This window comes from Paraburkholderia sp. J76 (genome assembly GCF_905220295.1).
GTDB lineage: Bacteria > Pseudomonadota > Gammaproteobacteria > Burkholderiales > Burkholderiaceae > Paraburkholderia.
Genome location: NZ_CAJMZJ010000007.1, coordinates 1 through 57671, shown reverse-complemented (window position 1 = coordinate 57671; position 57671 = coordinate 1). Strand labels below are relative to the sequence as shown.

The 57671-nt window shown below is 63.2% G+C and carries 46 protein-coding genes and 2 pseudogenes (1 of these 48 running past the window's edge); 27 read left to right on the top strand and 21 right to left on the bottom strand.

Annotated features, from left to right (window positions below):
- Window positions 1–87, bottom strand: partial view of a hypothetical protein gene (locus U5768_RS15245; RefSeq protein ID WP_322031241.1) — the 5' portion only. It extends 348 nt beyond the left edge of the window; the window shows 87 of its 435 coding nt (coding positions 1–87); it begins with the start codon at window positions 85–87; its stop codon lies off the left edge, out of view.
- Between the two features lie 217 nt (window positions 88–304).
- Between U5768_RS15245 and U5768_RS15240 the strand changes: the two genes are divergently transcribed.
- The 7 genes from U5768_RS15240 to U5768_RS15210 all read left to right on the top strand — a co-directional run bounded on the left by U5768_RS15240 (window position 305) and on the right by U5768_RS15210 (window position 7919).
- Entirely contained in the window at window positions 305–1006 is a 702-nt protein-coding gene (locus U5768_RS15240; RefSeq protein WP_322031240.1) for a CDP-alcohol phosphatidyltransferase family protein, read from the top strand.
- Window positions 1003–1812, top strand: coding sequence for a 2OG-Fe(II) oxygenase (locus tag U5768_RS15235; RefSeq protein WP_322031239.1), 810 nt, complete (start codon window positions 1003–1005; stop codon window positions 1810–1812). The genes U5768_RS15240 and U5768_RS15235 overlap by 4 nt, the downstream gene beginning before the upstream one ends.
- Window positions 1809–2819, top strand: coding sequence for a flippase-like domain-containing protein (locus tag U5768_RS15230; RefSeq protein WP_322031238.1), 1011 nt, complete (start codon window positions 1809–1811; stop codon window positions 2817–2819). The genes U5768_RS15235 and U5768_RS15230 overlap by 4 nt, the downstream gene beginning before the upstream one ends.
- A gap of 27 nt (window positions 2820–2846) precedes the next feature.
- On the top strand, window positions 2847–3626 hold the full coding sequence (locus U5768_RS15225) for a phosphocholine cytidylyltransferase family protein (RefSeq protein ID WP_322031237.1): 780 nt from the start codon (window positions 2847–2849) through the stop codon (window positions 3624–3626).
- Window positions 3627–3841: 215 nt separating this feature from the next.
- Window positions 3842–5245, top strand: coding sequence for an MFS transporter (locus U5768_RS15220; RefSeq protein ID WP_322031236.1), 1404 nt, complete (start codon window positions 3842–3844; stop codon window positions 5243–5245).
- A 131-nt stretch (window positions 5246–5376) separates the two neighbouring features.
- On the top strand, window positions 5377–7107 hold the full coding sequence (gene ggt, locus U5768_RS15215) for a gamma-glutamyltransferase (protein WP_322031235.1): 1731 nt from the start codon (window positions 5377–5379) through the stop codon (window positions 7105–7107).
- 275 nt (window positions 7108–7382) lie between these two features.
- A complete protein-coding gene (locus U5768_RS15210) occupies window positions 7383–7919 on the top strand; it encodes a helix-turn-helix transcriptional regulator (RefSeq protein ID WP_322031234.1) in 537 nt (178 codons plus the stop codon).
- An 18-nt stretch (window positions 7920–7937) separates the two neighbouring features.
- Here the strand turns inward: U5768_RS15210 and U5768_RS15205 are convergent, their stop codons facing one another.
- From U5768_RS15205 to U5768_RS15195, 3 genes are all read right to left on the bottom strand, one after another.
- Window positions 7938–8129: a hypothetical protein gene (locus tag U5768_RS15205; protein ID WP_322031233.1), complete on the bottom strand. Its 192-nt coding sequence runs from the start codon at window positions 8127–8129 to the stop codon at window positions 7938–7940.
- A 33-nt stretch (window positions 8130–8162) separates the two neighbouring features.
- A complete protein-coding gene (locus U5768_RS15200) occupies window positions 8163–9866 on the bottom strand; it encodes an FAD-dependent oxidoreductase (RefSeq protein ID WP_322031232.1) in 1704 nt (567 codons plus the stop codon).
- Between the two features lie 155 nt (window positions 9867–10021).
- Window positions 10022–10840, bottom strand: a complete 819-nt coding sequence (locus U5768_RS15195) for a helix-turn-helix transcriptional regulator (RefSeq protein ID WP_322031231.1) — start codon at window positions 10838–10840, stop codon at window positions 10022–10024.
- A gap of 251 nt (window positions 10841–11091) precedes the next feature.
- On the opposite strand from U5768_RS15195, the gene U5768_RS15190 reads away from it, so the two are divergent.
- On the top strand, window positions 11092–12114 hold the full coding sequence (locus U5768_RS15190) for a VTT domain-containing protein (RefSeq protein ID WP_322031230.1): 1023 nt from the start codon (window positions 11092–11094) through the stop codon (window positions 12112–12114).
- A 52-nt stretch (window positions 12115–12166) separates the two neighbouring features.
- Here U5768_RS15190 and U5768_RS15185 read toward each other — a convergent pair whose 3' ends face one another.
- Window positions 12167–13594 carry a DHA2 family efflux MFS transporter permease subunit gene (locus tag U5768_RS15185; RefSeq protein ID WP_322031229.1) on the bottom strand — a complete coding sequence of 476 codons (1428 nt, stop codon included), beginning with the start codon at window positions 13592–13594 and terminating at the stop codon, window positions 12167–12169.
- A 223-nt stretch (window positions 13595–13817) separates the two neighbouring features.
- Between U5768_RS15185 and U5768_RS15180 the strand changes: the two genes are divergently transcribed.
- Window positions 13818–14843 (top strand): aldo/keto reductase, encoded by a 1026-nt coding sequence (locus U5768_RS15180; protein ID WP_322031228.1) that lies wholly within the window; start codon window positions 13818–13820, stop codon window positions 14841–14843.
- 35 nt (window positions 14844–14878) lie between these two features.
- Here the strand turns inward: U5768_RS15180 and U5768_RS15175 are convergent, their stop codons facing one another.
- The 7 genes from U5768_RS15175 to U5768_RS15145 all read right to left on the bottom strand — a co-directional run bounded on the left by U5768_RS15175 (window position 14879) and on the right by U5768_RS15145 (window position 21724).
- Window positions 14879–15055 carry a hypothetical protein gene (locus U5768_RS15175; RefSeq protein ID WP_322031227.1) on the bottom strand — a complete coding sequence of 59 codons (177 nt, stop codon included), beginning with the start codon at window positions 15053–15055 and terminating at the stop codon, window positions 14879–14881.
- A gap of 365 nt (window positions 15056–15420) precedes the next feature.
- The gene (locus U5768_RS15170; protein ID WP_322031226.1) at window positions 15421–16122 is read right to left on the bottom strand and encodes a carbonic anhydrase; all 702 of its coding nucleotides are present in this window, start codon (window positions 16120–16122) and stop codon (window positions 15421–15423) included.
- A gap of 348 nt (window positions 16123–16470) precedes the next feature.
- A complete protein-coding gene (locus U5768_RS15165; protein WP_322031225.1) occupies window positions 16471–17304 on the bottom strand; it encodes an ABC transporter ATP-binding protein in 834 nt (277 codons plus the stop codon).
- Window positions 17305–17358: 54 nt separating this feature from the next.
- Window positions 17359–18192, bottom strand: a complete 834-nt coding sequence (locus tag U5768_RS15160; protein WP_322031224.1) for an ABC transporter permease — start codon at window positions 18190–18192, stop codon at window positions 17359–17361.
- A 52-nt stretch (window positions 18193–18244) separates the two neighbouring features.
- Window positions 18245–19105: an ABC transporter permease gene (locus tag U5768_RS15155; protein ID WP_415913909.1), complete on the bottom strand. Its 861-nt coding sequence runs from the start codon at window positions 19103–19105 to the stop codon at window positions 18245–18247.
- A 21-nt stretch (window positions 19106–19126) separates the two neighbouring features.
- Window positions 19127–20191 carry an ABC transporter substrate-binding protein gene (locus tag U5768_RS15150; RefSeq protein WP_322031223.1) on the bottom strand — a complete coding sequence of 355 codons (1065 nt, stop codon included), beginning with the start codon at window positions 20189–20191 and terminating at the stop codon, window positions 19127–19129.
- A 285-nt stretch (window positions 20192–20476) separates the two neighbouring features.
- Window positions 20477–21724, bottom strand: coding sequence for an MFS transporter (locus U5768_RS15145; protein ID WP_322031222.1), 1248 nt, complete (start codon window positions 21722–21724; stop codon window positions 20477–20479).
- A 105-nt stretch (window positions 21725–21829) separates the two neighbouring features.
- Here U5768_RS15145 and U5768_RS15140 point away from each other — a divergent pair, with 105 nt between their 5' ends.
- Both U5768_RS15140 and U5768_RS15135 read left to right on the top strand, forming a co-directional pair.
- Window positions 21830–22711: a LysR substrate-binding domain-containing protein gene (locus U5768_RS15140; protein ID WP_322031221.1), complete on the top strand. Its 882-nt coding sequence runs from the start codon at window positions 21830–21832 to the stop codon at window positions 22709–22711.
- 505 nt (window positions 22712–23216) lie between these two features.
- Window positions 23217–23615, top strand: a complete 399-nt coding sequence (locus U5768_RS15135) for a BON domain-containing protein (RefSeq protein WP_322031220.1) — start codon at window positions 23217–23219, stop codon at window positions 23613–23615.
- 159 nt (window positions 23616–23774) lie between these two features.
- On the opposite strand, the gene U5768_RS15130 is transcribed toward U5768_RS15135, so the two are convergent.
- Entirely contained in the window at window positions 23775–24728 is a 954-nt protein-coding gene (locus tag U5768_RS15130; protein ID WP_322031219.1) for a LysR family transcriptional regulator, read from the bottom strand.
- A 107-nt stretch (window positions 24729–24835) separates the two neighbouring features.
- Here U5768_RS15130 and U5768_RS15125 point away from each other — a divergent pair, with 107 nt between their 5' ends.
- Together U5768_RS15125 and mmsB are read left to right on the top strand one after the other, a co-directional pair.
- Entirely contained in the window at window positions 24836–26362 is a 1527-nt protein-coding gene (locus U5768_RS15125) for a CoA-acylating methylmalonate-semialdehyde dehydrogenase (protein ID WP_322031218.1), read from the top strand.
- Between the two features lie 51 nt (window positions 26363–26413).
- On the top strand, window positions 26414–27304 hold the full coding sequence (gene mmsB / locus U5768_RS15120) for a 3-hydroxyisobutyrate dehydrogenase (RefSeq protein WP_322031217.1): 891 nt from the start codon (window positions 26414–26416) through the stop codon (window positions 27302–27304).
- A 62-nt stretch (window positions 27305–27366) separates the two neighbouring features.
- Here mmsB and U5768_RS15115 read toward each other — a convergent pair whose 3' ends face one another.
- On the bottom strand, window positions 27367–28422 hold the full coding sequence (locus U5768_RS15115; protein ID WP_322031216.1) for a phytoene/squalene synthase family protein: 1056 nt from the start codon (window positions 28420–28422) through the stop codon (window positions 27367–27369).
- Window positions 28423–28992: 570 nt separating this feature from the next.
- Here U5768_RS15115 and U5768_RS15110 point away from each other — a divergent pair.
- The 3 genes from U5768_RS15110 to U5768_RS15100 all read left to right on the top strand — a co-directional run bounded on the left by U5768_RS15110 (window position 28993) and on the right by U5768_RS15100 (window position 32720).
- The gene (locus U5768_RS15110) at window positions 28993–29391 is read left to right on the top strand and encodes a hypothetical protein (protein ID WP_322031215.1); all 399 of its coding nucleotides are present in this window, start codon (window positions 28993–28995) and stop codon (window positions 29389–29391) included.
- A 149-nt stretch (window positions 29392–29540) separates the two neighbouring features.
- Window positions 29541–31856 (top strand): outer membrane protein assembly factor BamA, encoded by a 2316-nt coding sequence (bamA, locus tag U5768_RS15105; protein ID WP_322031214.1) that lies wholly within the window; start codon window positions 29541–29543, stop codon window positions 31854–31856.
- Window positions 31857–31982: 126 nt separating this feature from the next.
- On the top strand, window positions 31983–32720 hold the full coding sequence (locus tag U5768_RS15100) for a DNA methyltransferase (RefSeq protein WP_415913908.1): 738 nt from the start codon (window positions 31983–31985) through the stop codon (window positions 32718–32720).
- A gap of 393 nt (window positions 32721–33113) precedes the next feature.
- Here the strand turns inward: U5768_RS15100 and U5768_RS15095 are convergent, their stop codons facing one another.
- Together U5768_RS15095 and U5768_RS15090 are read right to left on the bottom strand one after the other, a co-directional pair.
- Complete coding sequence (locus U5768_RS15095; RefSeq protein ID WP_322031213.1) at window positions 33114–34535, bottom strand: hypothetical protein; 1422 nt, start codon at window positions 34533–34535, stop codon at window positions 33114–33116.
- Window positions 34536–35913: 1378 nt separating this feature from the next.
- Window positions 35914–38148 (bottom strand): annotated as a pseudogene (locus U5768_RS15090) (type VI secretion system Vgr family protein); the annotation flags it as partial.
- Between the two features lie 386 nt (window positions 38149–38534).
- On the opposite strand from U5768_RS15090, the gene U5768_RS15085 reads away from it, so the two are divergent.
- Both U5768_RS15085 and U5768_RS15080 read left to right on the top strand, forming a co-directional pair.
- Window positions 38535–38804 carry a hypothetical protein gene (locus tag U5768_RS15085; protein WP_322031212.1) on the top strand — a complete coding sequence of 90 codons (270 nt, stop codon included), beginning with the start codon at window positions 38535–38537 and terminating at the stop codon, window positions 38802–38804.
- 408 nt (window positions 38805–39212) lie between these two features.
- Window positions 39213–39560, top strand: coding sequence for a hypothetical protein (locus tag U5768_RS15080; protein ID WP_322031211.1), 348 nt, complete (start codon window positions 39213–39215; stop codon window positions 39558–39560).
- On the opposite strand, the gene U5768_RS15075 is transcribed toward U5768_RS15080, so the two are convergent.
- Window positions 39531–40319: a hypothetical protein gene (locus U5768_RS15075; RefSeq protein WP_322031210.1), complete on the bottom strand. Its 789-nt coding sequence runs from the start codon at window positions 40317–40319 to the stop codon at window positions 39531–39533. The two genes, U5768_RS15080 and U5768_RS15075, sit on opposite strands and share 30 nt — an antisense overlap.
- Window positions 40320–40883: 564 nt before the next feature.
- On the bottom strand, window positions 40884–41834 hold the full coding sequence (locus U5768_RS15070; protein ID WP_322031209.1) for a LysR substrate-binding domain-containing protein: 951 nt from the start codon (window positions 41832–41834) through the stop codon (window positions 40884–40886).
- Between the two features lie 122 nt (window positions 41835–41956).
- On the opposite strand from U5768_RS15070, the gene U5768_RS15065 reads away from it, so the two are divergent.
- The 6 genes from U5768_RS15065 to U5768_RS15040 all read left to right on the top strand — a co-directional run bounded on the left by U5768_RS15065 (window position 41957) and on the right by U5768_RS15040 (window position 51764).
- Window positions 41957–43132: a M20 aminoacylase family protein gene (locus U5768_RS15065; protein WP_322031208.1), complete on the top strand. Its 1176-nt coding sequence runs from the start codon at window positions 41957–41959 to the stop codon at window positions 43130–43132.
- 70 nt (window positions 43133–43202) lie between these two features.
- Window positions 43203–44528, top strand: a complete 1326-nt coding sequence (locus U5768_RS15060) for an MFS transporter (protein WP_322031207.1) — start codon at window positions 43203–43205, stop codon at window positions 44526–44528.
- 135 nt (window positions 44529–44663) lie between these two features.
- Window positions 44664–45023 carry a hypothetical protein gene (locus U5768_RS15055; RefSeq protein ID WP_322031206.1) on the top strand — a complete coding sequence of 120 codons (360 nt, stop codon included), beginning with the start codon at window positions 44664–44666 and terminating at the stop codon, window positions 45021–45023.
- A 504-nt stretch (window positions 45024–45527) separates the two neighbouring features.
- The gene (locus tag U5768_RS15050; protein ID WP_322031205.1) at window positions 45528–47117 is read left to right on the top strand and encodes an efflux RND transporter periplasmic adaptor subunit; all 1590 of its coding nucleotides are present in this window, start codon (window positions 45528–45530) and stop codon (window positions 47115–47117) included.
- Between the two features lie 3 nt (window positions 47118–47120).
- Complete coding sequence (locus U5768_RS15045; protein ID WP_322031204.1) at window positions 47121–50285, top strand: multidrug efflux RND transporter permease subunit; 3165 nt, start codon at window positions 47121–47123, stop codon at window positions 50283–50285.
- Window positions 50286–50288: 3 nt separating this feature from the next.
- Window positions 50289–51764, top strand: a complete 1476-nt coding sequence (locus tag U5768_RS15040; protein ID WP_322031203.1) for an efflux transporter outer membrane subunit — start codon at window positions 50289–50291, stop codon at window positions 51762–51764.
- 10 nt (window positions 51765–51774) lie between these two features.
- Here U5768_RS15040 and U5768_RS15035 read toward each other — a convergent pair whose 3' ends face one another.
- The 3 genes from U5768_RS15035 to U5768_RS15025 all read right to left on the bottom strand — a co-directional run bounded on the left by U5768_RS15035 (window position 51775) and on the right by U5768_RS15025 (window position 54493).
- Window positions 51775–52140, bottom strand: a complete 366-nt coding sequence (locus U5768_RS15035) for a hypothetical protein (protein ID WP_028205078.1) — start codon at window positions 52138–52140, stop codon at window positions 51775–51777.
- A 275-nt stretch (window positions 52141–52415) separates the two neighbouring features.
- Entirely contained in the window at window positions 52416–52988 is a 573-nt protein-coding gene (locus U5768_RS15030; RefSeq protein ID WP_322031202.1) for an ankyrin repeat domain-containing protein, read from the bottom strand.
- A 110-nt stretch (window positions 52989–53098) separates the two neighbouring features.
- On the bottom strand, window positions 53099–54493 hold the full coding sequence (locus U5768_RS15025) for a short-chain fatty acid transporter (RefSeq protein ID WP_322031201.1): 1395 nt from the start codon (window positions 54491–54493) through the stop codon (window positions 53099–53101).
- A gap of 499 nt (window positions 54494–54992) precedes the next feature.
- On the opposite strand from U5768_RS15025, the gene U5768_RS15020 reads away from it, so the two are divergent.
- From U5768_RS15020 to U5768_RS15010, 3 genes and pseudogenes are all read left to right on the top strand, one after another.
- The gene (locus U5768_RS15020; RefSeq protein WP_322031200.1) at window positions 54993–55649 is read left to right on the top strand and encodes a peroxiredoxin; all 657 of its coding nucleotides are present in this window, start codon (window positions 54993–54995) and stop codon (window positions 55647–55649) included.
- 402 nt (window positions 55650–56051) lie between these two features.
- Window positions 56052–56765 (top strand): histidine utilization repressor, encoded by a 714-nt coding sequence (gene hutC / locus U5768_RS15015; protein WP_322031199.1) that lies wholly within the window; start codon window positions 56052–56054, stop codon window positions 56763–56765.
- 258 nt (window positions 56766–57023) lie between these two features.
- Window positions 57024–57671, top strand: a pseudogene (locus tag U5768_RS15010) (urocanate hydratase); the annotation flags it as partial.

The window sequence follows — 57671 nt, the reverse complement described above, 5'->3', positions numbered from 1 at the left end:
CGAGTCGTCGATGGCGGCGGCGCGGACGTTGCCGGCGAGAAGCGTCAGGGCAGCGAGAAAAAAGGCGGCAAAGGTAAGGCGTTTCATTGCATGCGTGGCGAAAGTGCGTGCGCTGGAGCCGGAATGGGGCATGCGCATCATGCGTGGAGCAGCGCGAGGGTTGCACTCTACGCGTGTTCGGCAGACGCCGCTTGCAGCGCCGCAGGGAGCCAACTGGCGCTTGGATTTACAGTACGACAAGTTAAAATGGTGCAAGCGTCAGAAAACCTGCAAGTTTTCTGGAAGGCGTATATATTGCGCGGTTATGACCGAAAAAGATAAACCTGTAAAAACGGCGCCCAAAGCGGTGCCACTACCGCGCACGTGGGACGCTCGCGCGGCGCGTTGGCTCGTCACTCCGCTTGTCCCTACCCGCGTTACCCCGAATCATCTGACCACGCTGCGACTCCTGATCGGCGTGGCCGGCGGCCTTTATCTCGCGCGTGGAGACTTTCTCCACGTCAATATTGGCGCATTTCTGATCGTATTGTCGAATTTTGTTGATCATACCGACGGCGAACTGGCCCGCATCAGCGGCAAAACCAGCCGGATCGGACATTTCTACGATCTCGCGGCCGATGCGCTCGTGACCGTCCTGTTGTTCCTTGGCATGGGCTATGGCCTCGGCGCCGTGGCGGCCCACTCGGGCGCCGATTGGCGCGTGCCCCCAGCCGTGCTCGGCGGCGTGGCCGGCATTGCGGTCGCCGTGATTTTTTACCTGCGCATGCGCATCGAGGAAATGGCCGGCAAGGCAGGCACGCAGCAGGCGTTCGCCGGCGGGTTCGAGACCGAAGATGTGCTGTATCTGCTACCCCTTGTCACGCTGACGGGCGTCGTGTCGCCATTCATCATCGCGGCTTCGATCGGGGCGCCGTTGTTCGCCATCTGGGTGGTGCTCGACTATGTGCGCGTGACGCGCCGCCTGCGCCCCGCCAAGGAAACCCGTCAGGTGTGGAGCAGCAGATGAGCTTGCAAGCAGAACAAGAACCGGTTGTAGCGCCTCCCGTCCCCACGGCGGCGCGCGTCTCGGGCGCCGCGCCCGGCGCGCCGGACAGCGCGATCGCCCGGGCGCTGCAACCGTTGAACACCGCGCGCCTGCGCGACGACTACGAGCGCCAGGGCTCGTTTCTGTATCTCTCCGATTTCCTGCCCGCCGACGCCACGCAACAGTTGATCGATGCGGCCAATGCGCTGCTTCCCGAAGTCAATCGCAACTATCTGCCGGGCCACAAGGCGGGCGGCAGCGTGAGCCGGCACACCCTCGATCGTCTCGCGCCGTACATCGCCGAGCTTTACCGCTCGCCGCAACTGATCGCGTGGCTCGAAAAGATCACGGGCGACCGTCTGCAGCTTTCGCCCGAAGACGATCCGCACGCCTACGCGCTCTATTACTACACGCGCGCGGGCGACCATATCGGCTGGCACTACGACACCTCGTATTACGACGGCCGCCGCTATACGGTGCTGCTCGGCGTGATCGACGAGTCGTCGTGCAAGCTCGACTACGAACTGCACACGAAAGACCCGAACAAGGCCGACGAACCAGGCTCGGTGCAGTACCCGCCGGGCGCGCTGATCGTGTTCGACGGCGACAAGCTTCGCCATCGCGTCACGCCGAGCCTCGAAGGCGAAATGCGTGTTTCGCTCACGCTCGAATACGTGACGAACCCGAACATGCGTCCGTGGCGTCGTTTCATCTCGAACATGAAAGACGCCATTGCGTACTTCGGTTTTCGCCAGGTGTTCCGCAAAGCGTTGGGAGGCAAGGCGTGAGCCGGGCTGCCATCCTGCTGCTGTCTATCGGCACGGCGCTCTTCGTCGCGCTGCTCGCCTGGCAGGGCCTCGGCTCGGTGACGGGCGCGCTCGCGGCCGCCGGCTGGGGGCTCGCGCTCGTGGCGGCGTTCCATGTCGTGCCGCTCGCGCTCGACGCGGGAGCGATCGCCGTGCTCTTCGGCAAAGGCGAGCGCATCGATCAGCGTGATGCGCTGCTCGTGCGCTGGAGCGGGGAATCGGTCAACAGCCTCTTGCCCGCTGGCCAGATCGGCGGCCCGGTGGCCATGGCTCGTCAACTCGCGCAACGCGGCATGTCGATGCGCGACGCCGCGGCCGCCATCACCGTGAGCACCACGCTGCAGGCCGTGGCGCAGATCGTTTTCGCCGTGTTCGGCATCGTACTTTTTTCGGCCTACGCCGCGAATGGCGCGCCGCGCGATCTCGGCGTCGCCGCGCTCATCGCCACTGTCGTGCTCGGCGGCATGATCGCGCTGTTCTATGCCGCGCAGCGCCGCGGCCTGTTCGGCCGCCTGCTGCGCCTCGCCTCGAAGATGTTCGGCAAGCGCGACTGGTCGACGCTTGCCACGCGCGCCGACGCCATCGACGCGGCCGTGAAGTCGCTTTACGCCCAGGGCGGCCGCGTGGCCGCAAGCTTCGCGTTGAGCCTCGCGGGCTGGCTCGTGGGCACCGTGGAAGTGTGGCTCGCGCTGCGCTTTCTCGGCCATCCCGTAGGCTGGGTCGATGCGCTGCTGCTGGAGAGCATCGGCCAGGCCATTCGCGGCGCGGCCTTCGCCATTCCTGGCTCGCTGGGCGTGCAAGAGGGCGGTTATCTGCTGCTCGCGCCGCTCGTCGGCCTGCCGCCCGAGGCGGCGCTCGCGCTCTCGCTCGCCAAGCGCGCGCGTGAAATCGTGCTCGGCTTGCCGGGCCTTCTGTATCTGCATTTCAGCGAACGTAGCTGGCAACGCCGGCGTGCCTCGCGCGTCTGTGCTGTCGAAGTCGCCGATTGACCTTTTTCTCCCAAGGAACGTTTGCGCATGCGCGCCATCATTCTCGCGGCAGGCCTCGGCCTGCGCCTTCAGCAACGAGCTGGAGAACAGTTTCCGAAATGTCTGCTGCAGTTCGAGGGCGTAACGCTGCTCGAACGCCATCTGCAATTGCTGGAAGAGGCGGGCGTGACGGAAGTCGTGCTCGCGCTCGGTTTCCAGCCTGAACTGGTCGAGGCCGAACTCAAGCGCATCAACTGGCCGCACAAGGTCGAGGTCGTGATGAACCCGCGCTTCGACCTGGGCAGCGTGCTCACGGTGCATCGCACGGCCGGGGCGCTCACGCGCGGCGGCGACGTGCTGCTCATGGACGCCGACGTGCTTTACGACGAGCGCGTGTTCGCGCCGCTCGTGGCGGGCGAGGCGCCGGCCAACCGTCTGCTGATCGATCGCGACTTCGAAGCCGGCGACGAGCCCGTGAAGCTGTGTCTGCGCGATGGCGTGCCCGTCGAACTGCGCAAGCAACTCGCGGTGGGTCTGCAATACGACACGATCGGCGAGTCGGTGGGCTTTTTCCGCCTGAACGAAGCGACGGCGCGCCGCTTCGCGCAGATCGTCGAAGGTTATGTCGATACGGGCCGCGCGAACCTGCCTCACGAAGAAGCGCTGCGCGATCTGCTGCTCGAACGCGGCAGCGAGTTCGAAACCGCGGATGTGACCGGCGCGCCGTGGATCGAAATCGACTTCCCCAATGACGTGATGCGCGCTGCTGAGCAGGTGCTGCCGCAACTGCGTCCGGTGGTGAGCCGCGTGAAGCAGACCGCTGTTTGAGGCGCATCGGCGCCGATACCGTTATTCAGGCCGCGAGGTCTGTCGCCGCCTGAGTGCGGCGGCGGGCTTCGCGGCTTTTGCTTTTGCGCGGGCCCTGGCTTCCCGCGCCGTGCGTGCAAAAGCGCGCCGCTTCATCTGTTGCCGGGTTCCCGTTTTCCGCAACAAGCGCCATAATGGCAGCTTTACGCCGTCAGCCACGCTGATTGTCGTTGCCCATGCCATTAGCCCTCGGCACATTCATCGTTCCGCTCATTGTCGCGTGCTCGATGTTCATGGAGAACGTGGACGGGACGGTCATCGTCACGTCGCTCCCCGCACTGGCCCGCGATCTCGGCCAGGACCCCATCACACTCAAGCTGGCCGTCACGAGCTACGTGATCGGGCTGGGCGTGTTCATCCCGATCTGCGGCTGGGTGGCCGACCGTTTCGGTTCGCGCAACGTGTTTCGCACGGCCATCGGCATCTTCATGGCGGGGTCGCTGTTGTGCGCGGCCTCGCGCTCGCTCGAGATGTTCGTGGCCGCGCGTTTCGTGCAGGGCATCGGCGGCGCGATGATGGTGCCGGTGGGCCGCATCATCATCTTCCGCTCGCTGCCGAAGTCGGACTTCATTCGCGCCGTCAACTATCTCACCGTGCCGGCGCTGCTCGGGCCAGTCGTGGGGCCGCCGCTCGGCGGGTTCATCACCACGTATCTGCACTGGCGGCTGATTTTCTTCATCAACATTCCCATCGGCGTGCTCGGCATCTGGCTCGCGAACCGGCATATCGCGAACATGCATGAGGAGCATCCGGGGCGGCTCGACTGGGCCGGCTTCGTGCTTTCCGCGGGCGGGGCGTCGCTCTTCATGCTGGGCCTTTCGCTCGTGGGCGGCGAATTGGTCGCCACCGGCACGGCGGTGACGATGTGCGTGATCGGCGCGTTGCTGCTGGGCGCCTACTGGTTGTATGCGCAACGAGTCGAGCGGCCCGTGCTCGATCTGAAATTTCTGCGCATCCCCACGTTCAATGCGAGCGTGGCGGGCGGCTCGCTGTTTCGCATCGGGCTCGGCGCCGTGCCTTTTTTGTTACCGCTCACGCTGCAGGAAGGGCTCGGCATGACGGCGTTCGCTTCGGGCGCCATCACTTGCGCTTCGGCGTTCGGCTCGATTTTCATGAAGGCGATTGTTTCGCGCGTGCTCGGGCGCTTTGGCTTTCGCCGCACGCTCATGGTGAACGCGGCGCTCGCGGGCACGGCCATCGCGATATGCGGCTCGTTTTCGCCAGGCATGCCGGTGTGGCTCATCTGGGTCATCGTGCTCGCGGGCGGCATCTTTCCTTCGCTGCAATTCACAGGCCTCAATTCGCTCGCCTACGCCGATATTCCGACGCGCGACATCGGCCGCGCCACCAGCGTGGCTAGCGTGATCCAGCAGGTGTCGCTCGGCCTCGGCGTGACGATTGCGGGTCTCGTGTTGCAGATTTCGCATCGCGTGCAAGGGCATTCGACCATCGTGTGGTCCGACTTCTGGCCGGCGTTTCTCGTGGTCGGGCTTTTTTCGGTGGCGTCGATTCCGGTGACGATGCGTTTGCCCGCGAATGCCGGAGAAGAAATTGCCCGCGGCCGGCGCGGCAAGGCTTGATTTCAGGCGCGGCGTTCGTCTTGCGCCTTGGCGGAATCAGCGGATCGCCGGATCGCAATCGTTTTACCGGCGTGCTATAAGGCCAAGGCAGGTATCTGTCAGGCCAACAAACCGAATCATGGGTGAACTCAATGAAGCTGGTTGAAAAAACGAAAATTTCCGCTGCCGCTCTCGCACTGCTTTCACTATCCGCGTTGTCCACCGGCTTCCTCGAAGCCACGCCGGCCTTTGCCAAGGATACGGCGCATCGTCCCGCGGTCCTCAACGCATCGGCGGTAGCCGTCGCCGACAAGTACGCGGCCGACGCCGCCGAGCAGATCCTCAAGGAAGGCGGCAACGCGGTCGATGCGGCGGTCGCCATCGCCTTCTCGCTCGCCGTGACGTACCCGGAAGCCGGCAACATCGGCGGCGGCGGGTTCATGACGCTCTACGTGAACGGCAAGCCGTATTTCCTCGACTATCGCGAGCGCGCGCCGCTCGCCGCCACGCGCACGATGTACCTCGACGACAAGGGCAACGTGATCGAGGGCAAGAGCCTGTACGGCTACGACGCCGTGGGCGTGCCCGGCACCGTGGAGGGCATGTGGGAAGCGCAGAAGCGCTTCGGCAGGCTGCAATGGAAGCAGGTGCTCGCGCCCGCGATCAAGTACGCGCGCGACGGTTTCGTCGTGGACGAGCAGCTCGCCAAGCGCCGCGAGGCCGCGGAAAAAGACTTCGCCGGCAAGACCAACTTCGACGACTACTTCGGCAACCTGAAGGAAGGCGTGACGTTCAAGCAGCCCGATCTCGCCAACGTGCTCACGCGCATTGCGAACCAGGGCGCGAAGGACTTCTACGACGGCAAGACCGCCGATCTGATCGCCGCCTCGATGAAGGGCCACGGTCTCATCACGAAGCGCGATCTGCAGGAGTACAAGGCCGTGTGGCGCCAGCCGGTCGAGGCGAACTGGAACGGCTACGAGATCATCACCGCGCCGCCTCCGAGTTCGGGCGGCGTGGGCCTCGTGCAACTGCTCAAGATGAAGGCGATGCTTGCGCCGCAGTTCAAGGACGTGCCGCTCAATTCCCCGCAGTACATCCACCTGATTTCGGAGATCGAGAAGCGCGTGTTCGCGGATCGCGCCCAGTATCTCGGCGACCCCGACTTCTACAAGGTGCCTGTCGCGCAGCTCACCGACGACGCGTATCTCGCGAAGCGCGTCGCCGAAGTCGACCCCGACAAGCCTTCGGACACCAAGAGCGTGCAGCCGGGCCTCGGCACCTCGATGCCGGAGAAAGCGGAAACGACGCACTTCTCCGTGGTCGACAAGTGGGGCAACGCGGTCTCGAACACTTACACGATCAACGGCTACTTCGGTTCGGGCGTGGTCGTGCCGGGCGCCGGCATCGTGCTCAACGACGAGATGGACGACTTCGCGTCCAAGCCTGGCGTGCCGAACATGTTCGGCGTGGTGGGCAGCGACGCGAACGCGATCCAGCCGAAGAAGCGTCCGCTGTCGTCGATGACGCCGACCATCCTCACGAAGGACGGCAAGGTGGCGCTCGTGATCGGCACGCCGGGCGGCTCGCGCATCTTCACGTCGATCTTCCAGGTGATCAACAACAACTACGACTTCGACATGCCGTTGAAGGACGCGGTGGCCGCGATGCGCTTCCATCATCAGTTGCTGCCGCCCAACACGATTTTCTGGGAGCCGTACCAGCCGATCGACGGCGAACTCGCCAGGCAGGTCGAGGCGAAGGGCTACGTGCTGAAGGGGCAGAGCTTCAACGGCGACATTCAGGCGATCCGTATCAACGGCGATACGCCCGACGCGGTTTCCGATCCGCGCGGTCGTGGCGTGTCGCGCTTGATCCAGTAAAACCGCGACGCCGATGCGAAACGATGCGTCATGCATGACGGAAAAATCATTTCGCATCGGCAACCTGGCATGGGTTGCCAAAGTTTGCATGACATGATCGTTTATCCTCAAATTTGGGGATGCCGCTCCGTTAGTCATCGCGTACTATGCAACCTCCGGCGGAAGACAGCCCTTTGCCGGCGTGTGTTTTTCTTGGGGCGGCGTTCGCCGCCCCATTTTCTTTTTGGCATTGCCTCACAGGCGAGGCGCGCGCCCACTTCTCATCGCACCCGGGCATGGACCTGACGAACCGCGAACTCGCGTTGATCGCCGACGTCTTCAAGTTGCTGGCCGACCACATTCTGCCGGAGCGTGCCCTGCGCCTGGAGGTGGGACGGCGCCTGCTCGAACTGCTGCGCGCCGACGGCCTGCATGCGGGCGCGGACCTGTTTGTCTGGTCGGGCGAAGAGAATCTCGATCATTTGCAGGTTCGGCGCGGCGAGCGGCGCGAGCGGTTCTCCCATCGCGAACGGCTGCTGTTCGATCTGGTGCGTCCGGCGTTCGTCGTCGCGCTGGCGCGTTCGCGCACGCAAACCGCGCATGTTCGGCGCGTGCACGATGACGTTGCCGATAACGAAGCGATCAACCGCTTGACGCGGCGCGAGCGCGACGTGGTTGCGCTCGTGGTGGAAGGGCTGCTCGACAAGGAGATCGCCGAGCGGCTAGGCATTTCCTATACGACCGTGCGCACGCATCTCGATCGTTCGTTTCAGAAACTCGGTGTCACTAACCGCTCGCGCCTCGCGCGGCTCGTGCAGTCGACGCAACGCTGAGCCTGGCCGCCTTTCCCTTTATTCCGGCGCGGCTGCCGAAACGTTTTCGCCCGCGGCATCGATGAGGCCGACGCAGGTTTGCGCGTTGCCGATCCGCTCGATCGCGAGCAGCGCGAAGCGCGCGAGAAAGAGCGGGCCGTTGGCTTCGCCCAGATGGGTCATGGTCTTGCACAGGTGCGTGTAGACGGTGTCGAGTTCGCTGTCGGTCATGGTTTTTTCCATCTGTACTTGATTCGCCGTCGCTCAGGCGCGCAGCGCGTGGTCGAGAGCGGCGAGCGCCTGCGTGGCGAGCGCGCCGGCGTCGCCGTGCCAGCGGCCGAGTACGTGGCCGTCCGGGCGCACGAGGTAGAGCGTGCCAGGCTGCGCGCCGTACATCGGGAACAGGCGTCCCGTGCGATCCCAGCCGCTGCGGCGCGGCGCGTCGGCGGGTGAGCGTTGCGAGAGCGGCACCAATGCGAACGGCAACGAGCGGGCGGCCAGCGTCGCTTCGAGCGCGGCGATCGGGGCGGGCGTCGCGCCATCCTCGCTGAAGTAGAACGCCGTGAAGCATGGCCCGATCAAGTCGGTCACGTGGCCTTCGCGCGTGGTTTTCACGTCGACGATCGTGAGCGGGCATTCGGGTAACGCCGTGCCCGGACCCGGACCGTTCGCGAAAGCGTCGGAGGCCGCGTTGAGCGACGAGGCCGTGTAGGCGATGGCCGAAGTCTGGCGCGGATTGATCAGCGAGCGCACCGCGGCGTGCTCGCGCGCGAGGCTCAATACGGCCGTGCGCATCAGGTCGAAGGCGAACGACGGCGGCGCCATGAATTCCGTGCTCTTCGTGCCGTAGCTCAGGTTTTCGTGCGCGGCGTAGACGCGCTCGTCGGAATAGCTGTCGAGCAACGCGTCGCTTGCGAGCCCCTTCACGACATGGGCGAGCTTCCATGCGAGATTGTCGGCGTCGTCGATACCCGAGTTCGCGCCGCGCACGCCGAAGATCGGCACGAGGTGGGCCGCGTCGCCCGCGAACAGCACGCGGCCGTGGCGATAGCGCTCGAGCGTGAGCGCGTTGGCCTTGTAGATCGTGATCCAGACCGGCGACCACGACGCTTTCTCGCCCATCATGTTTAGCAGGCTCTGCACGCGCGGCATGACGTTTTCGGGCTTGATCGCCTCGTCGGCGTCCTCGCCGTCGCGCAGTTGATAGTCGATGCGCCACACGTTGTCGGGCTGCTTGTGGACGAGCACGGTCGAGCCGGGATTCGACGCCGGGTCGAAATACGCGAGCCGCTCCGTGGGCCGCGCGCTGTCGAGCAGGATGTCGACGATCACATAACGGCCCTCGTAGCTCGTGCCCTGAAGCTTCAGGCCGAGCGATTCGCGCACGGTGCTGCGGCCGCCGTCCGCGGCGATGAGCCAGTCGGTCTGCGTGGTGTAGTCGCCCGCGGGCGAGGAGAGCGAGAGCGTGGCGCCGTGCGCGTCGTGCTGCAGCGCCGTCACCTTCGTGCGCCAGCGAATGTCGATGAGATCGGCGTGCTGTTCCGCGGCGTCGAGCAGAAACTGCTCGATGTGGTACTGCGCGAGGTTGACCATCGGCGGCAGCTTCTGGTTTTCGTCCTGCGGCATCGTGAAGTGCAGCACTTCGTCGTCGCGATAGAAGCTGCGCCCGCCCGTCCACGGCAGGCCTTTCGCGAGAAACCCGTCGAGCGCGCCGAGGCGTTCGACGATTTCGAGGCTGCGGCGCGAGATGCAGATCGCGCGGCTGCCGTAGCAGACCGATTCGTCGGCTTCGATCAGCACCGAGCGCACGCCGTGCTTCGCGAGGCCGAGCGCGACGGCGAGGCCCACCGGACCGCCGCCGACGATCGTCACGGCGTGGCGTTGCGCTTCAAGGCCGCCTTCGAGTTCGGGCAGGCGGGCGGCGTACTGCTTCGCCTCGAACGGATAAGGTTGGAATTCGGCGCTCATGGGGAATGCGTCTCCGATACGTAAGTCTTGTGCCGCCGACTTGCCTTGAAGGAAGGCGCCGGCGATGAAGGCAGTATGGAGCGCGGCCCGCGGACTGCTGTCCTCAATTTGGGTACAGGGGGCTTACGGCAGCAATGCGTGGAGACAGCTTGAGATCAGCCGTGATCCGTCGCCAGACAAAGCGCGAAAAGCTGCCGCTGGCTCGAAATCCCCAGCCGCTGATACGCGCGCTTCTGATACGTCACGACACTGCTGGGCTTCACGCCCATGCACTCGGCGATTTCGACCGCGCTGCGCCCTTCGAGCACGCCGCGCAGGGCGTCGAGTTCGCGTTTGGACAACGTGGGGCAGAGCCCGCGCAGGCGCGCGAGCATCATCTGCGGAATGCCGAGCTGGCTTTGGCCGCGAATCGTGTAGTGGTGCCGCGCCGACTCGCCGATGAGCGGCGCGAGCGATTCGACCAGTTGGACCTCGCCCGGCTGAAAATTCCCGGCGTCGCTTTCGCGGTAGAGATTCACGGAGAGCCAGATATCGGCGGCCGGCTGCAGCAGCAGCGAGAGCCGGTCGGACACGTTGGGCGTGGCGTAGCACGCGGTGCGATAACCGTCGTGCGCGATGTCGGCGCTGCTTTGCCAGTGCAGCACGAGCGAGGAGCCCGGCTTGTCGGCCGAGGCGCCGGTAACGATCTGCTGATTGCCGTCGAGCGCGTAGAAGAGGCGGGCGTAGGTATCGGCGACGTCGCGCAGAAAGCGTCCGCCGCGATGATCGGCCACGGAAACCGTGCGCGGCCGGTTGCCGAACTCGTAGGCGAACACCGTGCACTGCGTGACCGAAGTCGCCGGGCCGAGCATGTTCAATACTTCGGCGGCGAGCGCGTTGGCGTCGTCGCGGCCGATGGCCGAAACGAGGCTGGTGACGCGGGAGAGGTCGAACTGACCTGCCTGCCTCGGTCGATCGAGATGCCAGTGACGCATGTTTCTTGACGGAAAACGGCGGGAAAAACCTTCATTTACGAGATTAGCATCGTTTCGCATAAGCGCGAAAGAAGCGCGAAAGCCCCGCAACGCGCCGGCAGCGGGGCCGGATCGCCGTGCGCCATGCCGCCGTAAAGGCTGCGTCGACGTCAGCAAGGAACGGCGCGTTCGGGTAATCTCCACCCTCGGCCAGCGCGCAATGCGCGCCATGTTTCCTTACCTGAACCCTCCCGCGCGCAGATTATCTCTAAATGTTGACGCTCCCCACCGCGATTCCACCCGATTTCGGCGCCGGAGCGGTCTTTCTGAGCGTGCTAGTCACGCAACTGGGCGTGCCGGTGCCGGCCGCGCCCGTGCTGATTCTCGCGGGCACGATGGCGGCGGGCGGCCAGGCATCCTATGGGAGCCTGCTGGCGGCGGCCGTGATTGCCACGCTGCTCGCCGATTCGCTGTGGTTCGCGGCGGGCCGCAAGCGCGGGCGGCGTCTGCTCAATGGTCTCGTGCGCTTTTCGCTGTCGCTCGACACGACCATCCGTATCGCGCGCAATGTATTCGAGCGCTACGGCGCGCCCATTCTCGCGGTCGCGAAGTTCGTGCCGGGGCTCGGCCTGATTTCCGCGCCGCTGCTCGGCACGACCACGGTGGCGGTGCACGTCTTCCTGCTCTGGGACACGGTCGGCGCGGCGTTGTGGGCGGGCGCCTGGCTGCTCGGCGGCGCGGCGCTGCATGCGGAGATCGTGCGTTTCGCCGCCTTCGTGCGCGCGAACGGCATGACGATCTTCGACGTGCTCGCCGTGGCGGGCGTGCTGTTCCTCGCCTGGCGCTGGCTGCGGCGCATGCAGTTCCGCCACTGGCTCGCCACGCATCGAATTTCGCCCGATCAGCTCGACGAGATGATGAAGTCGAGCGCGCCGCCCATCGTGCTCGATGCGCGCCCGCAAATCGTGCGCGAGAAGGAGTCGTACCGGATTCCCGGCGCGCGGCCGCTGAACCTGGAATCAAACGAAGAATTGTCGCCCGAGCTGATCGGGCGTCCGATTGTCGTGTACTGCGTGTGCCCGAACGAGGCGACGGCCAAGCGCATCGTCGATCAGTTGCGCAACAAGCATATCTATCACGCGCGCGCGCTCAAGGGCGGCCTCGACGCCTGGGAGCGCCACGGTTATCCGGTCGAGCCGCTCTCCAACGAGTTCCACGCGGCGCACGAACATGCCGACGAACTCGAAGCGGGCGAGGCGCCGGAATACACTGTGCGGGCAAGCCTTTCCAAATAACGGCCGCAACTAACCGCAATTCCGCGGCGCGCCGCCCGTCGCGCGGTGTTCCCTACGCGCGCTGCCTGCGCGAGCCGCCGCCCACGTTCTGTCCCGCGTCGCGCGCCATCTGCGCGTAACCCCACACCGAAATCAGCGTGAGCACGCCGGCCCCGAGAAAGGCGAGCCGGAAGTCGTCGAGCGTGAACACGTGGCCGGTGGTTTCGCCGTTCACGTGCGCGGCCACGCGCAGCGCGAGCGCGCCGAACGCAATGCCGAGGCCGATGGTCATCTGCGCCGCCGCGCTCCAGAGCGTGCTGGCCGCGCTCATCTGCGGCTGCGGGACGTCGGCGTAGGCCAGCGTGGCGAGGGTGGAAAACTGCATCGAACGCGCCATGCCGTAGACGAACACGACGATCAGCACGATGGCGAGCGGCGTGCCGGGCGTGAGCAGGCCGCACGCGATCAACGAGCCGCCCGCGACGCTGACGTCGACGACCGAAACGAGCCGGAAACCCCAGCGTTCGAGAATGCGCGTGGTGAGCGCCTTCATGCCCAGATTGCCGAGCGCGCTTGCGAGCAGCAGCAGGCCGGACTGGAACGCCGAGAGACCGAAGCCGATCTGGAACATCAAAGGCATCAGATACGGCGCCGCGCCGATGCCGACGCGCGTGAGCGAACCGGTCACGATCGTGACGGAAAACGTCGGGATTTTCAGCGTGGAAACATCGACTAGCGGATGCGGATGACGCTTCGCATGCACGAACGCGACGACGCCGATCGCCACGCCCGCCGCGACGATCGCCATGGCGCGCCACGGATTCTGGCCGACCTGGCTCGCGAGTTCCGCGCCGTAAAGGATGGCGGTCAGCGCCGCGCCGCTCAGCACGAGGCCCGTGACGTCGAGCGGCCGGCGCTGTTCGCCGCGCAAGTTCGGCACGATGGTGGCAATGGCCGCGAGCACGGCGATGCCGAACGGCACGTTCAGCAGAAAGATCCAGCGCCACGAGGCGTAAGTCGTAATGAAGCCGCCGATGGGCGGTCCTACCACGGGCGCGGCGATGGCGGGCCAGGTGATCGTCGAGATCGCCTGCATGAGCTTGCTTTTCTCGGTGCTGCGCACGACGACGCTGCGCCCAACAGGCACCATCATCGCGCCGCCGATGCCTTGCAGAATGCGCGCGGCCACGAATTCGTCGACGTTCTGCGAGATCCCGCACAGCACGGACGCCACCGTGAACGTGACCACGGCGCCGAAGAACACGGTGCGCGCGCCGCAGCGGTCCGCCACCCAGCCGCTGGCCGGAATGAAGATGGCGAGCGCGAGCATGTAGGCGGTCACGCCGAGGCTCAGGCTGTTCGGGCCGATGCCGAACGAGCGCGCCATCTGCGGGAGCGCCGTGGCGATCACGGTCGTGTCCAGGTACTCCATGAAGAACGTGGCGGCGACGAGGTACGGCAGCCAGCCGACGCTGGAGGAGCGTTGCGCGGGAGCAGTCATCGCGCCTCCGCGCGGAAAAGGGGAATCGACGTCATCGTGGTGCGGATCCTGGGCGGTCGGCGGGCGAGATTCCCGCTGCAAAGGCGACAGTTTCCAATACGCAAAAGCATCTGTACAGCGTGAGCCCGTCGGCAAGCTCAAATCGAAACGCGTAGACTCATGCGCTGTCGGCATCGCATCGTCGAACCCATCGTCAACCTCATCGACCAATGGAGGATCGGAAATGGAATACCGTTTTCTGGGCGCGTCTGGAATGAAGGTGCCGGTGCTGAGTTTCGGCACGGGCACATTTGGCGGCAAGGGCGAGTTTTTCGAGGCCTGGGGCGCAACCGATGTCGCCGAAGCGCGCAAGCTCATCGACATTTGCCTCGACGCCGGCGTCACGATGTTCGACACGGCGGACGTCTATTCGAGCGGCGCGTCGGAGTCGGTGCTGGGCGAAGCGCTCAAGGGCCGCCGCGACAAAGTGATCATTTCGACCAAGGCGACCTTCCGTTTCGACGACGAACCCAATAACGTGGGTTCGTCGCGCTTCCACCTGAAGCGCACGGTCGACGCGGCGCTCAAACGTCTGCAGACCGATCATATCGACCTGTTCCAGTTGCATGGTTTCGATGCGCGCACACCGGCCGAAGAGGTGCTGTCCACGCTCGACGAACTCGTGCGCGCGGGCAAGATTCTCTACACGGGCGTGTCGAACTTCTCGGGCTGGCACCTGATGAAATCGCTGGCCGTGGCCGATCGCTACGGCTATCCGCGTTACGTCGCGAACCAGACGTATTACTCGCTGATCGGTCGCGACTACGAGTGGGAACTGATGCCGCTCGGCCTGGACCAGGGCGTCGGCGCGGTGGTGTGGAGTCCGCTGGGCTGGGGTCGTTTGACGGGCAAGATCCGGCGCGGCCAGCCGCTGCCGCAGACAAGCCGTCTGCATAAAACAGCGGACCAGGGGCCGCCGGTGCCGGACGACTATCTCTTTCGCGTGCTCGACGCCATCGACGAGATCGCGAAGGAAACCGGCAAGACCGTGCCGCAGATCGCGTTGAACTGGCTGCTGCAGCGGCCCACGGTCTCGACCGTGCTGATCGGCGCGCGCGACGAGGCGCAATTGCGGCAGAACCTCGGCGCGGTCGGCTGGAACCTCACGCCCGAGCAGGTGGCGAAGCTCGACGCCGCGAGCGTCGTGCGTCCCGTTTACCCATACTGGCACCAGGAGGGTTTCGCCGAGCGCAACCCGTCGCCGGTTTAAGGAGAGTCTTCGCGCAGGGAGGCCGCTCAGGTACTTCAGGCTGTTTCGGCCTGGCGCAGGATCTGGGTGGCGCCTAAATGCAGCGCCAGCGCGAAGAACTCGCGCTCCGCGAGATTGAGGGTTTTCGCGGCGGCCATCGCGCGGTAATGGTCTTCCGGATGCAGGAACAGCTTGATTTCGACTTTCGACTGACGGCTCTGCGCGGACTCCATGGATGCTTCTCCTTCGGTAACCGGGCGCTCGGCCCGTGACGGGTGCGAAGCCCATTACCGGGCGTCCCTACGCGCAAAGGCGCGCGCCGTTTCCCGCGGTGTGAGCGGCGGCATGAAACGGCGATGACGCGGAGTGGGCCTTGAATATTCCGGAATTCTTCTTCTTGTGCGACAGGTCGCCGCATGTAGTGCGGGCGCCAGTGTAGTCGCATTTTTACCTAGGGTAAACCCCTAAGTCGAAAAGAATTATTACGTGGATTGAGTGAATCGCGCGGCAGGACTCTAAATGCGGCGTGGGCACACCTCGAATCATGCGGAATGAATGAGGGAGTGGAATGGGGCGGCGAGAACCGCCGCCCCGGGTGTTATTCCTCGACGCGCTTGCGCAGGCGCGCGCGCGCCTCGCCGAGCGACAGGAATTTGCCGTGGGCTTCGTCCAGCACGGTGACCTTGCCGTGGCCGATGTCGTACACCCAGCCCTGAAGGTCGAGCTGGCCCTGGGCCACGCGCGCCGCCACCGCGGGGTGCGTGCGTAGGTGCGTGAGCTGCAGACGGACGTTTTCCTCCACGAGCGCCTGGACCACCTGATCTTCGTCCAGGCCACGCGTCTTCACCACGCTGCGCGCGGCCTCCGCGTTGCGCAGCCACGCCTGCACGGTGGGCATCTCGGCCGTGGCTTGCGCGCCCAGGGCGAGTCCCTTCATCGCGCCGCAATCGGTATGGCCGCACAGCACGATCTGCTTCACGTTGAGCGCGAGCACCGCGAACTCCACGACGGCCGAAACGCCGCCGAGCATTTCGCCGTAAGCCGGCACGATATTGCCGATGTTGCGGCAAACGAACAGATCGCCGGGCTTGGCCTGCGTGATCATTTCCGGCGAAACGCGCGAGTCGGCGCACGTAATGAAGAGCGTGTGCGGCGCCTGGCTGTGGGCGAGGCTGTGGAACAGCTCCTTATTGCCCGGGAAAACGTGATGAGTGAATTCGTCCACGCCGTCGAGCAGGTGTAACAGATCGCAGCCGCACGAATCGGAGGGACTGTCGTGCGAGTGGGTGTTGTCTGGCATGGATGTTTCTCTCTTTATCATGAATCGACACTATCGAATGGCAACAGCGGGAGTTTACGCTGAGCCGACCCGTTGCGGATCGGAAAACTTCGCGCCGCCTTGCGCGAGTTAATCACGTCCCCGGTATCCAGGCGTCGAACCGGCGGGATATGTCGATAAACCGGCCGAAAAGACAGCTAAGTTCGGGAAAGCGGGCAACCATGCGCGCGCGCTGGCGCGTCGTGTGTTTCCGTTCGAAAAGGGATTTTCTCACGCCGGGCGCAATTGGCCCACACCCGGCGCGTTGCCGGTGGTGTCGGGTTCCTGGGGAGAGATGCGACCGGCCAGTCGGTCGGCGCATTCATGCACTCACCACGCCATGCGCCATTGATCCGAAGAATGGGTCGAAGAATCGGGCAATGGCGTAGCGGCCGGCAGCGTGGCGCCCTCCGAGAAGTCGGAGAGGATTTCGTCGCGCAGCCGCGCGAAGCGCGGATCGGCGCGCTCGCGCGGGCGCGGCAGTGTCACGTCGACGATGCGTCGGATGCGGCCCGGCCGCGGCGCCATCGTCACGACACGGTCGCCCAGATAGAGGGCCTCGTCGACGTCGTGCGTGACGAGGAGCATCGTGATGCGTTCGCGCTCCCAGATGCGCAGCAATTCGTTTTGCAGGCGGCCGCGCGTGAGGGCGTCGAGCGCGCCGAACGGTTCGTCGAGCAGCAGCACGCGCGGCCGATTGACGAGACCGCGCGCGATCGCCACGCGCTGCGCCATGCCGCCTGAGAGCTGATGCGGATACGCCTTCTCGAACCCCGTGAGGCCCACTAGCGCAATGTGCTCCGCCACCGCTTCGTGCTTTTGGCGCGCCGAAAGCGGGGCGTTGCGCAGCGCCGCCAGGATGTTCTGTTCGGCCGTGAGCCAGGGAAACAGCCGGTGATCCTGGAACACGATGCCGCGCTCGAGCGAGGTGTCGCCCACGCGCTCGCCGCGCATCATGATCGCGCCGCTGTAGCCCGCGTCGAGGCCGGCGATCAGACGCAGCAGCGTGGACTTGCCGCATCCGCTCGCGCCGAGCACGCTCACGAATTCGCCGGGGCGCACGTGCAGCGTAACGTCGTCGAGCACGGCGAGCGCGGACTCGCCCGCGCCGTAACGCTTGCTCACATGCAGAATGTCGAGTCCTTCGGGTTCACTGGTGCTCATGGGGGCTTTCTCTCAGGTTCCTTTTTCCCAGGTTCATTTGCCTGGCAATACGAATCATTGTGCGGTGATGTGCAGCCGCGCCAACACCGTTCGTTCCACACGCCGCGCGAGCGCGTTAAGCGCCCAGCCAACCGCACCCACGACGACGATGCCGAACAGCACGAGGTCCATGCGGAATTGCTCGCTCCCGTCGATCAGCAGGTTGCCGATGCCGCTGCCCGCAACCAGCAGATACTCCGCGCCCAGCGTGGCGAGCCACGAATAAATGAGCGCGAGATAGAGGCCCGTAAATATGGAGGGTAGTGCGGCCGGCAACAGGACGTAACGGACCAGTTGCAGCCGCGAGTAGCGCAACGCCTGCGCAAGTTCGACGTATTTGCGCGGCACGGCGTGAATGCCGTCGCACGTGTGAGCCGCAACCGGGAGCAACGCCGCGAGCGAAAGAAAGACGACCTTGGCGGCGTCGCCGAGCCCGAACCATACGGAAATGAGCGGAATCCACGCAAAGAGCGAGATTTGCTTGAAGGTGTCGAAGCTCGGTCCCAGGACACGTGCGGCGATGCGAGAAAGACCCAGCGCGCCGCCCAGCAGGAACCCCGCCGTGGCGCCGATGGCAAAGCCGCAGGCCTCGCGGGCAAGCGACGCCGAAAGCGCGCGGAGCGCGGCCCCGCTCCTGATCTGTTCGTAAGCGGTGCTAATCACATCGGCGGGGCTCACGAGCAGGCCGCTTTTCACGAGATGCGAAGCGCTCAAGGCCCACCATAGCGCAACGGCGACGAGGGGCAGCGCGGCGCCACGCAGATCGATGCGTGGGCGTGGCCTGGCTTTCGGGGTCGCCTCGCAGGCGCAATCGGGACGCGCTTCCTTGCGCGCAAGCGAAAATTTCATGGCGAACGCTCTCTGGGTGGGTTGGCGTGCAGTCAGGCACAGTCAGGCGGAGTCAGCCACGAAAGGCCGAAGGCGTGCCGCGGCGCAAACGCCGCTCCAGCACATCGAGAAGACGATTGATGACAAGGCCGACCACGCCCACTACGACCACCGACGCCATCACGAGATCGAGCTGGAAGAGTTGCCGGCCATAGACGATCAGATAGCCGAGCCCTTCCGACGATGCCACGAGTTCCACCACAACGAGCGCGAGCCACGCCTTCGTGAAGGCAAGCCGCACGCCGGTTGCGAGCGTGGGGATCGCCGCGGGCAGCACGAGCCGCACGATACGTTGCCAGCGCGTGTAGGCGAATACGCGCGCGACTTCGTCGAGGGCGGCCGGGGTCTGCCGAAAGCCCTGCATGGTGCTGAGCGTGACGGGCACGAGCGCCGCGTGAGCGATGAGCAAATACTTGAGCGGCTCGCCCACGCCGACGAGTAGCAGCAAAAACGGCAGCCAGCCGAGCACGGGAATCTGCACGATCGCGTTGAAGCTGGGCAGCACCCAGGCTTCGAGCGTGCGCGAGAGCCCGAGGGCGGCCCCAATCGCGACGCCGAGCACGGTGCCTCCCGCAAAGCCCAGCAGCACGCGTTGCAGGCTGATCAGCGTATTGCGCGCAAGTTCGCCGCTTTGGGCGAGATCGGCGAGCGTTTCATAAACGCGTTGCGGTGCAGGCAGGATTTGCGGCGCGATCCACCCGCGCGCGCAACCCACGCTCCATAGCAGGAAGAGCAGGGCGGGCAGCAGCCAGGGCGCGAGATGCCATGCCCACGCGCGCATGAATGCGCGCCCGCGCGTGTTCGTCGTTGCCGCGTCGATGCGGGGTGCCGCACGCGGCGTTTCCGTGGCGATCGTGATGGCGGTTTCCGTCATGATGCGGCTCCTCGCGCGCGCTCAGCCAAGCGGCTTGCCGGCGGCGTCGTAGCGGGTCCAATAGTGTTCGAGCTTTTGCGTGCGCAGCGCGTTGTCGAGATAGCGCGGCTCGAACCACGAATCGACGTCCACGGGCTGGCGGATCAGCTTCAGGCGCAACGCGTCCTGCGCAACGGCCTTGTAACGCGCCACGATGAATGGATCGATGAGCGGCGAATTGCGGTACTTCAGGGGCTCCTCGCCGAATTCGGCTTGCCAGGACGCGTAACTCACGCCGCTCTTCGCCCAGAGCTTGAAGAGCGCGTCGCGGTTTGCTTCGTCGGACGACCATTGCGCCGCTTGCACGAAGACATTCACCACGCGCTGCACGATATCGGGGTGCGCTTTCTCGAAGCCGTCGAGCACGAGCAGATGCGCCTGACGCGTCAACTGCGGCCCATCGTGCTGCGATTCGTAGACGATGCGGGCAAGCCCCTGATCGCGCAGCCGGTAGAGGTGGTAATCGTTCACCGACGCGTCGATGCCTTTCGAGGCGAGCGCCGCGAGCGAGCTTGCGGTATCGAGATTGATCACGCGTAGCGCGTGTTCGTCGAGCTGGTTTTCGGCGAGCGCGTTGTCGGCCACGAGTTGCAGATTGGTGCCGCGAAATATCGCGACGCGCCTGTCCTTGAGGTCCTTGATCGATTTGATGTCCGAATCAATGGGCACGCCCACTTTCACGCCGGAACGCACGCCCGATTCCAGCAGGATGCGGGTCTTGAGACCGTTGGCTCGTGCGAGCACCGCGGGTAAGTCGCCCTGGTACGCGAAATCGAGCGCATTATCGGCGATAGCCTCGTTGACAGCGGGGCCCGCGCCCTTGAAAAAGAGCCACTCGACCTTGATGCCGTCGGCGGCGAATTCCTTTTCGAGCAGTTGCTGGCCGCGCACCGTGGCGGCGGTCGAACCGCCGAAAGTGGGCGGATCGCCCGCGCCTTGCTGCGCAACGCCAATGCGGATCACGGCAGGCTTTTCAGCGGCGGCATGCAGGGAGAGGAACGAGAGCGCTGCGCAAAGCAGGTACTGCAGAACGCGATGTGAACGCATGGGCAGGTCGGATTGAGGTGACGAAACGGGGCGCGCAGACTGGCGAGCTTGCGTCGCCGTCATTGCCGTTGGGTCATTCTTTTCCGGATGCAGCGATCAGGACAACCAATGATTCGAGATTTGCATTTCTCGACAGAGGCGCTGCGCGTGGCGGGAAATATGAACGGCAGGGCGCCTTCATGATAGTGAAGCGAAGCCCGTGCCGAAGGAAGAAATCGTGCTATCGATGTGAGCAGAAGCGCAAAGCCCCACTGAGCGCGGTGAGGCTTTGCGCAAAAGCGTGCCTTATTGCGGCTCGATAGCGTGCCGCGTCGCGGCGGTGCGCCGCGACGGCATGAAATACCACACGGCGCAGAGCACTTGCAGCACGACAAGAACAGTCCACACGGTTTGATGCGCGACCGCCGGGTAATGGCCGTCGAGTGCCGGCCAGTGCGCGAGCGCGGCGCCAATCGCAATCTGCAAAAGGAAGATGCCGATGAAGATGACAAGCGTGAAAGTCGTGTTCACGCGGCCGATCAGGCGCGGCGGGAAATATTCGGCGAGCACCGCGTAAGTGAGGATGCCGGTGCCCCCGAATGCGCCATAAGCGGCCCAAAGCAAGGAGGCGGGCAGCGGCGCGCGCGCGGCGAGCAACGCTTGCACGAGCACGAAAACGAGCATCGTGATGCCGGAAAAAAGCTGAACGCTAACGCCGCGCCGCTCGAAACTGCGCGCGAGCGCGCCGAAGCCGATGTTGCCGACAATGAACGCGCCGCCCAGCACGGAAACGAGCGACGCCGCGCGCGCAGCGGCATCGGCGGTGCCGGCCGGCACGACGTCGCGCAGGAACGCACCGACCCACAGCGACTGCATGGCATAGAACACGGCCTGGGTCAGCGAGGAGAACGTGGCGGTTTTCCAGAACGCATGGCTGCGCAGGATGTGCGCGGTGCCCTTGAACTGTTCGAGCACGCTGGCCTGGTGGTGGGTGTCGCGCGTGCGCGGACCGCCTATCCAGATGATGGCGGCCACGAGCACCGTGAGCGCCGCAAGCCCGAGGCTCACCGCGCGCCAGGGCGCGATGGAGAGCAGCCACGAGAGCGGGGCGCCCACGGCCACGCCGCCGAGTCCCCCCACGGCCATTACGAGGCCGTTCACGAGCGTGAGCTGCGCGACGGGAAAGTGCTGCGCCGTGGCCTTGAACGCCCCGCCGAGGCACACCGACACGCCCACGCCGATCAACAGCCGGCCCGCCATCATCGCGGCCATGTTGTGCGAGACGCCGAAGATCAACGCGCCCGCCGCGGCCACGAGCATGACGCACGCGGTGACGCGGCGCGGGCCGTAATGGTCGAGCAGCACGCCGCCGGGAATCTGCGCGCCCGCGAAGCCAAGGAAGTAGAGGCTCGTGAGCGTGCCCAGATCGGTCGCCGTGAAGCCCATTTCACGCGAGAGAAACGGCGCGAAGCCGAGGTTGACCCCGCGAAACAGGTATGAAATGAAGTAGCCGAGCGCGAATACGGCGAATACGCGCAGTCTGAGTGAGGTCATCGTGCGAAGAAAGCGGATTGAATGCCTGGCTGTCGATTATTGGCGATTGCCGGGCGCGAAGCCAGCGAGAGATTTCAAACGGCATTGTGAGTAGAATTTGACGTCATGGCCAGAACTCTCCCCCCTTTGCAGGCGCTGCGCGCCCTTGAAGCCGCCGCGCGGCGGCGCAGTTTCAGCCGCGCCGCGGAAGAATTGCATTTGACGCACAGCGCCGTGAGCCATCACCTGCGCGCGCTCGAAACGGAACTGGGCGTCGAACTGTTCCGCCGAGCGGGCAGCCGCATGATTCCCACCGCGGCGGGCGCCCAGTTGGCCGAGCGCGTGCGCCGCAGTCTCGACGACCTGCGCGAGGCGCTGGACGCCACGCGCCCCGGCGTGAGCGGCGTCACGCGGCTCGAACTGAGCGTGATGTCCGATTTCGCATCCGTCTGGCTGATTCCGCGCCTGGGCGACTTTTACGACCGTCATCCCATGGTCGACCTCTCGCTGCGCATGCATGCCGACGTCACGCCGCCCGATCCCTATCCGTTCGATGTCGGCATCTGGCATCGGCGGGTGGACGAACCCGGCTTCCAGATCCGCAAGCTGCTGGACGACCAGGTCGTCGCGGTATGCAGCCCGGCCCTGCTCGCGCGCCATCCCGGCTTTCGCATGGAAGACCTCGCGAGCATGCCGCTCCTGCGTTTTTCGCGGCGCTCGTGGCGCGACTTCTTCGAGGCCGCGGGCGTGGCCGGCGACGAGCCGGAGCGCGGACCGGTGTTCGACGACGCGGGCCTGCTGCTGCAAGCCACGGTGGCCGGGCAAGGAGCGGCCACGGCGCGTCTGCAACTCGCGCGCGGGTTCATCGAGCGTGGCGAACTGGTGCAGTTGGGGCAGGTCCGGATTCCGGCCTCGCTCGACTATTACTTCACGTGGCGCGAAGGGCATCCGCGCGAGGCCGCGATCCAGCAGTTCTATCGATGGATAAAGGCGCAATTGGCCAATTGATGCCGGCCGGCCTCTCGAATTGCGCAATGGGATATTCGGGTTAACCGCTGTGCGTATTGTCAACGCTGCTTGCGTGATGTGCGTTGCTCTTTGATTAAAGCGGCCCAATCCCGCTCTGGAATAAGCGATTAGCCCGTGTATTCAAATCGCATGCACCAAGGCGGATCATGGTTGAAGGCGTTACGCCGGGCGTTTAAACCGGCAGTGAAATGCCGTTGAATGCGCCCATGGCGGCTCTAAAGGAATTCGGAGCCGCCGGTGACGCCATTTCGATTGCATTGCTGAGTAGCGGCTTCACTATTTGGACAATCGACGGATTCGTCTGTGGAAAGCGGCAACAAGTGTGGCGTGGAATCACAGATTGGGCACGCTTCGTGTCAAGAATGAAATAGTTGCGGTATCGTTACTCCCCATCGCCGTCCGGCGCGCGAATGTTTTGTAGTCAATGGTGTAGTTAACGGCCCATTCCTGGGCCAGCAATAAGACTGACAACAGGAGAAACTGCATGAAGGCTATTCAGATGTTCAAGCTTGCCGCCGCCACGGCAATCGTGGCGGCCTCGTTCCAGGTCTACGCGCAGGACGCCTCGGCCCCGGCCGCCGCCGCCGCGCCCACCAGCGGTCCGACCGCCACGGCCCAGCATAACGTCAGTCAGTCGAAGGCAGCGCTGCGTCAGGCACGCTCCGCGAACCGCGCGCTCGGCCGCAAGGTCCGTTCGGCTCTCGCGCGTGACCGGAACATCAGCGTCTCCAATATCACCGTGCGTGCGAAAGACGGCGCCGTCATCCTGCAAGGCACCGTGCCCGAGTCGTCGCAAATCCAGCGCGCCGGCGACGTTGCCAAGGGCGTGGAAGGCGTAACGTCGGTGCGCAACGCGCTGACGATCCGCCCGGTGGGGACCTGAGCATCGGCTAGCCGGCCCGCGCCGATCGCCCTTCGTGGTGGGCGGCGCTGCGCCGGAGCGGGTGCATCGAGATGCTTCCTGAAGGCCGCACATGCAGTCCCGTTCGCGGACTGCATGTGCGGCTTTTTATTGCCCGTGCCGCTTGTTAGCGAACCGCCCTCAGGGCTCGACGTAATGCATTTCCGGCGATTCGCCCATTAACAGCGGCCGGTTGGCATCCGCGGCCGCGCGCAGATAATCCCAAAGCGACGTGATGCGCCGCAGCTTGCGCAGGTCTTCGCGGCTGCACAGCCAGAAGCGCCGCGTCACCATAACTTCGTCGGGCAGGATCGGCACGAGGCACGGGTCCGGTTCGGCCATGAAGCACGGCAGGATGGCGAGCGCGCTGCCCTGCAGCGCAGCGTGATATTGCGCGATCACGCTCGTGCTGCACAGATTGGCCGTTACGTTCGGCGCCGTTCGGTCGAGGTAAAGCAACTCGTGGCTGAACGCCAGATCGGCGACATAGCTGATGAAGGCATGATTGCGCAGATCGGCGGCGGTGCGAATGCGCGGATGGCGTTCGAGATAGGCGGGCGTGCCGTACAGGCGCAAGCGGTAATCGCATAGCTTCGTGTACACATACTGCCCGCGCTCGGGACGCTCCAGCATGATCGCGAGGTCGGCCTCGCGCTTTGAAAGACTCACGAAATGCGGCACCGGCAACAGGTCGATCGACACGTCGGGATGCTGACCCGTGAAGCGCGCCAGTTGCGGCGCCAGAAAGAAACAGCCGAAACCTTCCGTCGACCCCACGCGCACATGGCCCGACAGCGACTGCGCGCCAATCGCGAACTGCTCGCTGGCCGATTGCACCGTGGTTTCCACGGCATCCGCGTAGGCCAGCAAGCGCTGGCCTTCGGCCGTCAGCACGAAGCCGCCCGAGCGCGATTTGTCGAACAGCACGGTGCCCAGCGCCGCTTCCAGTTCGCGCACCCGGCGCGCGACCGTGGTGTGGTCAACGCCCAGGCGCTTCGCCGCGCCGCTCGCGCGCTGTGTGCGAGCGACTTCGAGGAAGTAGCGCAGATCGTCCCAGTTCAGTGTCTCCATGCTGCTCGTTGTGCTTTTTTGCATATCGGATGGGCTTTTTCATCTCTATGCCGTGGATATTCGAATAACTATACTCGTTGAAGCAGGCGACTGAAACAGACACGGTCGCACGACAACAAGGAGACTTCACGATGAACGCAGTGACCCAGGCATCCAACGCGCACGTTTCGACCGTCAAGCTGCTCATCGACGGCGAGTTCGTCGAATCGACAACGAAGGAATGGCGCGAGATCGTCAATCCGGCTACGCAGGAAGTGTTGGCGCGCGTGCCGTTCGCGACCGTGGAGGAAGTCGATCAGGCGGTGAAGGCCGCGCATGCCGCGTTCGCCACGTGGAAGAACACGCCGGTCGGCGCGCGCTTGCGCATCATGCTCAAGCTTCAGGCGTTGATTCGCGAGCACATGCCGCGCATCGCGAAGACGCTCACCGCCGAACAGGGCAAGACGCTGCCGGACGCCGAGGGCGATATTTTTCGCGGCCTCGAAGTGGTCGAGCACGCCTGCTCGATCGGCACGCTGCAGCAAGGCGGTTTCGCGGAGAATGTGGCGGGCGGTGTGGACACCTATACGCTGCAGCAGCCGCTAGGCGTATGCGCAGGCATCACGCCGTTCAACTTTCCCGCCATGATTCCGCTGTGGATGTTCCCGATGGCGATCGTTTGCGGCAATACGTTCGTGCTCAAGCCTTCGGAGCAGGACCCGCTTTCGACCATGCAGCTCGTGGAACTCGCAATCGAAGCGGGCATTCCGAAAGGAGTGCTCAACGTCGTGCACGGCGGCAAGGAAGTTGTCGATGCGATCTGCACGCACGAACTCGTGAAGGCGATTTCGTTCGTCGGCTCGACCGCTGTGGGCACGCACGTCTACCGGCTGGGCAGTGAGCACGGCAAGCGCGTGCAATCGATGATGGGCGCAAAGAATCACGCCGTCGTGCTGCCCGATGCGAATCGCGAGCAGGCGCTCAATGCGTTGGTCGGCGCGGCGTTCGGCGCGGCAGGCCAGCGTTGCATGGCGACCTCGGTGGCCGTGTTCGTGGGCGCGGCGCAGCAATGGGTGGAAGAACTCGTCGAAAAGGCGAAGACGCTCAAGGTCAACGCGGGCCACGAGGCGAAGACCGACGTCGGGCCGGTCGTTTCGCGCGCCGCGAAAACGCGCATTCTCGGCTTGATCGACTCCGGCGTGAAGCAGGGCGCGACGCTCGCACTCGACGGCCGCGAAGTGAAAGTGCCGGGCTACGAGAACGGCAACTTCGTGGGACCGACGGTGTTCACGGACGTGAAGACCGATATGGACATCTACACGAACGAGATTTTCGGGCCCGTGCTGGTGGTGCTCACGGCGAAGACGCTCGACGAAGCCATCGCCATCGTCAATGCAAATCCGTTCGGTAACGGCGTGGGGCTTTTCACGCAAAGCGGCGCGGCGGCGCGCAAGTTCCAGAGCGAGATCGACATCGGCCAGGTGGGCATCAACATTCCGATTCCGGTGCCGGTGCCGTATTTCAGCTTTACGGGCTCGCGCGGTTCGAAGCTCGGCGACCTCGGCCCGTACGGCAAGCAGGTGGTGCAGTTCTACACGCAGACCAAGACGGTCACCGCGCGCTGGTTCGACGACGCCACCGTGAGCGACGGCGTGAACACGACGATCAGCCTGCGCTGATGCGCCGCCCGCAATAAACATGGAGTACTGAACAATAACGGAGACAGGCTCATGAAAATAGGATTCGTCGGGCTGGGCCACATGGGCGCGCCCATGGCGCTCAACCTGCTCAAGGCGGGGCATACGGTGGCCGTGTTCGATCTGAGCGCAAGCGCGATGCAAACGCTCGCCGAGGCCGGCGCGCAGAAGGCCGCATCGGCGAGGGCGGCGGCGAGCGGCGCGGAATGCGTCATCACGATGCTGCCCGCGGCCGCGCACGTGCGCGGCGTGCTCACGGCGGAAGACGGCGTGCTGGCGGGTATCGGGAAGGGCGTGACGATCATCGATTCGAGCACCATCGATCCGGCGAGCGTCAAGGAATTTGCGAAGCTCGCCGCCGCGCAGGGCAACGCCTTCGTCGATGCGCCGGTTTCGGGCGGCACGGGCGGCGCGGCCGCGGGCACGCTCACCTTCATGGTGGGCGGCAGCGCCGAGGTCTACGAAAGCGTGAAGCCGGTGCTCTCGGGCATGGGCAAGAACATCGTCCATTGCGGCGAGACCGGCACGGGGCAGGTGGCGAAGATCTGCAACAACCTCGTGCTCGGGGTCACGATGGCAGGCGTGGCCGAAGCGATGGCGCTGGGCGAGGCGCTCGGCATCGACCCGAAGGTGTTGGGCGGCATCATGAACACGTCCACGGGCCGCTGCTGGAGTTCGGATACGTACAACCCCTATCCGGGCGTGATCGAGACGGCGCCTTCTTCGCGCGGCTATACGGGCGGCTTCGGCACCGATCTCATGCTCAAGGACATGGGCCTTGCCACCGACGCCGCGAAAAGCGTGCATCAACCCGCGTACATGGCTGCGCTCGCGCAGCAGCTCTATCAGGCCATGAGTAGCCACGGCGACGGCAAGCTCGACTTCTCGGCGATCATCAAGCTGTATCGCGCCGGGAAGGATTGAAGCGCGCAGTTTCGGACCGTGAAAGGCGCGCTGCGAAGCGCGCTTTTTTTACGCCCGCGTTTTCAACCCTTGATACGAGCCTCGATGCGCGCAAAGAGCCGCTCGAACCAGATGCCGAGCAGCGCGTTCGAAGGCGCAAGCGCGGTGGAGCAGGCGAGAATGCGATAGACGTCGTTGCGCGTGACCTTCGAGGTCTTCGCGGGATCGAGCCAGTCGTCGTTTTCAACGAGGCGTTCGAGCGTTTCGAGGCCGATGAGGATGGGCCACAGACACGCGAGCCGCAGACGCACCGAAAGGCGCGGCAGCGCGAACGTATAGTCGACGGCCGCGCGGAAATGATCGAGCGCGATGCGCACGAGTTCCAGCATGATAGGCCGCGCGCGCGCCGAGGCGCCGGGCCTCAGCAGGTCCTGTGCGCCGAGCCCCGCCTGCGCCAGCATCGAAGCGGGCAGATAGCAGCGGCCAATGCGCAGATCCTTGCCGCAGTCGCGCAGCACGTTCACCATCTGCAAGGCCTTGCCGAAGCGGATGCCGCGCGCATACATGGTGTGTTCGAGCGAGGGTGCGAGCGTGCCCGGCAAATGCATGTACGTCATCTTCGTCCAGAACTCGCCCACGCAACCCGCCACGAGATACGTATAGCGGTCGAGTTCGTCCCACGTATTCAGCGCGGCAACCCGGCCCGAGCGCTCGTCGGGGAACGTGCGGAGATCGAACTCCATGCCCTCGGTGAGCGTCGTGACGATCTCGCGCACGGCATGGCGATCGGCGTCGTCGAGTTGCGCGAGCACGTCGAGGGCGCCGCCAAGTGATTCGAGCAGCAGTTTCTCGTCCGACTGTGTTTGCTGGCCCGCCACTTCGCCCGCGAGATCGGCGAGCAGGGTGTCGTCGCTCGTCGTGCCGTTCACGCGCTCGCGCAGCGCGAACAGCAGGGCGAGCCGCCGCTCGGGCGGAATCAGCGCCGTGTCGGCAATGGTGTCGGCGGCGCGCGCGAGCAAGTAGGCTTCGCCCACGGGATCGCGCATGCCGGCGGGCAGCACGCGCATCGTGAGGTAGAACGAACGGGAAACGCCTTTGAGCAACGGGCCTAGAAGAAAGGCCCGGGAAGAATTCTGCATGTCGGATAAGGGCAGCGAGGGACGGATCGGACGCAGCCGCATTGTATCGTGGACGAAGGAGGCTAGGCCGGGCGAGACCCGAGCGCGCGTTTTACGACCTGCAGGGGCGCCCCGCGCGCGGCTGCGCACCTCGCGGACATCCCGCTCGCGGCGGCGTTGCCCGACTGCACCAACCTCTACGCGCACCTCGGCGCGGGGCGGCCCTTTGACCGGTCGCATGCGAGCTTCGCAGAGCTTCAGCTTTTTTTCGATAAATAACAGCAGCCCTTCGCCGCGATACCAGCCGCGCTGCGTGCGTTAATGTGCCTGTTTGCTCATGGAAAGCAAGGGTAATCGCTTCGGTTACGAAAAATTTTCAAGATAGCTGGGATGTCGTGCAGCCGCGAGCAGATTGAAAGCCGCTGCATATGCGTAGGGTATTGGCCTGACGCGGAAATGGCTGCGTGCGCAACGACCGAAACCAGCCACCGCGCAATATTGATGAAAGTAATTCCTGTAATGACGGGGTAACGCGCATACCGCGCCCCACGCACTAGACTCCGCCGATGCTTTCGTAACGGAGCGTCGCTCATGCCCTCGTCCCCGGCTCTTGCCATTCACTCCCTGCGCGATTTCGAGCTGACCGCGGACGGCCAGTACCTGATGGTGAACGGCAATCAGCCGGACAGCCTCGCGCTTCATTGCTCGGTGATGCATGAACTGCTCGCCGCGCTCTCCAATGCGATTGGCCGCTCCGAGCGCATCCGCCACAAAACCGCGAGCGTGAAATTCACCATGCCTTGCGAGGCCTGGGAGGTCGGTCGCGAGTCGGGCGACGTGCAGCATCTCGTGGTGAGCTTTCGCTTGCCCGGGGGCGCCGAATTGTCGTTCCGCCTGCATCCCGCGCAAGCCGTGCACATGACCGAGGTGCTCTCGCTCGCGACGGGGCTCGCGAAGATGCGCCTGCCTGGCCGCGCCAGCATGCAATAGGCGTGGCGCGTCGGCCTCCGTTGTCGCACCCGTTGCCGCATTCGTTGTACACCCTGCATCCGTGGATGCCAGCCGCGCGCGTCTCGCGCCGGTCATGGAGCATTCGGCACTTTCACGGCTCTTTCGTTGCTTCATATCCCACCTCCCGCATGACGGCATCATTTACCACGGCGCGCTATGCACGCGCACTGACTCTCGCCGGCTTCGGCATCGGCGTGACTGCTGCGGCGCACGCCACCGAGCCCTTCGTGGTCCAGGACATCCGCATCGACGGGCTCACGCGTATCGAGCCGGGCACCGTGTTCGCGTATCTGCCGATCAAGCAGGGCGAGACTTTTACGGACGACAAGGCCTCCGACGCCATTCGCGCGCTCTACGCAACGAGCCTCTTCAGCGACGTGCGCATTTCCACGCAGGGCGGCACGGTGATCGTGCAGGTGCAGGAGCGCCCCGCTATCGGCACGATCGACTTCGCGGGCATCAAGGAATTCGATAAGGATAACTTGACGAAGGCGCTCAAGTCGGTCGGGCTCGCGCCGGGTCAGAGCTACGACAAGGCACTCGTTGACAAGGCCGAGCAGGAACTCAAGCGCCAGTACCTCACGCGCGGCTACTACGCGGCGGAGGTCACGACCACGGTCACGCCGATCGACCGCAATCGCGTGGGCCTGCTGTTCTCCGTGGTCGAAGGGCCGAGCGCGAAGATCCGCCAGATCAACTTCATCGGCAACAAGACGTTCAGCGACGGAACGCTGCTCGATGAGATGCAGCTTTCCACGCCGAACTGGTTTTCGTGGTACACGAAGAACGACCTGTATTCGAAGGAAAAGCTCACGGGCGACCTCGACAACGTGCGCTCGTACTATCTGGACCGCGGCTATCTGGAGTTCAATATCGACTCGACGCAGGTCTCGCTCTCGCCCGACAAGAAGGACATGTATCTGACGATCGGGATTCACGAAGGCGAGCCTTATACAATTTCGAGCGTCAAGATGGCCGGCAATCTGCTCGACCGTGAAGCCGAGTTGAAGAAGCTCGTCGGCATCAAGCCGGGACAGCGTTTTTCGGCGCAGAAACTGAAGGACACGACCAAGGCGATCGTCGACAAGCTCGGCGAATACGGCTACGCGTTCGCGACTGTGAACGCCCTGCCCGAAATCGACCAGAAAGACCACACGGTTGCGCTCACGCTGCAGGTGGACCCGAGCCGCCGCGTGTATGTGCGCCGTGTGAACGTCACCGGCAATACACGCACGCGCGACGAAGTCGTGCGCCGCGAAATGCGCCAGCTCGAAAGCTCGTGGTTCGACTCGAACCGCCTCGCGCTTTCGAAGGATCGCATCAACCGGCTCGGCTACTTTACCGACGTGGACGTGACCACGGTGCCCGTGGAAGGCACGCCCGACGAAGTGGACGTGAACGTGAAAGTGACCGAGAAGCCCACCGGCACGCTTTCGCTCGGGCTCGGCTACGGATCGGGCGAAGGGCCGATCATTTCGGCGGGAATTTCGCAGGACAACGTGTTCGGCTCGGGAAACAGCCTTTCGCTGAACGTGAATACGGCGACGACATATCGCACGCTCTCGGTCACGCAGGTCGATCCATATTTCACGGTGGACGGCATCAAGCGCATTACCGACGTCTACTATCGCACGACCGAGCCGCTTTACTACTCGAGCACGAACGACACGAGCTTTCGCATCATCTCGTATGGCGCTGACATGAAGTTCGGCATACCGTTCTCCGAGACCGACATGGTGTATTTCGGCCTCGGCATCGAGCAGGACCGCCTCGACGTCGATTCCAGCACGCCGCAGACCTACATCGACTACGTGAACGATTTCGGGCGTGTTTCGAACACGGTGCCGCTCACCGTGGGTTGGTCGCGCGACAACCGCGACAGTGCGCTGGTGCCGAGCCGCGGCTACTATGCGCAAGCCAACGCCGAATATGGTACGCCGGCGGGCACGCAGTACTATAAGGGCGATGCGCAAATGCAGTACTACTACTCATTCGCGCGCGGGTTCGTGCTGGGGCTGAACTTCCAGGGCGGCTACGGCAACGGCCTGGGCGGCAAGCCATATCCGATCTTCAAGAACTACTATGCTGGCGGTATCGGTTCGGTGCGCGGCTACGAGTCGGGCTCGCTCGGCCCGCGCGATGCCACGACGAACGATCCGATCGGCGGCTCGAAGATGGTGGTGGGCAATATCGAGTTGACGTTCCCGCTGCCCGGCACGGGCTACGATCGCACGCTGCGCGTATTCACGTTCGTGGATGGCGGTAACGTGTGGGGCACGGAAGGCAGCAGCACCGGTGCGAACGGTTTGCGTTACAGCTATGGCGCGGGCCTCGAATGGATCTCGCCAATCGGGCCGCTCAAGCTCGATCTGGGGTTTCCGATTGTCAAGCATGCGGGTGATCAGTATCAGAAGTTCCAGTTTCAGATTGGTACGTCGTTTTGAGTGGTGGTTCTTTTTGTTCCTGGCGGTGTGCGTGGGTTGCCCCTGTGCGGGGATATTACAGTTCCGTTCTGACCGCGCGCAGGACACGCGCAAAAGTACGTTGTTACGGGCTCGTCCGGTATCAACTTGCCGGACTTCAGCGGCGATAACCGCGACCAGCGCGGCTTTGCGTATTGGACCGCCTTGTGGTCCGCTGCCGCGCTGCGCGCGTGCAAGCCGGGTGCGGTGGGCATGTTCTTCACGGACTGGCGGCAACTCCCCGCGTCAACCGATTACCTGCAGCCGGGCGGATGGGTGTGGCGCGGTATCGTGCCGTGGTGCAAGCCCGGTGCACGGCCACAATTCGGCCGGTTCACGGCTCAGCGTGAGTATGTCATTTGGGGCACAGCGGGCGCTGTAAGTGCCGACGATAGCGCAGGCCGCATACCGGGCTTTTACGAGTGCAGCGCGCCACGTAACCGCGTCCACGTCACGCAAAAGCCGGTTGAACAACTGCGCATTGTGCCCCTGGGCGGGTGCGTGCTTGACTCGTTCATGGGCTCGGGTTCATGCGGCGTAGCGGCGTTGCAGACCGGGCGGCGCTTCGTTGGCATCAGCTGGACCCGGCGCATTTCGATAACGCCTGTGAGCGAATCAATGATGTGTACCGGCAACGCTTGCAATTCGATCACGCCAGCGAAGCGGGAACAAGTACGGATGAACTTTCAGGGCCGTGATATCTTTGGCATGAGAACAACGCCCTTACTGGACGATTTGACGGCCAGACTTAGGCGCTCCGGGTCCTTAGTTCGAAATCGAACTGTTCGCCCCTGTTCGTCCGTTATACCTTGTGCCGTGATGCCAGATGGAAACGTAACCCGGTAAGCAATTCCCGGCAATACCTTCCCCTCAGAGTCAGCAAGAGTGTACTGAATCGAATTAGGAAATTTTTGAAGTAATTCACTGTCCGCTATGATACTTCGAGCATTGTCCGGTCCGCCGGGGGTCGTGGAATGTGCCGTGACGGATAGCGCTGCCAGTGTTGCGCTTACAACGAACAATGTAATCGCGAGAGGTTGTCGTTTCATGTTCGTCCATACATACGAATACCCCGCCGAAGCGGGGTAACTCTTACAGGCGAAGCGTCCGAATTTAAAGATCAACGAATCGCGGCAACAGGTCCTGGTCTGCGAGCCGGATTTCGATATGGTTTGCTGTCTTGACGTGTGCGGGGATATTCGCGTCGAACACGTTAACAGTTTCTGGACATTTCGGCGCTTATACGCCAAGCCACTGCCAGAAGTGATACGGCACGTATCCGCCCAGCCCGCCAAGGTCCGGCGCTATCTGCCCTGCCAGCATATAGCGCTCAGTTTCGGGGTGGGTGCTGCCTGTGCCTCTCAGGCCCGACGCCATGGTTCGAGCTACCCAACGCCCTTCGCGGGGACAGGGCTCGCCTGGATTGCATCGCGCCTTTAGCGCTAAGTCAGCATCCCAAAGCCAACGGTCAGATTTGCGTTCAAGGCTCTCGGTTGGCTCGCCTCTGTACAGGCCCACCACGAACTGGCCGCGCTCGCCGCTGGCGGACACGCTTCGGTAGTAGCCGGGTTCGACAACCGCTTCACCGGGGCGGACTAGCTGCGACGACATTTTTTCGCGCTGGCGAGCTTCGTAGTCCTTCCACTCATTAGGTGTCGAGGGGTAGTCAGTGTCAAAATTAACTCGGGCGGTCTTGGTCCTATCCGAAGGGAAATTTACTCGCCCCCCCACACCAAAAGCCCCCTTGACATTGATGGTCGTAAAAACGAGCGCATCGAACTCGTAGGTTCCCTTTGGCGCCTTGTTTCCAGGAACTGCAAGAAATTTGAATGTCACAGTGCCACCCTCTGGCAGGGTGACGAATGTTCCGGAGTCACCCATCGGCTGTTCGATCGTTTCAACCGAATAATCACCTTTGTTCACTATTGAGGCACCAGCCAAATCAGTACGCCATTCTCCATTTCCGCCTACGCGGAATCCGCTAATTTCAAGCCTATCTCCCCCAAGCTTGTTCCACTGGTCCGGCGTCCTCATCCTGACCGGAAAGTGTCCACTATTGATAAACTTTACCGAGACGATAAATTCATCTTTCTCCCGCTGAATGTCGGCGACAGTTGCATCGAATTTGACTATTGGGTGGCCATTCGGCGTGTATTTTTTTAACGAATTCTTGAAAAAATCATCGATAATAAAGGCCAGTTTTTTTGGTAGTTCAGCGAGACGACCTTGGTAATCGACCAGCTTCCCATCCTGGATACAACTTATTGAGTAATTGATCATCGGATCTACCCGAAGATCAGTAGGTGCTTTTTCCTCGGCGGCATGACATAACTGATCGCGAATATCCATTGCACGCTTCAAATCGTCGGGTGACAGTTGGGTCTCTAAGAGGCCAACTCCATCGAAATGATTGTTCAACGTACTTGACAACGCATTCGATATCGCGAGACGGATTTTCCCGGTTGACGGCCATACACCGATACCATTACCTCCGTATTGATGATCGCCTACAATCGAAAAGGCAAATGAGCCGACATTGTCGGTTGCTTCATCTGCGTGCGCATTTTTTGACATAGCGAGTATTCCGAATAAAAGATAAACCAGGAGAAAGAGTCGGAAAATCATTGGAAATCCAATATTTCTGGAATATTTAAGATTCATAGCCAATTCTCCATTTTTTCCAGATAGGCTTAGATTTATCTCCATTTTCGTATTGCGGATGTTCGCCAGTCAGATCGCAGAAATGTCGCCTGATATATTCGAGGTAGTATGGATGTACGACCGCACTCGGGGACGCCTTGTCACCTGTGGCAACCTGACTATTGGCACCGTAGCCCATAAGGTTACCCTTTGAAACAATCTGCCACGTTTCCTTGCCCTGATTGGCTTCTCCGAGTTTGAAATCAAGTTGCTGATCCTTGATGTACTGCTGATGCACCCAACCACCATACGACCAATATTCGTCTGGATAGTTGAAAAGATGTCCGCATTCATGCGCCAGCACGTTAGTGTCATACGGCATATCATGCCAAACAATACTCTTGTCAGGTAGTTGCTCCGCGTACATATTCCACTCGCCCCACGATCCGGCATCGGCGCGATGAGCACGCGAAAAAAGGTTGATAGTCTTGTGGATTTCTTTACCGTTGCCGACCGCCGCGCCCTTGATGCTCAAAAGCAGTTCCACCTTAAACACGACAGATACGCGACATCCGCAAGCGGCCCCTCTTGAGCACCCATTCAGGATCAGTTTGCTCCTATGCTCATTAAGAACAGTCTCAATCTGCCTCCTTTTTGTTTCGACATTGAAGTCCGCTCCGACGCAATCGCGATACTTCAGCACGTAGCCATTCACTGGATTGCCGACTCCATTCCCAGCCACGGTCCAAAGACTATCGTGATCGAAGGGAAGGGATTGCAGCTTCCCGTCAGGACCGGGTAATGGTTTCCCCCACTGATCGCATGGGACGATTTCAACGGGTATGAGTTGAACCCGAACCGTCGCATAAAGCGTCTTGTTTTGATCGTCGTATGAGAGTTCTAACTTCGTATCGAATTGATTGCCACTTAGGGGCCGTGTTCCGCGTGCGTCAGGTGTAGGCCAAGCGGTGTCTTTGTCTACCCATCCATAATATAGTTTCGTTTCGGCCGTATCCTTGCGCTGTTGCGTGAACGCTGGAGTGTGCCAGTCACAAACGACAGGCGGAGCCAGCTTGATCGGAACGCTTGCATCATCCGCAAGCGGCTTTTTCGGCTCATGCGCAGAATCCTGATCTGCGCCAGATGCGTCAGGTGCACTTGTAGCAGTCGTTGCGCCTTGCTGCGGCAGTTGTGGCGTTGATCCTTTTGACGGGGCTACGGGGGCAGCAACGGGGGCCGGGGCCTCGGGGTTGCCAGTCGCCGGATTGCCTGGTCTGTCCCACTCCGAAGCCTCTGGAGCGGGCGGCGGTGATGCTGTACCGTCCGCGTCAACTGGACGACGCCACGCCTTGCAGGCGAAGGTAAACGGCACGATGGTTGATGAAAACGCGGGCGCCGCCAGATGCATTTGCGCCTTGCCCTGCTTCTGGATCGTGATGACCTTCAGGAACAGGTCCTCGGGACCGCCAAGCGTGATGGAGCCGTCCTTCATCTGGATAAACGCACCGCCCGATTCGAGCGTGAGTTCTGTCTTCGCGACGATGCGCGCCACGCCGTTAACACTCGCTATCGTCAGGTCCTTGTCCGCGTCAAGCGACATCGGGCCGCCCTGCGCCTGCACCTCAACCGGGCCTTTGGCCGCAAAAATCTTGATGCCGGCCTTCTGCACGAACAGCGAAATCTGCTCGACCGCCGCAACCGTGAAACGCTTCAGCACGCTCCAGTCAGCATTCTTTCCGGCCACGGTTGATATGTTGCCTTCCGCCGCGAACTGGATGCCCTGGCCCGCGACAAGCGCCGCCGATGCGGGGGTGCTCATCAACAGGCCCGGTTGCTTCAGGCCGTCGAAGTCCTCTTTCATCTGCTGCTGGGCGTCGGTGTCGGCGGGTTCGGCCTTCGCGTTGCTGGACGATGCCGCCAGCGCCTTCGCGGTCGCCAGCGCGCTTTCAAGCTGCGCGATGGTCTCCTGCATGTCCAGTTGCTTGCCCGTCGCGGCGGGGCGGTCATACGCGGTCAGCATCATGCCCTTGCCCGCGCGGTGCGCCCCGTAACCCGATGTGCGAAGCTCGTGGCCTTCGCCCCGGTATTCGAGTTTGCTGTTAACCAGGTAGCCGAGATTCAGTTGTGACTTGCCCGAATGTTCCGTGCCAAGTTTGATACCTTCCTGGCCCGCCCAGTCCTCCATCCGCAGTTTGTTGTTCTTCTGCGTGCGGATCATATTGCGCGAGAGCCAGCGCCGGTCATTCGTGATGAGGTCCCGCGCCTGGCTATGGTGGTGAAAGGCGGTGATTTCCGGCTTGTCCGGGTCGCCGTCCCGGCACGTAATCACGGCTTCGGCATCGTCCAGCGCCGGGAAGTGCATGCCGGTTTGCAGCTTGCCCGCGAACGGTTTTGCGAGGCGCAGCGGGACGCTTTCGCCGCCGTTGGGCCACGTTTCGAAGTCCGCATCGAAGCGAACCGTGTAGTAGCCGTTTTTTGTAATGTACGCGTAGGTGTATCTGTCAGGACTTGTGACGCGCGCTGACAGCGTGCCCGCCACGGTCGCCCACGTTTGGGGCTCCAGTTTCAGACGAAAACGGCGGTCGGCAGGGATGGCCTTGTAGCGGTTCGTATAGGGCGCGTTGCGCGCCCCGCTATGCGTGATTTCAATAATCACCTGTCCTTCCGGTGCATCGGGAAGGACGATATCTGTTTCGAACACTCGGCCCGGCCGCAAGGCCAGAACATTACTCTCACCTTCATAGACGACCTGCCAGGCGAGAGCCGCTTCGTGGCGTAGCTGTGCTTCCCATTTTGCCCCGGCCTGGTCCTCATGGTGGGTGCCATAGATATATGGCTGGCCGTAGGTCGTGGAATCAGCAGGGGCGACGTTGGCTTCGTCTCTCAGACGCTCCCACGCTTTTTCCGGGTTGCGCTCCGCAACCATAACCGACTTCGACACGACAACGGAATGGGTCTTGATCGACGTGACGGCCTCGACGCCGCCCGATTCCAGTCCCGCCGCTTCGCGGTACGGCGCGACCAGGCGCGGCTCCCAGATATAGTGGTCTCTGTCATCTCCGAAAACCACCTGATCGCCATATTCGGTTTCCTGAATATAGCTATAGATGCCCGACTTCTGCATCGTCATCTGGGCGTAGGCAATATCGGTCATGCCGTATTGCATACGGAAATCGTGCTTACGATAGCTTGCGCGCAGCCGGAAACTGAATTGATGTTCCCGCATGCCGTGGCCTCGCAGTAGCTCCGCGAGAATGTCAGGGCTGGACGCGTGCTGGTAGATTTTCGTGCGCGTCGCCGCTGCGAGCCGGGCGAAATGCGACATCAGCACAAGTTCAGACCTTATCTGGTCTTTCGTGGTTTGAATCGTGGACTGGCGCTGAATGAAGCCGCTGAATTTGCGGGGCGGTCCGTCGTCCGGCACGATGGTAAATGTCGCATCCTGGTTGAGAAAATCGGCGCGCGCAAGCGGGTACGAGTGTGTCACTTCAACGCGTACTTCCGCCGCCACGCCCATTTTTTCGGTTGCCGAAAACGACTCGACCGATAGCGCCGCTGCGGGTACTCCCTGAACTTCCAGAAAGTACGCCTGGCGGCCGGTAATGCCCTGACGTAGTGGATCAAACTCTGCCATTCCGAGGTCCTTCGAAGCGCCCACGGCGCGGGTTAGACGGTTACAACGAATGGTGCGGATAAACGAAGCCTAGTTTCGATACTTGCCTAAGTGCCCCTGGGGGTGCAATTGGACAGGTCATAAAAAGGTTCGAATTTCTGTTAACTAACGTCAAATCAATGCGCAGCAGGTAATCCTCAGAAAATTTGACAAGTCAAAAAAATTACTACTATGGCCGTTAATCAGGACGCTCCCTAGCTATCCCTGACCCCTATAGCCCGCGCAATGCGGGCTTTTATGTTTCTGGGCTGCACAATCTCCCTGTAAGGCCCACCCTGCGCGACCTCTATTCGAGTCACGCGGTAGCGCTGCGCGACGCGCTACGCCGTGCCGTCGAGCGCGGCGGTATGTCTTCGCTCGGTGTGCTGCACCAGGGCGTACCGTCCGCGTCCAAACTCACGGGCACCGATGCAACAGCGCAGGCGGCGCGCATCCGTCGACAGCTCGAACAGCTCGCACTTGCGCCCCGCGCGCTGCTCGTCATCGCCTACGCGCGGCGTACGCTGAAATGCAGTTGCGGGGCGCGCTGCTGCGGGGGCAGTTATCCCAATCCCGAATGGGCCGACGCCATGCGCGTGTTACTCGCGCACGTTGCGCTCAGGACGCGCAGCGAATGAAGCACTGCATAGCGCGATCATTGCCAACGCATTGACGCGCACAAAGGAAATGTCGGTATCGCTCGCGGAAAGGTCACTTTCGACACGGCGGCACGCAACGGCGAACCGTTCGCCGCGCTCGCGCGTGCGGTGAACATGTTGCCTGAACCAGTCGAGCGGCTTTGTACGATCAACCTCGGAAGTTGCGCCGGCGGCGCGTACATGCGCTCACACGGCCTTGACAATTGGGACAACGTGATGGGAATTCGCGCGGATGAACCGCGCCGCGTGTCCCGCTTGTCGGACCCCGCACGCGACAACTTTTACAGCGTGCCCGTGCTGCCGCTCGCGCGAGCGACGCCGCGAAAGCAGACATACTCGTTTTCTGGCGCGCCTCGACCCACAAGGCGAACTGAGTAATTGCGACCTGTGCGTTCTGAAGGCCGCCACAAGATCGTGCGCGCGCTCGTTACCGAACCATGGCGCGCGGATTGGTGGATAGAACAGGAACGCGCGGAGCATGGCGCGACGTATCGCAATGACCGACCGCCGTATCGCGACCTGAAACGCGAAGCGCTTTTCTACGCGCGGCAGGTGCCGCCTGATTTCCGCGACGCCGCGAACGAATGGATACGCAAACAGACGTGCGCGCAACTTGCCAACGCACAATTCTGGCTTTGCGATCCGCATCAGGCGTCTTCTATTGCTGACGCGAAGCATCAAGGGGCATTGGCGGATTGCCCCAGGTTAATGCGCATGCTGTTGGACGTACCTTAACGCAGTAGAATATTGCTCAATTACGTCATACTCGCAGAATCTGGATAATTTGTTTTTTGCCTCGTGTAGAAAATTGTTCATTCGAAATTCGTCATAAAAAAATCTTTTAAAATCAGACTTCTCCAGCCAAAATACACTGTCCTTGAACTGTGGAGGGGCGGAAGTATGCTCCGTGAGTTCGCTGATAACCGGCGTTCCCACTGAAAGACACTGAAAGACGCGAGCCTGTTCAAACCTGGCACTGTCGTAATAGTGACAATTGAACACAGCACGGGCGCGCGCTATTTGCTCGTCCCGGTCCTGTCCATATCCGCGAAGAATGCTCAGGTCAATTCCGCACTCGTGAATATCAAGAAGCATCTGACGCCGTCTTTCGTTTATGCTCCCAAAAAACAGCAACTCGATCGGTCGCTTGTCAAGGTCAATTGACTTTTGCGTTGCGAGATATGGCGCGTAGCCGAACGATACGATCGGAACACTGCTCTCGCTCCGATAGGCGGCGACGTTGCACGGATCGTAGTCAATTACAGGGAATTTCGACAATAAATCAAGATATGAAGGGTGTACGGAGGCACCATTATTTCCTAGCTGCTCAAGGTTAACGAATGCATACCTATATCCATGAATACGGGTGGTATAGAAACCGCCATGAGCGCCGAAAACCAGGTTTATTGAATTCCGGTCCATTTCATTTATCGAGATTTGAACCTCTGCGCCCAATCTTTGAAATTGATACTGGAAGAAGCGCGCCTGATCCATGAATCCGATAGCGTGGACGCTTCCTTCGGGTTGCACTATACACAAGTTAATTTTTTCGGATTTCATAGATGCCTAAAGCACAATTATCGGTTGAAAGTGATTTCATGCCGATGTCAGTAACGACAGCAAATGGACTTGGACCGGCAAAAGTCCAGTCAAGAGCGGTTGTCCCACTCCTGTCATCGATCGTCGGGAGAAATTCAGGCGCCCGATATGAGATTTGTCCGAAAATAGCGAGAATAGTCGCTTACACGCACCTTCGTTAATGCTGATATATCGTGTTCGATGGCGTGACGCCTGGCAAGTTGGCGATGCGGCCGCGCGAACGAGGTACGGTTGCATTTGACGCGCGCGCATATGCATTCGCACACCGAACGTGACCGCGAAGCGCGATGCGAGCGAAGCGACGGACGAAGACCGATGCGAGGAATAGAAACCCTGTTGCAAGGCGTTACCGGGCCACGCAGTCGCGTGCCGGCCCAGGCCGCATTGCCTGTTTTCGCGGTGGTGTGCAAGAAAACGCACAGAAACCCAACAACCCCACCAAAAAACAAATCAAAAAACTCAGATCAGCAACTCAAGCGAGTGATAGAGCCGCCGTCGCTCGGGATTATCCGAAGCCTCGCCCGCATGAATGGCCTCCTTGAGGCATTCCAGAAAGCACTCGGCCGCGGCGGAAAGCGGCACGCCGCGCCGTGCAACCACGCTCACCACCGTGCGGTCCACTTCCTCCTGAAGCGCAAGCGCGCGCAGGTTCTCGCGCGCGAAACGTGTCTCCACGAGCGGCCACGGGAAAATGCTCACCATATCCGTATTCATGATGAGCCCCATCGCCACCACGAACGAGTGCGCGAGGTGCACGTGTTTCGGCATCGGCAGGCCGTGGCGCAGGAAGACGTCGTCGGCGATCATGTCCTTGCTGGCCGGGTCCCAGTTGAGCAACCATTCGCAATCCTGAAGTTCCTTGAGCGATTGCGCGTGCGACAGCGGATGATTCTGGCGCACCACCACGGCCGACTCCGTGGCGAAGATCGGCGTTTGCGTGAACTCCGCGTGCAGCGATGCGGGCCCGGGCTTGCCTAGCGAAAAGTCGAGCGAGCCGTCGCGCAGCCGCGGCATCACGATATTGAGCAAGCCTTCGTAAAACTCCAGTTGCATGCCGGGCATGCGCGCCCGAAACAGCGTGACGGCATCGGGCAGGAAGGAGAGGGCGAGCCACGGCGTCACGCCGATGGCGAGTTTGCCGCCGCCGCGCCCGCGCCGCGCGTCGAGTTCGTCCTGCGCGCGCGACATTTGATGCACCACAAGCCGGGCATGCACGAGCAGCGCCTGGCCCGCTTCCGTGAAGGCGATGCCGTTCGCGTTGCGCGTGACGAGCGCGATTTGCTGCTCGGCCTCCAGCTCGCGCACGGCCTTCGTCGCCGCCGCCGGCGATATGCCGAGCGCACGCGCGGCGGCGCGAATGCTGCCGGTATCGGCCATGGCGACGAGCGCGCGGAACTGGTGGAACTTCATAAGGGATAACCCGGGTGCGCACTTCTGGTTGGCGGGCCAACTATTTTAGGGCTGTCGGCGGATAAGAGACGTCATTATTCTCAAGCGAATTCACACTCACGCTCGCCCTGGAGGGAATTCGTATGAACACGATGGCTATCCCGGCCGCAATCGCCGCGATCGAAGAAGAGATGATCGCGCTGCGTCACGAGATCCATGCGCACCCCGAACTGGGCTTCGAGGAATTCGTCACCAGCGACCTCGTCGCGCAGCGCCTCGGCGAGTGGGGCTACGAGGTGCACCGCGGGCTGGGCGGTACGGGCGTCGTGGGCACGCTCAAGGTGGGCGAGGGCAAGCAGCGCCTCGGCCTGCGCGCCGACATGGACGCGCTTCCCATCCACGAGAACACCGGCCTCGACTACGCGAGCCGCATTCCGGGCAAGATGCATGCGTGCGGCCACGACGGCCACACGGCCATGCTGCTCGCGGCGGCGAAGCATCTCGCGCAGTCGCGCAGCTTCAACGGCACGCTGCACCTCGTTTTTCAGCCCGCCGAGGAAGGCATGGGCGGCGCGAAGCGCATGCTCGACGAAGGCCTGTTCGAGCGCTTTCCCTGCGACGCCGTATTCGCCATGCACAACATGCCCGGTTTCCCCACGGGCAAGCTCGGTTTTCGCGCGGGGCCGTTCATGGCTTCGTCGGATACCGTCATCATCGACATCGACGGGCGCGGCGGTCATGGCGCGGTGCCGCATAAGGCGATCGACCCCGTGGTGGTGTGCGCCAACGTCGTGCTCGCGCTGCAAACCATCGTGTCGCGCAACGTGCCGCCGCTCGACATGGCGATCGTCACCGTGGGCGCGATCCATTCGGGCGACGCGCCCAACGTGATTCCGCAAACCGCGCAAATGCGCCTCTCCGTGCGCGCGCTGCGCGCCGAAGTGCGCGACTTGCTGCAGGAGCGCATCACGGCGCTCGTGCACGCGCAGGCCAGCGCGTATGGCGCAACGGCGCGCATCGACTATCAGCGCCGCTACCCGGTGCTCGTGAACGACGCCGCGATGACCGAATTCGCGCAGGACGTGGCGCGCGACTGGCTGGGAGTCGATGGCCTCATTCACGACATGGCGCCGCTCACCGGCAGCGAGGACTTCTCGTTCCTGCTCGAGAAATGCGCAGGCAGCTACCTCATCATCGGCAACGGCGACGGGGAGGGCGGCTGCATGGTCCACAACCCCGGCTATGACTTCAACGACGACTGCCTCGCCACCGGCGCGGCATACTGGGTGCAGCTCGCCGAACGCTTCCTGCGCGGCTGAGGCCCGCGGCCAGCGGGCGCGAGACACGACGCCCACGATACGAGACACGAGACACACGAGGAGACACCCGATGAACGCCACGTCGATCCAGGCGCAAGCCGCAGCGGCCCCGACTTCCACGCGCCGCTCGCGCGCGAAGGCCATCTTCGCGATCACGCTCGGCAACGGGCTCGAGTTCTTCGACTTCACGGTCTACAGCTTCTTTGCCTCGATCATCGGGCAGTTGTACTTTCCGGTGCACGGCTCGCTGAACCAGTTGATGCTGGCCGTCGGCAGCTTCGGCGTGGGTTTTGTCGTGCGTCCGATCGGCGGCATCGTGATCGGCGCGTTCGCGGACCGCGTGGGCCGCAAGGCCGCCATGACGCTCACGCTCTGGCTCATGGCGCTCGGCTCGGCGCTCATCGCGTTCGCGCCCACCTACGCGCAGATCGGGCTCGCCGCGCCCGCGCTGATCCTGCTCGCGCGTCTCGTACAGGGCTTCGCGGTGGGCGGCGAAGTGGGCGCCTCGACGTCGCTGCTGCTCGAATACGCGGACGACCGCTCGCGCGGCTTCTACGGTAGCTGGCAGTTCGTGAGCCAGGGGCTCAATACGGTGTGCGGCGCGCTCATCGGCGTGACGCTTTCCACTATGCTCTCGCAGGCCGCGCTCGAAAGCTGGGGCTGGCGCGTGCCGTTCGTGATCGGCATGCTGGTGGTGCCCGTGGGCGTGTACATTCGCCGCCATCTCGACGAAACGCTCGCGAACCCTGTCGAAGTCGAAGACACCGCACCCGTGGCCGACGTGGCGCGGCCGCTGCGCGAGATCTTCGGGCGTCACCGCAAGTCTCTCGTGGCGGGCGTGGTGACGACCATCGGCGGCACGGCGGCGAACTATATCGTGCTGTTCTACATGTCGACGTATGCGATCAAGATTCTCGGCCTGCCGATGTCGGTCGGCATGAGCGCCGCGCTCGTCGCGGCGCTCGTCACGGCAATCTGCTCGCCGTTCGCGGGGTCGCTGTCCGACCGCCTGGGCCGCAAGTGGGTGATGGGCGTCTCGCGCGTGCTGCTGATCGCGGTGATCTATCCGGCATTCATGCTCATTCACGCCATGCCGACCGTTGCCACCGTGCTCTCAGTCGTGGCCGTGCTCGGCGCGATCGTCGCGTTCACGGCGGTTCCCAACATCGTGATGCTGCCCGAACTCTTTCCTCAGTCGATTCGCGTGACGGGCATGTCCGTGGTGTATTGCGTGGGCGTGTCGATCTTCGGCGGCTTCGCGCAATTCTTCGCGACCTGGCTTATCAAGCTGCTCGACAATCCGCTCGCGCCCGCCTGGTACCTGATCGGCTGCGGCGCGGTCTCGCTGCTCGCGCTGCCGCTCATTCGCGAGCCGGCGGGGCGCCCGCTGGATTAAACGGTGGCTTTGGCCGCTACGCACTTTTAGCGGCCGCGTTGGGTTTATTTACCAGACGTTTACGCGGTGCTGCCTAGAATCGGTTCGTGTTCAACTCAAGCGCGCCGCCGTAACGACGGCGCGCGCACAACACGTATGCCATCTATCGTCTCGCAGGGCCCGATTTCCCGAAGGTCACGCTCCGCTACCACGCAGCGGCCCGTTCTCTCACTGCGCAACTTGCGCAAGCCGCTTCAGGCGGCAACCCAGCGTAAAACGGTGCAACTGGTCGTGCGCGTGCCCACGCGCGAAGCACAACTGGCGCGATGCACGCTGCATGGTTTGATTGGCGGCGCGCTCGGCGTGCATACGATCGACATCGACCGCCGCCGCGATGTTGCCTGCCTGCATGTCGAACTCGATCGCCGCCGCGTGGCAGAGGCCATGACGCTGCTCATGCGCACGCTTTCGTGCGCGGAATTCGGCTCGGTGCGCGGCCTCGATCGCGCTGCCTGATTCGTAACGCGCGGGGCGCCCGCCGCTGCGAAAGCTGCGCCTCGCTCGACTATTCACCCGCCCGCAGTTCACGCGATGCATGCTTCATGCATCCGCATCTTTCATCTCCTTGTCCATGCGCAAGCGCCGCGTGATTTCGCGCAGACGTTAGCGAACGATCCGGATATCGTCTCGCCTTTCGAAACAAATGCGGTCGTCATTGCGCTGTACGCGCCAGTCCTGTCGTCCCGAGCGAATATTTGGTCACCCTGATTCTGTGTCGTCCAGAAAGACAGTAGTATTTGGTCGAGCACTAAAGTCAGTGGCGGTGATTCGATGAGATCGCCCGCGCGCGCCTGATTTGGTTTCGTCGGTCCAGCGCAGATCGTCGACAACACGGAGAACAGCATGACTCACGGTATTCGGGTGGCCAGCTTGTGTCTGTCGTTAGGGTTGCTGACAAGTGTCGTTGGATGTCATGAAAACAAACCGGCTGCCGAAACACGACCCGCAGCGAACGTCGACGTGATCACAGTGGCGCTGCGCGACGTGCCTGTGGTTTTCGAATACGTGGGGCAGACTGAAAGCTCGCAGCAGGTCGAAATTCGCGCGCGCGTGAGTGGCTTCCTCGAAAAGCGGGTGTATACGGAAGGCTCGCTGGTCCATGCGGGCGACGTCATGTTCGTCATGGACCGCAAACCGTTCGAAGCCACGCTCGACGCCGCGAAGGCCGAACTTGCCCAGCAGAAGGCGCGGCTCCAAACCGCGCAGGCCAATCTTGCCCGCGTGCGTCCGCTTGCCGCGAAGAACGCATTGAGCCAGAAGGACCTCGACGATTCGGTCGGCCAGGAGCAGGCCGCCGCCGCTGCGGTCGAAGGGGCGAAGGCGAATGTGATCAGCGCGCAGCTCAATCTCGGCTATACGACCATCGTCGCGCCCGTTACGGGTCTTTCGAGCTTTGCGAAGAAGCAGGACGGTTCGTATATCGATGCAAGCAACAGCCTGCTCACCTACGTCGCCAAGCTCGATCCCATGTGGATCAACTTCTCGCTCTCCGAGAACGAGATGCTCGATCTGCGCACGCAAACGCAGAACGGCACGCTCAAGTTGCCGCCAGTCGGCAAGCTCGAAGCGGTGATCGTGCTCGCGGACGGCAGCATCTATCCGCAGCGCGGCCGCATTGCCTTTACCGACGCCGCGCTTAGCTCGGAAACCGGCACTTACCTGATCCGCGCCGCCATGCCGAATCCCACGGGAGCGCTGCGGCCCGGTCAGTTCGTGCGCATCAAGCTGCTGGGCGCGATGCGCAGTTCGGCGGTGGCCGTGCCGCAGTCCGCGGTGCAGCAGGGGCCGCGCGGCGCGTACGTGTGGACCGTCGACAAGGACAACAAGGCGCAGCAGCGCGTGGTAGAAACGGGCGAGTGGAACGGCAATGCGTGGGTGATCAAGTCGGGCTTGCATCCGGGCGATCACGTCATCATCGACAATACGCTGCGGCTCATGCCGGGTGCGCCGGTCAAGGCGAATCTGGTGCAGACGCCGCCTGCATCCGTGAATATCGGCGGCGCGGCTGATGGACAAGGCGGTGCTGCGGGCAGTACCGCGGGCGGCGAAGCACAGGCGGGCGCATCGGGCGCGGCTGCCTCGAATGCGAACCCGAACGCAAACCCGAACGCAAACCCGAACGCAAACCCGAACGCAAACCCGAATGCAAACCCGAACGCGCAAGCGAATACAGGCGCGAACGCCGCCCAATCGGCCACGGCTTCGGGCGCGTCCGGCGCGCAGGGCGAACACACCGCGCTGTATTTCGCGTCGGGCAGTGCGAGCCTCGACGCCCAGTCGGCCGATGCGCTCGCGGGCGTGGCGCGCCGTCTCGTCGCCGAGCCGGGCGCGCGCGTCGTGATCTCCGGCTACACCGATTCGACGGGCTCGCTGGCCGCGAACCAGCGTCTCGCGGCCGAGCGCGCGGCCACGGTGCGCGCGGCGCTGGTGGTGGCCGGCGTGAAGACCGAGCGCATCGACATGCGCAAACCGGCGCGGATCGTCGCCAACGATCCGCCCGACAAATCCCGCCGCGTGGACGTCACGTTCTCGCCCGCCGCGGGAGGTTGAACGATGAAGTTCTCCCACTTCTTCATTGACCGGCCGATTTTCGCGTCGGTCGTCTCGATCGTGCTCGTCGTCGCGGGTCTCGTGGCGATGTTCAACCTGCCGATCGCGCAGTTCCCGGACATCGCGCCGCCCACCATCACGGTGAGCGCCACGTATCCGGGCGCGAGCGCCGATATCGTCGCCCAGAACGTGGCCGCGCCGATCGAGCAGCAGGTCAACGGCGCGGACAACATGATGTACATGAACTCGTCGAGTTCCTCGACGGGCAACATGACGCTCACGGTGTACTTCAACATCGGCACCGATCCGTCGCTCGCCCAGGTGGACGTGCAAAACCGCGTGAACCTCGCGCTGCCGTTCCTGCCCGATTCGGTGACGGCGCAAGGCGTGTCGGTGCAGAAGCGCTCCTCCGCGTTCATGATGGTGGTCGCGATCTATTCGCCCGATAACTCATATGATGCGTCCTACGTGGCGAACTACGCGAACGTCTACGTGCTCGACGCGCTCAAGCGCATTCCGGGTGCGAACCAGGCGTCGATCTTCGGTTCTGCTGACTATGCGATGCGCGTGTGGCTCAAGCCCGACCGCATGGCGAAGCTCGGCATTACCGTGGCCGACGTGCAGAACGCGATTGCGCAGCAGAACCAGCAGTTCTCCGCGGGCCGCCTCGGCGCGGCGCCGACCACCAGTCCTGTGAACCAGACGTTTCCTGTGACGACGAAGGGGCGTCTTACCGAGCCCGCCGATTTCGACAACATCATTCTGCGCGCGGCGTCGGGCGATGCGGCGATCGTGCGCCTGAAGGACATCGGCCACGCGGAGCTGGGCGCGAAGGACTATTCGTTGCGCGGCCGCTTCAACGGCAAGACGGCCACGCTGCTCGCCGTGTATCAGCAGCCGGGCGCGAATGCCCTGCAAGTGGCCAAGCAGGTGCGCCAGACGCTCGATCAGTTGAGCAAGAGTTTTCCGCCCGGCCTCAAGTATGAAGTCGCGCTCGATACGACCGAGTTCGTGCACGAGTCGATCAACGAGGTGGTCCATACCCTGCGCGATGCGGTGATTCTCGTGATCATCGTGGTGTACATCTTCCTGCAGAGCTTTCGCGCGACGCTCGTGCCGCTGCTTGCCGTGCCCGTGTCGATCATCGGCGCGTTCATCGGCATGTCGGCGTTCGGCTTCTCGATCAACATGCTGACGTTGTTCGGCATGGTGCTGGCCATCGGTATCGTGGTGGACGACGCGATCGTGGTGATCGAAAACGTCGAGCGCAATATGAGCGAGTTCAAGCTGGCGCCCAAGGAAGCGGCCAAACGCGCGATGGACGAAGTGAGCGGACCGGTGGTGGCGATCGTGCTGGTGCTGCTCGCCGTGTTCATACCGGTGGCGTTTCTCTCGGGCATCACGGGGCAGCTTTACAAGCAGTTCGCCGTGACGATCGCCGTTTCGGTGGTGCTTTCGGGTATCGTCGCGCTCACGCTTTCGCCCGCGCTCGCGGCCATCCTGCTCAAGCCAGGCGAGCACAAGAAGAACCGCTTTTTCCGCTGGTTCAACGATAAATTCGAACGCTTGACCGAAGGCTATGGAAGCTGGGTGCAGGCCGCGATACGCCGCGTGATCCTCTCCATCGGCCTGATTGTCGTGATGCTGATTGCAACGGTCGGCCTGTTCAACCATATTCCATCGTCGTTCTTGCCCGTGGAGGATCAGGGCTATCTGTTCGGCGCGGTCGTGATGCCCGACGCGGCGAGTCTGGACCGCACCGGCGAGCTTTCGAAGAAAGCGGAGGACTGGTTCGCGAAACAGCCTGCCGTGAGTTCGGTGGCGGCGCCGATCGGCTACAGCCTGATCGATGCGCAGTACAAATCGAACGCGGGCACGCTGTTCGTGACGCTCAAGGGCTTCAAGGATCGCGGCGAGAACGGCACCGCGCAGGACCTGATCCGCGATGCCACCAAGGCGTTTTCCACGTTCAAGGACGGCGTGGTCGTGCCGCTCAATCCGCCGTCGATTCCGGGCCTCGGCACCACGGGCGGCTTCGAGTTCTGGCTGCAAAGCACCGGCGACGGCACGTATCAGCAGCTCGAGGAGAAGGTGCGGCAGGTGATCGCGAAGGCGCGCCAGAATCCGGCCCTGCGCAGCGTGAATTCCACCATCAACACGAACTCGCGCCAGTTGCTCGTGGAAGTGGACCGCGAGCGGGCGGAAACGCTCGGCGTTCCGGTTCAGGATATCTATTCTGCACTCCAGACGATGTTCGGTTCCCTGTACGTGAGCCAGTTCCCGAAGGGCAGCCGCCTTTTCCAGGTGATCATGCAAGCCGAGCCGCAATACCGCTTGAGCCCGGACGACATCCAGCAGCTCTATGTGCGCAACCGCAACAACGACATGGTGCCGATCAAGGCAGTGACGACTTCGCGTTTCGTGCCGGGCCCCGACATCGTCAACCGCTTCAATAATTTCCCGGCGGCGAAAATCACCGGCGACGCGGCGCCGGGCCATAGCTCCGGCGAGGCAATCGCGGCAATGGAGCAGATTGCGGGCGAAGTGCTGGGCGAGGGCTACAGCTTCGAATGGAGCGGTCAGGCGTACGAAGAAAAGAAGGCGGGCTCGACAGCGGCGCTCGTGTTCGGTTTCGCACTGCTGATGGTGTTCCTCATTCTCGCGGCGCAGTACGAGAAGTGGTCGCTGCCGGTCGGCGTGCTGCTGGCCGTGCCGTTCGCGATCTTCGGGGCGCTCGTGGGCATCCTGTTGCGCGGCATGGAAAACGACGTGTACTTCCAGATCGGCCTGACCGTGCTGATCGCGCTCGCGGCGAAGAACGCCATTCTGATCTTCGAATTCGCCATCGAAATGCGCGAGAAGGAGAACATGTCGCCCTTCGATGCCGCGCTGCACGCCGCGAAGCTGCGCTTGCGGCCGATCATCATGACCTCGCTCGCGTTCATACTGGGCTGCGTGCCGCTCGCCATTGCCAGCGGCGCGTCGGCGGCGAGCCGGCGCTCGCTCGGCACCGGCGTGATTGCCGGCATGCTCGGCGCCACGGCGATCGCACTCTTCTTCATTCCGATGTTCTTCTGGGGACTGGAAACGCTCTCGTCGCGCAAGAAGCCGAGCGCCGCGCCGCATGCCAGCACGCCCCCTGCGGCGCCGCCTTCGCAGGAGGGCTGAGCGATGAAGACACATTTGAATCTGACGAATCGCGCGCTGCGTCCCCTCGGGCTGATCCTCGCGACCGCGTGCCTCGGCGCCTGCGCGGTCGGGCCCGACTATCAGCGTCCCGCGGTCGAGACGCCTTCGACGTTTCGCTATGCTTCGCCGCAGGCGGAACTCGTCGACACTTCGCTCGACTGGTGGACGCAGTTCAACGACCCCGTGCTCAACGATCTGATCACGAAGGCGCTGGCGCAGAACAAGGATCTCCTGATTGCGGCGGCCCGCGTCGAGGAGTTCTACGGGCGATACGTCGTGACGCGCGCAGGTCTTTTCCCGCAGGTGTCGGCGAATTTCGGCGCGTCGCGCAGCCGTGGCGTTCCGGCGCCTGGCTACCCGCCCGTGGTCGGCAACCAGGTGCAGTTGAACGGCGCGGTGTCCTGGGAACTCGATCTGTTCGGCCACCTGCGCAGGCTCACCGAAGCGGCGCGCGCCGACTATATGGCCACGCAGTCCGCGCAGCAGGCCACGCGCATTTCCATCATCGCGAACGTGGCCACGTCCTATCTGCAACTGCGCGACTTCGACAATCAGCTCGTCATCGCGCAGAGCACGCTCCAAAGCCGCAAGGGGGCGCTCGATCTTTTCAACGAGCGCTATGCGGGCGGGGTCGTTTCGCGGCTGCAGGTGAGCCAGGCGCAGTCGGAATACCAGTCGGCGCAGACCTCGGTGTATTCGATCCAGCAGGAAATCGCCACGCAGGAAGACGCGATTTCGCTGCTGCTGGGTGAAAATCCCGGGCCGATTCCGCGCGGCAAGTCGATCACCGAACTCACCGCGCCCGCCATTCCCGCGGGGCTGCCATCGACGCTGCTGGAACGCCGCCCCGATATTTTGCAGGCCGAACAAACGCTCATTTCGGCGAACGCATCGATTGGCGCCGCGCGCGCGCTGTATTTCCCGCAGATTTCGCTCACGGGACTGTTCGGCGCAGCGAGCACGGCGCTCTCGGGACTCTGGACGGGACCCGCCCGTGTGTGGTCGTTCGCGGGCGCGATTACGCAGCCGATTTTCGAGGGCGGCGCGATTGCGGGCGGTGTGCATCAGGCCGAAGCCGTGCAGCAGGAAGCGCTATTCAGCTACGAGCAGGCGATCCAGCAGGCGTTCGCCGATGTGGAAAATGCGCTCGTGGGCGTGGCGCGCACGCGCGATCAACTGGATTCGACCACGCGCCAGGTGGCGGCGCTTACGGAATATACGTCGGTGGCGCACGATCTCTACGAGGGCGGCTATACGAGCTACCTCGAAGTGCTCGACGCCGAGCGCAGTCTCTTCAATGCGCAATTGCAGGAGTCGTCGCTACATGACCAGGAGCTTGCGCAGATCGTGAATCTGTACAAGGCGCTCGGTTATGGCTGGACGCCCGCCGCGCCTGCGCCGGCGGCGGACAGCGCGAAGCCGTCGCAGTCCTCGCCCGCGACGGCGAACCCCGCTTGACGAGCCGGATTCAGTCCGCGGGGCGGCGGTCGGCGAGCGCCCGTTCGCAGTCCTTGAGGACCTGCAAAACGAGCTTGGCCTGGTAGTTCAGGTCGTCGGTGTCGAGAATCTCCTCGACAGCGTCGCGCGCCCAGACCGCGTCCACGAACCACGCGTGCTGCTGTGCGATGTCCTGCGCCATGGCGGCGAGGCGCGCAATGGCGAGCCAGTCGGCCTCGCGCGCGTGACGGTCGAGCCACTTGTGCGCCGCCTGGACGTGAAAGGCCGCGTTGGGCCAGGACTCGTTGAGATAGTAGGCTCCGAGGCTCCCGCAGGTGAGCCAGCAGAGCAGCTCCACGCGATCGCGCGGACTCAGATGGTGGCGTACATCACTCATGGCGACGCTCGCGAAAGTAACAGAGTTCGATTGACGGGTGCGTGCAGACTTTTTCGAATCCGATGACAAAACGATATCACGGCTTGTGGAAAATCGCCTGCCCCGCACGGGCGCTATACGCACGGGTGTTACATACATGGATAGCGTCGCCTGGCGGCGCGTTGTATGCAAACCAGGAGTGACACCAGGAAGGCGCGCGCGGTTATGCGCCTTGCAGCGTTTGGCGTGCCTGGTTTCCGGCGCCGTTTTTTTGTCGCGCGATTGCGCCCCTTGATTCAGGGGCGTTTGCCGCCCTCGAGGCGCGCGAGCTGCGTGGCCGTGTCCACCGCGCCCATGGCGTTCGCGGCGTCCAGCGCGGTGTTGCCCGCCGTGTCGTGCGCCGCCGGGTTCGCGCCGCGCGCGAGCAGCAGGTCGACGATATCGCAGCGATTGAACATGGCCGCGATCATCAGCGCGGTGCGGCCGTCGGGAGACGCGCCTTCCACGTCTGCACCGTTTTCGAGCAGCGCGCCGATCACGTCGGCATAGCCCTTGAAGGCCGCGCCCGCGAGCGGCGTCTGGCCGTTGTCGTTGCGCAGGTTCGGATCCGCGCCGCGCTGCACGAGCGCGCGCACGGCGGCGGCGTGGCCGTGGTAGCTCGCGAGCATCACGAGGCTGTCGCCTTTTTCGTTGCGCAGGTTCGGCGGCAGGCCTTGGTCGATGAGGGTGGCGAGCGTGGCCGCCTCGCCGCGGCGCGCGGTGTCGAACACCTGGCGCGCGAACTCGACGAAACGCGGATCGAATTCGTCGTCGCCGGAGCCTGAAGACGAAGGCGACGAGGGCGGGGAAGGCGGCGCGCTGGCGGTCATGGCAGTCTCCTGGGTCGGATCGCAGGTCGATTCGGCGCAGCATGCCGCCGTCGAAGTCCGCTCATTGTCGCCGATCTTCGCGCGCCGCGAGGCCAGGGCGGCGCGTGCGCTCAGGGTACGAACCAGAGCGCGGCGGCGTAGATCACGAGCGAAACGGCGAACGTCACGGCGGTATAGCCCATCACGCGCTGAATGCGGATGCCCGCAATCGCGACGATCGGCACGGCCCAGAACGGCTGCAGCATGTTCGAGACGTTCTCGGCCATCGCCACGCCCATGGCGGTGCGCGGCACGGAGGCGTGCAGGCTCAGCGCGGCGGGCAGCACGAACGGCCCTTGCACGGCCCAGTGGCCGCCCGCGCTCGGCACGAGCAGCGTGATGATGAGCGAGCTGAGATAGCTCCAGAGCGGCAGCGAAAGCGGCGTGGCGATCGTGACGAATGCCTTGGCGATCATCGAGGCGAGGCCCGTGCCCTTCATGATCCCCATGATGCCGCCGTAGACGGGGTACTGAAGAAGCATGGAGCCGGTCTGGCGCGCGGCGCGGCGGATGGCGTTCGCGTAGGCGATGGGCGTGCGCTGGAGCGCGAGGCCGATCAGCAGGAAGATGAGGATCGTCGTGTTGATGTCGAGATCGAAGCCCTTTTCGCTCCATTCCATCGCGAGATAGCCCGCGCCGAGCGCGATCAGCAGCAGCGTGCCGAGCATCGATTGTTCGAGGCGCGATGCGAACGAAGGCGTGCCGTTGCCGGCGCGCGCGTGCGGATCGTCGCTCACGCCGGCGTCGCTCGCTTCGGCTTCTGCCGCCTGGCTGAACGGCGCCACGTGCTCCGGCTTCGGATGCATGCGGATGAAGATGAACGTCATCACGACCACCACGAGCACGGTCGGCACGAAGACGAACGGCGCGAACACGGTCTGGCTGAGCGGAATTACGTGGCCGGTGGCCTTTTCCACGAGATTGAGCGCGTTGCCGTGCGAGGCCTGCGAAAGCGCGATGGAGCTTGAGAGCCCGCTATTGCAGATCGACCAGGCCGAGTAGCTGCCCGCTACGAGCCACGCGAAATCCACGTTCACGCGCTTGGCGATTTCGCGCGAAAGCAGCGCGCCGACGATCAGGCCGAGGCCCCAGTTCAGCCACGCCGAGATGGCGACCACGGGAAACACAAGCAGGGCGGCGCGCGCCGGCGTTTGTGCCCTGGAGGCGAGCGCGCGCAGCACGCGCTGGATGACCGGCGCCTCGGCGATGGCGTAGCCGGTGGCGAGGATCAGGATCATCTGCAGCGCGAAGCCGAGAATGCCGAATGTGCCTTCGTACCAGGAACCGAGCAGCGTGGGGAGGTTGCCGTGCGGCGCGACGACCAGCGCGAGCACCGCGACGAAAAAGGTGAGGCAGATGGACAGAACGAAGGGGTCGGGCATGACCCGCTCGAAAACGTACACGAGGGCGGCGACGACACCCTGGCGGGAATCGCGCGTCGTTTCAGTCTGGAGGTCTCTTTTCATGCTCTTTTGCGCTAGGTAGCGAATGGCTACTGGCTGGCCGGAGCGGACAGGAGGCGTGGCTTGCGGACGGTCCCGGCGCCGCGCGGCTGGCGAGCCATGGCGCGTGGCGTACGGGAAGGCAGAGGCGGCTCCTCCATGTGCGAGAGGCGATGGCGCCCCGGCGCAGCGGGTTCATATCTCGCCTTGCACGCGCGGATTCGCCCGGCAAGACGGCCAGCCCGTTTTTATTGTTCTCGCGTTCGTATTACGAACACGGTTTCGATTATCGAACGACGCATTATTCGCTTCATGCTCGGTGAATGTCAAGGCTGCAATGTCGCGCCAATACGGGCACTTAACGCTAAATGAGGGCGGAATGTATGCGAGTTGTAATAAAGACGAAACCGGAAAGAAATGCCGTAAGCGTCGCGCGGACTATCTAAAATGCAGAAGCGGGAACCCTTTTCGCGCGCACGCAGACCCTCGCGGTCTGCCAATCACCGCATTCAGGAGACTGAAGATGACGATTCGTCTTGGAGAAGATGCCCCCGATTTCACCGCGGAAACCACCGAAGGCAAGATCCGTTTTCACGAATGGATCGGCGACCAATGGGCCATTCTGTTTTCGCATCCGAAAGACTTCACACCCGTTTGCACGACGGAACTCGGCTATATGGCAAAGCTCAAGCCGGAATTCGACAAGCGCAACACGAAGATTATCGGCCTGAGCATCGACCCGGTTGACGACCATGTGAAGTGGGCGAAGGACATCGAGGAAACGCAGGGAAGCGCGGTCAATTATCCGATGATCGGCGACCCGGATCTGAGCGTCGCGAAGCTCTACGACATGATCCATCCGCACGCGAGCGGCGCGAACACGCGCTCGGCGGCCGACAACGCCACGATACGCTCGGTGTTTCTCATCGGGCCGGACAAGAAGGTGAAGGCGATGCTCGTCTACCCCATGAGTTCGGGCCGCAATTTCGACGAGGTGCTGCGTCTGCTCGATTCGCTGCAACTTACCGCGAAGCACACGGTGGCGACGCCCGTGAACTGGAAGCCCGGTGACGACGTCATCATCCCGACTTCGGTTTCCGACGATGCGGCCAAACAGAAGTATCCGCAGGGCTTCAAGACGCTCAAGCCGTACCTGCGCACGGTCGAACAGCCGAAGTAACGCTGCGGCGGTTCGATAAAAGAACGCGGCGCACGGGTAGTGCGCCGCTCATATAGCGATCGGCCTCATGCGCGCCCTGAAGCGCAGCGGCGAACACCACGAAGAGCCATTGCCACGGCGAGCGCCGCCTTCGGCATCATGCCGAGCCCGGCAGAATCACGAACACTCAACCGGCACCCCGCGATCCTTCGCACCTCGAACCAATTCTCGCCGAACGGCTGCATGTCGAACTGCGGCCCGCTGCGCGCGCCATCAAGCCATGCATCGCGCGCCGTCCCTGCCTCGCCGCCCGCGCGGCGGCACTATAAGGGGCGGTACAATGTGGGCCGCCTGAAGCCACGTCGCCGCGTCGCGCCATGCAGGATCGATCCGGCGCCCCCCGTTCATTCGAAGATCGAGACCATGCAAAAGAAAACGGTCCACAGTGCCCCGTTGCCCGCCTATGAGCAGATCAAACGCCACGTGCTCGCACAGATCGAAAGGGGCGCCCTGCGGCCCGGCGACGTGGTGCCTTCCGAAACGGAACTGGTGAAAGAGTTCGGCGTGGCGCGCATGACCGTGTCGCGCGCGCTGCGAGAACTGATGGCCGAGGGCGTGCTGAACCGCGTGCGCGGATCGGGCACTTATGTGGCGCCGCGCCAGTACGAATCGACCGTGCTGCAAATCCGCAATATCGCCGACGAAATCGCGGCGCGCGGCCATCGGCATGCGGCGCGCGTGCTGGGGCTGGAGTCGAGCGACGATCCGAACGCGATCGCCGCGCTCGAACTCGACGCCGGGCCGGTCTTCCACTCGCGCATCGTGCACAGCGAGGAGGGCGAGCCGATCCAGTACGAGGACCGCTACGTGAATCCCGAGGTGTTCCCCGACTATCTGGCCCAGGACTTCACCGTCGAAACGCCGAATCACTACATGGTGCGCCTCGCGCCGATCCAGCGCGCCGAGTTCCGCATCTACGCGCAAAAGCCCGACGCGCGCGTGCGGCAATATCTGGAGATGGAAATCGGCGAGCCCTGCCTGCTGTTGCTGCGCCGCACGTGGGTAGGGCGGCATGTGGCGACTTCCGTGCGTTTGTGGCATCCGGCTTCGCGTTTTCATCTGGCCGGGACGGTCTGATGCGGTAGACACCGCTCGTTTTCGCCTTCCGAATTTGTCTAGACAACGTTCCTCGCAATTCGCTTGCCGCGACATTGCGCGGGACCGCCCATTTCCCGTAAATAATCCAGGGTAACTACTTACCCGCGTTTGTTCGAAACGAGTTGTATATACAACTTGGCGGCGTTAGACTTAGTCCACATTGCAGCGCTCGTCGCACATTCGCGGGCGCGGTCCTTCAGCTTGCCATCCCGACTCGACCGGACTCGAACCAACGCCATGAACCACCCGAACTTCACCGACCCCCGCCTCGACCCGACCCGCACGATCCGCGCCCCGCGCGGCGCGCAGAAGGTCTGCAAGACCTGGCTGGCGGAAGCTGCCTACCGGATGCTCCAGAATAATCTGGACCCGGAAGTCGCCGAGCATCCGCATGCGCTCGTGGTGTACGGCGGCATTGGCCGCGCCGCGCGCAACTGGGAGTGCTTCGACCAGATCCTGGCGTCGCTGAAGGACCTGAACGAGGACGAAACGCTGCTGATCCAGTCGGGCAAGCCGGTTGGCGTGTTCCGCACGCATGCGGATGCCCCGCGCGTGCTGCTCGCGAACTCGAACCTCGTGCCGCACTGGGCCACGTGGGAACATTTCCACGAACTGGACCGCAAGGGCCTCATGATGTACGGCCAGATGACGGCGGGTAGCTGGATCTACATCGGCTCGCAGGGCATCGTGCAGGGCACGTACGAGACGTTCTATTCGGTGGCGAACCAGCACTTCAACGGCAATCCGAAGGGCCGCTGGATTCTCACCGGCGGTCTGGGCGGCATGGGCGGCGCGCAGCCGCTCGCGGCGACCATGGCGGGTTTCTCGATGATCGCCGTGGAATGCGACGAGACGCGCATCGACTTCCGCCTGAAGACGCGCTAT

What these genes read in the sequence shown, in the direction of transcription:
- U5768_RS15240 (WP_322031240.1), top strand. Translation starts at nt 305, where the DNA reads ATGACCGAAAAAGATAAACCTGTAAAAACGGCGCCCAAAGCGGTGCCA.
- U5768_RS15235 (WP_322031239.1), top strand. Translation starts at nt 1,003, where the DNA reads ATGAGCTTGCAAGCAGAACAAGAACCGGTTGTAGCGCCTCCCGTCCCC.
- U5768_RS15225 (WP_322031237.1), top strand. Translation starts at nt 2,847, where the DNA reads ATGCGCGCCATCATTCTCGCGGCAGGCCTCGGCCTGCGCCTTCAGCAA.
- U5768_RS15220 (WP_322031236.1), top strand. Translation starts at nt 3,842, where the DNA reads ATGCCATTAGCCCTCGGCACATTCATCGTTCCGCTCATTGTCGCGTGC.
- ggt (WP_322031235.1), top strand. Translation starts at nt 5,377, where the DNA reads ATGAAGCTGGTTGAAAAAACGAAAATTTCCGCTGCCGCTCTCGCACTG.
- U5768_RS15210 (WP_322031234.1), top strand. Translation starts at nt 7,383, where the DNA reads ATGGACCTGACGAACCGCGAACTCGCGTTGATCGCCGACGTCTTCAAG.
- U5768_RS15205 (WP_322031233.1), bottom strand. Translation starts at nt 8,129, where the DNA reads ATGACCGACAGCGAACTCGACACCGTCTACACGCACCTGTGCAAGACC.
- U5768_RS15200 (WP_322031232.1), bottom strand. Translation starts at nt 9,866, where the DNA reads ATGAGCGCCGAATTCCAACCTTATCCGTTCGAGGCGAAGCAGTACGCC.
- U5768_RS15195 (WP_322031231.1), bottom strand. Translation starts at nt 10,840, where the DNA reads ATGCGTCACTGGCATCTCGATCGACCGAGGCAGGCAGGTCAGTTCGAC.
- U5768_RS15190 (WP_322031230.1), top strand. Translation starts at nt 11,092, where the DNA reads ATGTTGACGCTCCCCACCGCGATTCCACCCGATTTCGGCGCCGGAGCG.
- U5768_RS15185 (WP_322031229.1), bottom strand. Translation starts at nt 13,594, where the DNA reads ATGACTGCTCCCGCGCAACGCTCCTCCAGCGTCGGCTGGCTGCCGTAC.
- U5768_RS15180 (WP_322031228.1), top strand. Translation starts at nt 13,818, where the DNA reads ATGGAATACCGTTTTCTGGGCGCGTCTGGAATGAAGGTGCCGGTGCTG.
- U5768_RS15175 (WP_322031227.1), bottom strand. Translation starts at nt 15,055, where the DNA reads ATGGAGTCCGCGCAGAGCCGTCAGTCGAAAGTCGAAATCAAGCTGTTC.
- U5768_RS15170 (WP_322031226.1), bottom strand. Translation starts at nt 16,122, where the DNA reads ATGCCAGACAACACCCACTCGCACGACAGTCCCTCCGATTCGTGCGGC.
- U5768_RS15165 (WP_322031225.1), bottom strand. Translation starts at nt 17,304, where the DNA reads ATGAGCACCAGTGAACCCGAAGGACTCGACATTCTGCATGTGAGCAAG.
- U5768_RS15160 (WP_322031224.1), bottom strand. Translation starts at nt 18,192, where the DNA reads ATGAAATTTTCGCTTGCGCGCAAGGAAGCGCGTCCCGATTGCGCCTGC.
- U5768_RS15155 (WP_415913909.1), bottom strand. Translation starts at nt 19,105, where the DNA reads ATGACGGAAACCGCCATCACGATCGCCACGGAAACGCCGCGTGCGGCA.
- U5768_RS15150 (WP_322031223.1), bottom strand. Translation starts at nt 20,191, where the DNA reads ATGCGTTCACATCGCGTTCTGCAGTACCTGCTTTGCGCAGCGCTCTCG.
- U5768_RS15145 (WP_322031222.1), bottom strand. Translation starts at nt 21,724, where the DNA reads ATGACCTCACTCAGACTGCGCGTATTCGCCGTATTCGCGCTCGGCTAC.
- U5768_RS15140 (WP_322031221.1), top strand. Translation starts at nt 21,830, where the DNA reads ATGGCCAGAACTCTCCCCCCTTTGCAGGCGCTGCGCGCCCTTGAAGCC.
- U5768_RS15135 (WP_322031220.1), top strand. Translation starts at nt 23,217, where the DNA reads ATGAAGGCTATTCAGATGTTCAAGCTTGCCGCCGCCACGGCAATCGTG.
- U5768_RS15130 (WP_322031219.1), bottom strand. Translation starts at nt 24,728, where the DNA reads ATGCAAAAAAGCACAACGAGCAGCATGGAGACACTGAACTGGGACGAT.
- U5768_RS15125 (WP_322031218.1), top strand. Translation starts at nt 24,836, where the DNA reads ATGAACGCAGTGACCCAGGCATCCAACGCGCACGTTTCGACCGTCAAG.
- mmsB (WP_322031217.1), top strand. Translation starts at nt 26,414, where the DNA reads ATGAAAATAGGATTCGTCGGGCTGGGCCACATGGGCGCGCCCATGGCG.
- U5768_RS15115 (WP_322031216.1), bottom strand. Translation starts at nt 28,422, where the DNA reads ATGCAGAATTCTTCCCGGGCCTTTCTTCTAGGCCCGTTGCTCAAAGGC.
- U5768_RS15110 (WP_322031215.1), top strand. Translation starts at nt 28,993, where the DNA reads ATGCCCTCGTCCCCGGCTCTTGCCATTCACTCCCTGCGCGATTTCGAG.
- bamA (WP_322031214.1), top strand. Translation starts at nt 29,541, where the DNA reads ATGACGGCATCATTTACCACGGCGCGCTATGCACGCGCACTGACTCTC.
- U5768_RS15095 (WP_322031213.1), bottom strand. Translation starts at nt 34,535, where the DNA reads ATGAATCTTAAATATTCCAGAAATATTGGATTTCCAATGATTTTCCGA.
- U5768_RS15085 (WP_322031212.1), top strand. Translation starts at nt 38,535, where the DNA reads ATGTCTTCGCTCGGTGTGCTGCACCAGGGCGTACCGTCCGCGTCCAAA.
- U5768_RS15075 (WP_322031210.1), bottom strand. Translation starts at nt 40,319, where the DNA reads ATGGATCAGGCGCGCTTCTTCCAGTATCAATTTCAAAGATTGGGCGCA.
- U5768_RS15070 (WP_322031209.1), bottom strand. Translation starts at nt 41,834, where the DNA reads ATGAAGTTCCACCAGTTCCGCGCGCTCGTCGCCATGGCCGATACCGGC.
- U5768_RS15065 (WP_322031208.1), top strand. Translation starts at nt 41,957, where the DNA reads ATGAACACGATGGCTATCCCGGCCGCAATCGCCGCGATCGAAGAAGAG.
- U5768_RS15060 (WP_322031207.1), top strand. Translation starts at nt 43,203, where the DNA reads ATGAACGCCACGTCGATCCAGGCGCAAGCCGCAGCGGCCCCGACTTCC.
- U5768_RS15055 (WP_322031206.1), top strand. Translation starts at nt 44,664, where the DNA reads ATGCCATCTATCGTCTCGCAGGGCCCGATTTCCCGAAGGTCACGCTCC.
- U5768_RS15045 (WP_322031204.1), top strand. Translation starts at nt 47,121, where the DNA reads ATGAAGTTCTCCCACTTCTTCATTGACCGGCCGATTTTCGCGTCGGTC.
- U5768_RS15040 (WP_322031203.1), top strand. Translation starts at nt 50,289, where the DNA reads ATGAAGACACATTTGAATCTGACGAATCGCGCGCTGCGTCCCCTCGGG.
- U5768_RS15035 (WP_028205078.1), bottom strand. Translation starts at nt 52,140, where the DNA reads ATGAGTGATGTACGCCACCATCTGAGTCCGCGCGATCGCGTGGAGCTG.
- U5768_RS15030 (WP_322031202.1), bottom strand. Translation starts at nt 52,988, where the DNA reads ATGACCGCCAGCGCGCCGCCTTCCCCGCCCTCGTCGCCTTCGTCTTCA.
- U5768_RS15025 (WP_322031201.1), bottom strand. Translation starts at nt 54,493, where the DNA reads ATGAAAAGAGACCTCCAGACTGAAACGACGCGCGATTCCCGCCAGGGT.
- U5768_RS15020 (WP_322031200.1), top strand. Translation starts at nt 54,993, where the DNA reads ATGACGATTCGTCTTGGAGAAGATGCCCCCGATTTCACCGCGGAAACC.
- hutC (WP_322031199.1), top strand. Translation starts at nt 56,052, where the DNA reads ATGCAAAAGAAAACGGTCCACAGTGCCCCGTTGCCCGCCTATGAGCAG.